59 protein-coding genes (2 of these 59 running past the window's edge) are annotated in these 55,404 nt (G+C 71.6%); 29 read left to right on the forward strand and 30 right to left on the reverse strand.

The window, feature by feature from the left end:
- Positions 1–634, reverse strand: the 5' portion of a protein-coding gene (locus OB08_RS04030) for an ABC transporter ATP-binding protein (protein WP_461472367.1). The gene continues 251 nt to the left of window position 1, outside the view; only the first 634 of its 885 coding nucleotides appear in the window; it begins with the start codon at positions 632–634; the stop codon falls past the left edge of the window.
- Positions 635–856: 222 nt separating this feature from the next.
- Here OB08_RS04030 and OB08_RS04035 point away from each other — a divergent pair, with 222 nt between their 5' ends.
- Positions 857–1,426: an NADPH-dependent FMN reductase gene (locus tag OB08_RS04035; RefSeq protein ID WP_461472369.1), complete on the forward strand. Its 570-nt coding sequence runs from the start codon at positions 857–859 to the stop codon at positions 1,424–1,426.
- Positions 1,427–1,479: 53 nt separating this feature from the next.
- Here OB08_RS04035 and OB08_RS04040 read toward each other — a convergent pair whose 3' ends face one another.
- Positions 1,480–2,154: a response regulator gene (locus tag OB08_RS04040; RefSeq protein ID WP_461472371.1), complete on the reverse strand. Its 675-nt coding sequence runs from the start codon at positions 2,152–2,154 to the stop codon at positions 1,480–1,482.
- Complete coding sequence (locus OB08_RS04045; protein ID WP_461472373.1) at positions 2,151–3,413, reverse strand: sensor histidine kinase; 1,263 nt, start codon at positions 3,411–3,413, stop codon at positions 2,151–2,153. Before OB08_RS04045 ends, OB08_RS04040 begins: the two co-directional genes overlap by 4 nt.
- A 151-nt stretch (positions 3,414–3,564) precedes the next feature.
- Here OB08_RS04045 and OB08_RS04050 point away from each other — a divergent pair, with 151 nt between their 5' ends.
- Together OB08_RS04050 and OB08_RS04055 are read left to right on the forward strand one after the other, a co-directional pair.
- On the forward strand, positions 3,565–4,002 hold the full coding sequence (locus tag OB08_RS04050) for a VOC family protein (protein WP_461472375.1): 438 nt from the start codon (positions 3,565–3,567) through the stop codon (positions 4,000–4,002).
- A complete protein-coding gene (locus OB08_RS04055; protein WP_461472377.1) occupies positions 4,003–4,707 on the forward strand; it encodes a winged helix-turn-helix transcriptional regulator in 705 nt (234 codons plus the stop codon).
- Between the two features lie 34 nt (positions 4,708–4,741).
- Here the strand turns inward: OB08_RS04055 and OB08_RS04060 are convergent, their stop codons facing one another.
- Both OB08_RS04060 and OB08_RS04065 read right to left on the reverse strand, forming a co-directional pair.
- Positions 4,742–5,581 carry an exodeoxyribonuclease III gene (locus OB08_RS04060; protein ID WP_461472379.1) on the reverse strand — a complete coding sequence of 280 codons (840 nt, stop codon included), beginning with the start codon at positions 5,579–5,581 and terminating at the stop codon, positions 4,742–4,744.
- A gap of 127 nt (positions 5,582–5,708) precedes the next feature.
- The gene (locus OB08_RS04065; protein WP_461472381.1) at positions 5,709–6,506 is read right to left on the reverse strand and encodes a hypothetical protein; all 798 of its coding nucleotides are present in this window, start codon (positions 6,504–6,506) and stop codon (positions 5,709–5,711) included.
- Between the two features lie 156 nt (positions 6,507–6,662).
- Here OB08_RS04065 and OB08_RS04070 point away from each other — a divergent pair, with 156 nt between their 5' ends.
- Entirely contained in the window at positions 6,663–7,469 is an 807-nt protein-coding gene (locus OB08_RS04070) for a S1 family peptidase (protein WP_461472383.1), read from the forward strand.
- 78 nt (positions 7,470–7,547) lie between these two features.
- Complete coding sequence (gene pyrE / locus OB08_RS04075) at positions 7,548–8,126, forward strand: orotate phosphoribosyltransferase (RefSeq protein ID WP_461472385.1); 579 nt, start codon at positions 7,548–7,550, stop codon at positions 8,124–8,126.
- A 110-nt stretch (positions 8,127–8,236) separates the two neighbouring features.
- Here pyrE and OB08_RS04080 read toward each other — a convergent pair whose 3' ends face one another.
- From OB08_RS04080 to OB08_RS04090, 3 genes are read right to left on the reverse strand one after another with little or no spacing between them, the layout of a single operon-like run.
- Positions 8,237–8,368, reverse strand: coding sequence for a hypothetical protein (locus OB08_RS04080; RefSeq protein WP_461472387.1), 132 nt, complete (start codon positions 8,366–8,368; stop codon positions 8,237–8,239).
- The gene (locus OB08_RS04085; protein WP_461472389.1) at positions 8,365–8,940 is read right to left on the reverse strand and encodes a YdeI/OmpD-associated family protein; all 576 of its coding nucleotides are present in this window, start codon (positions 8,938–8,940) and stop codon (positions 8,365–8,367) included. The genes OB08_RS04080 and OB08_RS04085 overlap by 4 nt, the downstream gene beginning before the upstream one ends.
- A 50-nt stretch (positions 8,941–8,990) precedes the next feature.
- A complete protein-coding gene (locus tag OB08_RS04090) occupies positions 8,991–9,800 on the reverse strand; it encodes an HAD-IIA family hydrolase (protein WP_461472391.1) in 810 nt (269 codons plus the stop codon).
- Between the two features lie 28 nt (positions 9,801–9,828).
- Here OB08_RS04090 and OB08_RS04095 point away from each other — a divergent pair, with 28 nt between their 5' ends.
- Positions 9,829–10,800, forward strand: coding sequence for an SDR family NAD(P)-dependent oxidoreductase (locus OB08_RS04095; RefSeq protein ID WP_461472393.1), 972 nt, complete (start codon positions 9,829–9,831; stop codon positions 10,798–10,800).
- Positions 10,801–10,811: 11 nt separating this feature from the next.
- Here OB08_RS04095 and OB08_RS04100 read toward each other — a convergent pair whose 3' ends face one another.
- The 6 genes from OB08_RS04100 to OB08_RS04125 form a co-directional block, all read right to left on the reverse strand.
- Positions 10,812–11,447 carry a metal-dependent transcriptional regulator gene (locus tag OB08_RS04100; protein ID WP_461472395.1) on the reverse strand — a complete coding sequence of 212 codons (636 nt, stop codon included), beginning with the start codon at positions 11,445–11,447 and terminating at the stop codon, positions 10,812–10,814.
- 22 nt (positions 11,448–11,469) lie between these two features.
- Complete coding sequence (locus OB08_RS04105; RefSeq protein WP_461472529.1) at positions 11,470–12,804, reverse strand: Nramp family divalent metal transporter; 1,335 nt, start codon at positions 12,802–12,804, stop codon at positions 11,470–11,472.
- A gap of 114 nt (positions 12,805–12,918) precedes the next feature.
- Entirely contained in the window at positions 12,919–13,332 is a 414-nt protein-coding gene (locus OB08_RS04110; protein ID WP_461472397.1) for an ATP-binding protein, read from the reverse strand.
- Entirely contained in the window at positions 13,322–13,654 is a 333-nt protein-coding gene (locus OB08_RS04115) for an STAS domain-containing protein (RefSeq protein WP_461472399.1), read from the reverse strand. The genes OB08_RS04110 and OB08_RS04115 overlap by 11 nt, the downstream gene beginning before the upstream one ends.
- Positions 13,651–15,606 (reverse strand): glycosyltransferase family 2 protein, encoded by a 1,956-nt coding sequence (locus OB08_RS04120; protein WP_461472401.1) that lies wholly within the window; start codon positions 15,604–15,606, stop codon positions 13,651–13,653. The genes OB08_RS04115 and OB08_RS04120 overlap by 4 nt, the downstream gene beginning before the upstream one ends.
- Entirely contained in the window at positions 15,603–16,751 is a 1,149-nt protein-coding gene (locus OB08_RS04125; RefSeq protein ID WP_461472403.1) for a PP2C family protein-serine/threonine phosphatase, read from the reverse strand. The genes OB08_RS04120 and OB08_RS04125 overlap by 4 nt, the downstream gene beginning before the upstream one ends.
- Positions 16,752–16,848: 97 nt before the next feature.
- On the opposite strand from OB08_RS04125, the gene OB08_RS04130 reads away from it, so the two are divergent.
- Positions 16,849–17,484 (forward strand): TrmH family RNA methyltransferase, encoded by a 636-nt coding sequence (locus OB08_RS04130; RefSeq protein WP_461472405.1) that lies wholly within the window; start codon positions 16,849–16,851, stop codon positions 17,482–17,484.
- A 12-nt stretch (positions 17,485–17,496) separates the two neighbouring features.
- On the opposite strand, the gene OB08_RS04135 is transcribed toward OB08_RS04130, so the two are convergent.
- From OB08_RS04135 to OB08_RS04145, 3 genes are all read right to left on the reverse strand, one after another.
- Entirely contained in the window at positions 17,497–18,705 is a 1,209-nt protein-coding gene (locus OB08_RS04135) for an NAD(P)/FAD-dependent oxidoreductase (RefSeq protein WP_461472407.1), read from the reverse strand.
- Positions 18,702–19,763, reverse strand: a complete 1,062-nt coding sequence (locus OB08_RS04140) for a semialdehyde dehydrogenase (RefSeq protein WP_461472409.1) — start codon at positions 19,761–19,763, stop codon at positions 18,702–18,704. Before OB08_RS04140 ends, OB08_RS04135 begins: the two co-directional genes overlap by 4 nt.
- Positions 19,764–19,850: 87 nt before the next feature.
- Positions 19,851–21,176 carry an MATE family efflux transporter gene (locus tag OB08_RS04145; protein ID WP_461472411.1) on the reverse strand — a complete coding sequence of 442 codons (1,326 nt, stop codon included), beginning with the start codon at positions 21,174–21,176 and terminating at the stop codon, positions 19,851–19,853.
- A gap of 115 nt (positions 21,177–21,291) precedes the next feature.
- On the opposite strand from OB08_RS04145, the gene OB08_RS04150 reads away from it, so the two are divergent.
- A complete protein-coding gene (locus OB08_RS04150) occupies positions 21,292–23,256 on the forward strand; it encodes a M13 family metallopeptidase (RefSeq protein ID WP_461472413.1) in 1,965 nt (654 codons plus the stop codon).
- Positions 23,257–23,388: 132 nt separating this feature from the next.
- Positions 23,389–24,228 carry a serine hydrolase gene (locus OB08_RS04155; protein ID WP_461472415.1) on the forward strand — a complete coding sequence of 280 codons (840 nt, stop codon included), beginning with the start codon at positions 23,389–23,391 and terminating at the stop codon, positions 24,226–24,228.
- Between the two features lie 72 nt (positions 24,229–24,300).
- On the opposite strand, the gene OB08_RS04160 is transcribed toward OB08_RS04155, so the two are convergent.
- On the reverse strand, positions 24,301–24,870 hold the full coding sequence (locus tag OB08_RS04160) for a dihydrofolate reductase family protein (protein WP_461472417.1): 570 nt from the start codon (positions 24,868–24,870) through the stop codon (positions 24,301–24,303).
- 128 nt (positions 24,871–24,998) lie between these two features.
- Between OB08_RS04160 and OB08_RS04165 the strand changes: the two genes are divergently transcribed.
- Positions 24,999–25,223: a hypothetical protein gene (locus tag OB08_RS04165; protein WP_461472419.1), complete on the forward strand. Its 225-nt coding sequence runs from the start codon at positions 24,999–25,001 to the stop codon at positions 25,221–25,223.
- Between the two features lie 17 nt (positions 25,224–25,240).
- Here the strand turns inward: OB08_RS04165 and OB08_RS04170 are convergent, their stop codons facing one another.
- A complete protein-coding gene (locus OB08_RS04170) occupies positions 25,241–26,389 on the reverse strand; it encodes a DUF4232 domain-containing protein (protein WP_461472421.1) in 1,149 nt (382 codons plus the stop codon).
- Between the two features lie 316 nt (positions 26,390–26,705).
- On the opposite strand from OB08_RS04170, the gene OB08_RS04175 reads away from it, so the two are divergent.
- On the forward strand, positions 26,706–28,067 hold the full coding sequence (locus OB08_RS04175; RefSeq protein ID WP_461472423.1) for a carboxylesterase family protein: 1,362 nt from the start codon (positions 26,706–26,708) through the stop codon (positions 28,065–28,067).
- 28 nt (positions 28,068–28,095) lie between these two features.
- On the opposite strand, the gene OB08_RS04180 is transcribed toward OB08_RS04175, so the two are convergent.
- Positions 28,096–28,266, reverse strand: coding sequence for a hypothetical protein (locus OB08_RS04180; RefSeq protein ID WP_461472425.1), 171 nt, complete (start codon positions 28,264–28,266; stop codon positions 28,096–28,098).
- A gap of 242 nt (positions 28,267–28,508) precedes the next feature.
- On the reverse strand, positions 28,509–29,060 hold the full coding sequence (locus OB08_RS04185; protein ID WP_461472427.1) for a hypothetical protein: 552 nt from the start codon (positions 29,058–29,060) through the stop codon (positions 28,509–28,511).
- Positions 29,061–29,246: 186 nt separating this feature from the next.
- Here OB08_RS04185 and OB08_RS04190 point away from each other — a divergent pair, with 186 nt between their 5' ends.
- Positions 29,247–29,675 carry a hypothetical protein gene (locus tag OB08_RS04190; RefSeq protein ID WP_461472429.1) on the forward strand — a complete coding sequence of 143 codons (429 nt, stop codon included), beginning with the start codon at positions 29,247–29,249 and terminating at the stop codon, positions 29,673–29,675.
- Here OB08_RS04190 and OB08_RS04195 read toward each other — a convergent pair.
- The 5 genes from OB08_RS04195 to OB08_RS04215 all read right to left on the reverse strand — a co-directional run bounded on the left by OB08_RS04195 (position 29,666) and on the right by OB08_RS04215 (position 33,817).
- Entirely contained in the window at positions 29,666–30,337 is a 672-nt protein-coding gene (locus OB08_RS04195; RefSeq protein WP_461472431.1) for a VOC family protein, read from the reverse strand. The two genes, OB08_RS04190 and OB08_RS04195, sit on opposite strands and share 10 nt — an antisense overlap.
- Positions 30,338–30,390: 53 nt before the next feature.
- Positions 30,391–31,623, reverse strand: coding sequence for an MFS transporter (locus OB08_RS04200; RefSeq protein WP_461472531.1), 1,233 nt, complete (start codon positions 31,621–31,623; stop codon positions 30,391–30,393).
- 165 nt (positions 31,624–31,788) lie between these two features.
- A complete protein-coding gene (locus OB08_RS04205) occupies positions 31,789–32,622 on the reverse strand; it encodes a hypothetical protein (RefSeq protein WP_461472433.1) in 834 nt (277 codons plus the stop codon).
- Positions 32,623–32,687: 65 nt separating this feature from the next.
- Positions 32,688–33,080, reverse strand: a complete 393-nt coding sequence (locus OB08_RS04210) for a hypothetical protein (RefSeq protein WP_461472435.1) — start codon at positions 33,078–33,080, stop codon at positions 32,688–32,690.
- Positions 33,077–33,817, reverse strand: a complete 741-nt coding sequence (locus tag OB08_RS04215; protein ID WP_461472437.1) for a CDP-alcohol phosphatidyltransferase family protein — start codon at positions 33,815–33,817, stop codon at positions 33,077–33,079. The genes OB08_RS04210 and OB08_RS04215 overlap by 4 nt, the downstream gene beginning before the upstream one ends.
- Before the next feature lie 86 nt (positions 33,818–33,903).
- Between OB08_RS04215 and OB08_RS04220 the strand changes: the two genes are divergently transcribed.
- The 7 genes from OB08_RS04220 to OB08_RS04250 are packed head-to-tail and all read left to right on the forward strand — an operon-like array spanning position 33,904 to position 40,415.
- Entirely contained in the window at positions 33,904–34,881 is a 978-nt protein-coding gene (locus tag OB08_RS04220; RefSeq protein WP_461472439.1) for a zinc-dependent alcohol dehydrogenase, read from the forward strand.
- Positions 34,878–35,273 carry a 6-pyruvoyl trahydropterin synthase family protein gene (locus tag OB08_RS04225; RefSeq protein WP_461472441.1) on the forward strand — a complete coding sequence of 132 codons (396 nt, stop codon included), beginning with the start codon at positions 34,878–34,880 and terminating at the stop codon, positions 35,271–35,273. Before OB08_RS04220 ends, OB08_RS04225 begins: the two co-directional genes overlap by 4 nt.
- The gene (locus OB08_RS04230) at positions 35,270–36,307 is read left to right on the forward strand and encodes a glycosyltransferase family 4 protein (RefSeq protein ID WP_461472443.1); all 1,038 of its coding nucleotides are present in this window, start codon (positions 35,270–35,272) and stop codon (positions 36,305–36,307) included. The genes OB08_RS04225 and OB08_RS04230 overlap by 4 nt, the downstream gene beginning before the upstream one ends.
- A complete protein-coding gene (locus OB08_RS04235) occupies positions 36,304–37,116 on the forward strand; it encodes an SAM-dependent methyltransferase (protein ID WP_461472445.1) in 813 nt (270 codons plus the stop codon). The genes OB08_RS04230 and OB08_RS04235 overlap by 4 nt, the downstream gene beginning before the upstream one ends.
- Positions 37,104–38,078: a lysylphosphatidylglycerol synthase domain-containing protein gene (locus OB08_RS04240; protein WP_461472447.1), complete on the forward strand. Its 975-nt coding sequence runs from the start codon at positions 37,104–37,106 to the stop codon at positions 38,076–38,078. The genes OB08_RS04235 and OB08_RS04240 overlap by 13 nt, the downstream gene beginning before the upstream one ends.
- Positions 38,075–38,788 carry a RibD family protein gene (locus OB08_RS04245; RefSeq protein ID WP_461472449.1) on the forward strand — a complete coding sequence of 238 codons (714 nt, stop codon included), beginning with the start codon at positions 38,075–38,077 and terminating at the stop codon, positions 38,786–38,788. The genes OB08_RS04240 and OB08_RS04245 overlap by 4 nt, the downstream gene beginning before the upstream one ends.
- On the forward strand, positions 38,772–40,415 hold the full coding sequence (locus OB08_RS04250; protein ID WP_461472451.1) for an alkaline phosphatase family protein: 1,644 nt from the start codon (positions 38,772–38,774) through the stop codon (positions 40,413–40,415). The genes OB08_RS04245 and OB08_RS04250 overlap by 17 nt, the downstream gene beginning before the upstream one ends.
- 25 nt (positions 40,416–40,440) lie before the next feature.
- On the opposite strand, the gene purU is transcribed toward OB08_RS04250, so the two are convergent.
- Together purU and OB08_RS04260 are read right to left on the reverse strand one after the other, a co-directional pair.
- On the reverse strand, positions 40,441–41,322 hold the full coding sequence (gene purU, locus OB08_RS04255; RefSeq protein ID WP_461472453.1) for a formyltetrahydrofolate deformylase: 882 nt from the start codon (positions 41,320–41,322) through the stop codon (positions 40,441–40,443).
- Between the two features lie 75 nt (positions 41,323–41,397).
- On the reverse strand, positions 41,398–41,796 hold the full coding sequence (locus OB08_RS04260) for a MerR family transcriptional regulator (RefSeq protein ID WP_461472455.1): 399 nt from the start codon (positions 41,794–41,796) through the stop codon (positions 41,398–41,400).
- 57 nt (positions 41,797–41,853) lie between these two features.
- Between OB08_RS04260 and OB08_RS04265 the strand changes: the two genes are divergently transcribed.
- Both OB08_RS04265 and OB08_RS04270 read left to right on the forward strand, forming a co-directional pair.
- Positions 41,854–43,083, forward strand: coding sequence for an MFS transporter (locus OB08_RS04265; RefSeq protein WP_461472457.1), 1,230 nt, complete (start codon positions 41,854–41,856; stop codon positions 43,081–43,083).
- Positions 43,084–43,170: 87 nt separating this feature from the next.
- On the forward strand, positions 43,171–43,722 hold the full coding sequence (locus OB08_RS04270; RefSeq protein WP_461472459.1) for an SRPBCC family protein: 552 nt from the start codon (positions 43,171–43,173) through the stop codon (positions 43,720–43,722).
- Positions 43,723–43,979: 257 nt separating this feature from the next.
- On the opposite strand, the gene OB08_RS04275 is transcribed toward OB08_RS04270, so the two are convergent.
- Entirely contained in the window at positions 43,980–45,380 is a 1,401-nt protein-coding gene (locus OB08_RS04275) for an MFS transporter (protein WP_461472461.1), read from the reverse strand.
- Positions 45,381–45,475: 95 nt separating this feature from the next.
- Between OB08_RS04275 and OB08_RS04280 the strand changes: the two genes are divergently transcribed.
- The 7 genes from OB08_RS04280 (at position 45,476) to OB08_RS04310 (ending at position 50,426) form a co-directional block, all read left to right on the forward strand.
- Positions 45,476–46,189: a GNAT family N-acetyltransferase gene (locus OB08_RS04280; protein ID WP_461472463.1), complete on the forward strand. Its 714-nt coding sequence runs from the start codon at positions 45,476–45,478 to the stop codon at positions 46,187–46,189.
- A 14-nt stretch (positions 46,190–46,203) separates the two neighbouring features.
- A complete protein-coding gene (locus OB08_RS04285; RefSeq protein ID WP_461472465.1) occupies positions 46,204–46,785 on the forward strand; it encodes a dihydrofolate reductase family protein in 582 nt (193 codons plus the stop codon).
- A 117-nt stretch (positions 46,786–46,902) separates the two neighbouring features.
- On the forward strand, positions 46,903–47,826 hold the full coding sequence (locus tag OB08_RS04290) for a cyclase family protein (RefSeq protein WP_461472467.1): 924 nt from the start codon (positions 46,903–46,905) through the stop codon (positions 47,824–47,826).
- 163 nt (positions 47,827–47,989) lie between these two features.
- On the forward strand, positions 47,990–48,142 hold the full coding sequence (locus OB08_RS04295) for a hypothetical protein (RefSeq protein WP_461472469.1): 153 nt from the start codon (positions 47,990–47,992) through the stop codon (positions 48,140–48,142).
- A gap of 30 nt (positions 48,143–48,172) precedes the next feature.
- Positions 48,173–49,306 (forward strand): o-succinylbenzoate synthase, encoded by a 1,134-nt coding sequence (gene menC / locus OB08_RS04300; protein WP_461472471.1) that lies wholly within the window; start codon positions 48,173–48,175, stop codon positions 49,304–49,306.
- Positions 49,303–50,193, forward strand: coding sequence for a hypothetical protein (locus tag OB08_RS04305; RefSeq protein ID WP_461472473.1), 891 nt, complete (start codon positions 49,303–49,305; stop codon positions 50,191–50,193). Before menC ends, OB08_RS04305 begins: the two co-directional genes overlap by 4 nt.
- Positions 50,194–50,267: 74 nt before the next feature.
- Positions 50,268–50,426, forward strand: a complete 159-nt coding sequence (locus OB08_RS04310; protein ID WP_214467732.1) for a hypothetical protein — start codon at positions 50,268–50,270, stop codon at positions 50,424–50,426.
- A 153-nt stretch (positions 50,427–50,579) separates the two neighbouring features.
- Here the strand turns inward: OB08_RS04310 and OB08_RS04315 are convergent, their stop codons facing one another.
- Positions 50,580–55,019, reverse strand: a complete 4,440-nt coding sequence (locus OB08_RS04315) for an Ig-like domain-containing protein (RefSeq protein WP_461472475.1) — start codon at positions 55,017–55,019, stop codon at positions 50,580–50,582.
- Between the two features lie 163 nt (positions 55,020–55,182).
- Here OB08_RS04315 and OB08_RS04320 point away from each other — a divergent pair, with 163 nt between their 5' ends.
- Positions 55,183–55,404, forward strand: partial view of an alpha-hydroxy-acid oxidizing protein gene (locus tag OB08_RS04320; protein ID WP_461472477.1) — the 5' portion only. Its footprint extends 1,122 nt past the window's final position; 222 of the gene's 1,344 nt are visible here — the first part of the coding sequence; it begins with the start codon at positions 55,183–55,185; the stop codon falls past the right edge of the window.

The raw sequence follows: 55,404 nt of genomic DNA on the forward strand, positions 1-55,404 counted from the left end.
CGCCCGCCGCGCGGATCGTGCCGCCCGCGATGATGACCAGGTCGTCGCACAGGCGTTCGACCACGTCGAGCTGGTGCGACGAGAAGAGCACGGCCGCACCGGCGGCGGCGCGCTCCTGCAGCACGGCGGCGACGACGTCGACGGCGAGCGGGTCGAGGCCCGAGAACGGCTCGTCGAGGATCAGCACTTTCGGGTCGTGCACGAGTGCTGCGGCGATCTGCGCGCGCTGCTGGTTGCCGAGCGAGAGCGTCTCGACGTTGTCGTTCAGGCGCTCGCCGAGCCCGAGCTGCTGGAGCAGCGCGGTGGCGCGGGTGGAGGCATCCGCCTTCGAGAACCCGTGCAGGCGCGCGAGGTACACGATGTGCTCGAGCACCTTCATCTTGGGATAGAGCCCGCGTTCCTCGGGCATGTAGCCGAAACGGCGGCGATCGGATGCCGTCACCTCGGCGCCGTCGAGCGCGACGGTGCCGGCATCCTTGGCCAGCACGCCCAGCACGATGCGCATCGTCGTGGTCTTGCCGGCGCCGTTGCCCCCGACGAAGCCGGTGAGCCGGCCGGGTTTGACGTCGAACGACACGTCATCGAGCGCCGGCCTCCCCGCGTAGCTCTTCGTGATCCCCGTCAGCTGCAGCATCGCGCTCCTCCTGTGTCTTCCCCCGGTGTGCTTCCACGCTACGGACCCGGCCATGCGGCGGCATCCCCCTTACGGCGGGTTCGTGCTCTCCGCCACCCGGAGGAAACATGAGGAAATCTTCATTCAGTGGAATAGATATCGGCGGCGCAGGCTTGCACCCGAGTGGAACGTCCACGGTGGTCCCCGCCGGGGACCCCTTTCTGTTTATGGAGGAACTCGCCCATGTCCGACCGGACCATCGGCTACATCGTCGGCAGCATCTCGTCGACCTCGATCAACCGCCGCCTCGCCAAGGCGCTCGAGCGACTCGCCCCCGAGGGCACGACCCTCGTCGAGATCCCGATCAAGGACCTCCCCTTCTACTCGCCCGACTTCGACGCCGACTTCCCGCAGGTCGCGCGCGACTTCAAGGACGCCATCGACGAGGTCGACGGCGTGATCATCGTCACCCCCGAGTACAGCCGCTCGATCCCCGGCGTGCTCAAGAACGCGCTCGACTGGGCCGCCCGCCCGTGGGGCCAGGGCTCGTTCAACGGCAAGCCCACCGCCGTGATCGGCACCTCGCAGGGCGGCATCGCGACCGCCGCCGCGCAGCAGCACCTCAAGGCGATCCTGAGCCACTACAACGCCCCGACGCTCGGCCAGCCCGAGGGCTACGTCCAGACCACGCCCGGCCTCTTCGCCGACAACGGCGAGGTCACCAACGACCAGACGGCCGAGTTCCTCGTCGGCTACCTCGAGGCCTTCGGCGCGCTGGTCGACCGCTACGCGCAGGTTCCAGTCGCGGCCTGATCCCCTGCGCGAACGCCCCGGCCCCCTCCCCGGGCCGGGGCGTTCGCCGTTGGTCAGACCAGGCCGTGCCGATGGGCGTAGACGACGGCCGCGACGCGGTCGCGGGCACCGAGCTTCTGCAGCACGTTCGAGACGTGCGTCTTGACCGTCGCCTCGCCGATGTACAGCCGCTGCGCGATCTCGGCGTTGCTGAGCGCCTGCGCGACGAGCGCGAGAACCTCGCCCTCGCGCTCGGTGAGGTCGACGCCCCCGCGACGCGCGGCGGGCGCGACCCTGGGGGGAGCGGATGCCTCGCCCTCGGCGAACCGCGCGATCACGCGCCGCGTCACCTCGGGCGCCAGCAGGGCGTCGCCGGCCGCGGCGACCCGCACGGCGGCGACGAGCTCCTCGGGTCCGGCGTTCTTCAGCAGGAATCCGCTGGCACCGGCGGCCAGCGACGCGAACAGGTAGTCGTCGCGGTCGAACGTCGTGACGATGACCACCGCCGACTCGACGTCCGGATCGGCGACGATGCGACGGGTCGCTTCGAGGCCGTCCATGTCGGGCATCTGCACGTCCATGCACACGACGTCGGGGTGCAGAGCGGATGCCGCGGCCACCGCCTCGACGCCGGTCGAGGCCTCCCCGACCACGGCGATCCCCTCGGCGGCCTCGAGGATCATGCGGAACCCCGCCCGCATGACGGCGTGATCGTCGACGAGGAGCACCCTGATGGGCGCGCCGCTCATGCGCCGACCCGCTCGCCGAGCGGGACGCGCAGGCGCACCAGGAAGCCTCCGCGCGTGCGGGGCGCGGCCTCGAGCGTGCCGCCCGACGCCGCCGCGCGCTCGCGCATCCCGACGATGCCCAGGCCTGGGCGGAGGGCAGGCGCGATCCGCCCGGAGTTCACGATCTCGAGTTCGATCGCGTGGTCGGCATAGCGCAGGCGCACGTCGGCTGCGGCATCCGGTCCGCCGTGGCGGCGCGCGTTCGTGAGCGCCTCCTGCGCGACCCGGTAGATGTTCACCTGCACGAGGTCGGGCACCTCGGTCTCGTCGCCGACGACGGTGAGGGTCGTCGGCAGGCCGTTCTCGTTCGCGTGGGCGACGAGCTCGGCGATCCCCGCGAGGCGCACGGTCGACGCGTTGGGCGGCTCGCCGTCGGGGGTGCGGAGGGTCTCGAGCAGCTGGCGCAGGTCGTCGAGGGCGGAGCGAGCGGATGCCTCGACCCCGGCGAGCGCGCTGCGCGCGGAATCCGGATCGCGGTCCATCACGGCGCGCGCGGCGCCCGCCTGCACACCCATGGCCGACACGTGATGGGCGACGACGTCATGCAGTTCGCGGGCGATGCGCACGCGGTCGAGTGCGACGGCCTGCGCGGCCGTCACCTCGCGCTCGCTCTCGAGCTCGCGGGTGCGCTCTTCGAGGGTCGCCCGCTCGAGCGCTGACGCGTACGCGCGATCGCCCATGTAGTACGCACCGCCGAAGAACGCGGCGTTCACCAGGAACTGGATCAGCATGAACGCCACGAACGGGGAGAAGAGCCCTTCGCGCGACAGGCCCTCGTCGGTCGGTCCGGTCGCCGCCTGGAACGTGTTCACCATGAGCCACACGAACATGCCCACGATGATCGCGACGCGCACCCACACGGCGCGGCGCCGGTCATCGACCCAGGCGCCGACCGTGTACATCGCGATGAACAGCGCGATGTTGCCGACGTACAGCTCGGGGATGCGCAGCGAGACACCCAGGAAGAAGACGAGGGCCACCACGACGGCGACGATCTCGGGGAAGCGACGACGCAGGGCGAGCGGCGCGGTGAGGCCGAACGAGTAGAGCAGGGCCCACTGCATGCCCTGCGCGGTCTCGTCGCCGTACACCCCTGCGAGGGTCCCCAGCGCGGCGCTCAGCACCGCACCGAGCAGCAGGCCGCCCGCGAGCCAGACGTCGTTCCGCCGATCTCCCGCGGTGGCGGGGGGTCGCCGTCGCGCGGCGGTGATCTCGGACATCCCTCCACGCTACGGCGGAGCGCCGGGCGGGGCATCCGTCATGCGGGGGAGAAGTCGCTACTTGCTATTGACAAGCGCAGTTGTTTTTTGCAAGTATCGGCCCACCGCCGCGGCGCAGGCCCGGCATCACGGATCGGCTAGGAGCAAGGCAATGACGCACATCTTCGTCAACATCCCGACGAACGACCTCGAGAGGGCGAAGTCGTTCTACACGTCGCTCGGCGCGGGCATCAACCCGCTGTTCACCGACGACAACGCCGCGTGCATCGTGTGGGACGAAAACGTGTTCTTCATGGTGCTGACGCGCGAGTACTTCGCGACCTTCACCGAGAAGCAGATCACCGACCCGACCACGCACGCGCAGGTGCTCATCGCGCTCAGCCGCGACTCGCGCGAAGAGGTCGACAAGATCGTCGAGGCGGGTCTCGCCAACGGCGGCACCGAGCCGACCGAGCCCAAGGACTACGGATTCATGTACAGCCGCGACCTCGAAGACCCCGACGGCAACGGCATCGAGTTCGTCTTCATGGAGCCGCAGGCGGCGGAGCAGGGTCCGGACGCCTACGTGGCGGAGCAGGCGCAGGCGTAGGTGGCCTCCCGCAGCTACGGGCAGTACTGCGGGGTCACGACGGCCGTCGAGCTGATCGGCGAGCGCTGGGCACTGCTCATCGTCCGCGATCTGCTCGTCGGCCCCCGCCGCTACACCGACCTCAAGCAGGGGCTGCCCAGGATCCCCACGAACATCCTCTCCACGCGACTGAAGGAGCTGCAGGAGGGAGGGATCGTGCGGCGCGTGCCGCTGATGAACTGCGGTCTCGTCTACGAGCTGACGCCGTACGGCCGCGAGCTCGAGCCGATCGTGCTCGCGCTCGGCCGGTGGGGCTTCCCGCAGATGGGCGACCCTGCTCCCGAAGACGTCGTGACAGCGGACTCGCTCACGATGGCGCTCCGCACGGCATTCCGAGCGGATGCCGCGGCCGACCTCCCGTCGGCCGATTACGAGGTGCACATCGCCGACGTCGTCCTGCGGGTCCAGGTCGACGGAGCGCAGCTGCGCATCGCACAGCTCGCGCCGCCCGCCCCTCCGGTCGGGGGCCGGCTGCCCGCCGGGGAGCCCGAGCTCGTCTTCGCGGCGGGCCCGGGCATCCGCCGGCTCATCTCCGGCGAACTCACGCCCGCCGAGGCGATCGACCGCGAGGTGCTCGCGGTCGTGTCGGGCGACGCGACCCTTCTCGAGCGGTTCGCCGCGACGTTCCACATCGACCCGACGGGTGCGTCGGGTCTTGCGGCATGAGCGGATGCCGCGACACGCGCTCACCCGCCTCGCGTCAGAAGATCATCGGGCGATCGTCGTCGTCCGGGCCCTCGAGATCGAGGTCGACGACCACCGGCACGTGGTCGCTCGGCGCTTCGCCCTTGCGCTCGTTGCGGTGGATCGCCGCGCCCGCGACGGCCTCGGCGACCGCGTGCGACCCGAGGATGAAGTCGATGCGCATGCCCTCGTTGCGGGGGAAGCGCAGCTGCTTGTAGTCCCAGTACGTGTAGCCCGTCGGCACGAGCGGGCGCACGACGTCGATGAGCCCGGCGCTCTGGAGAGCTGCGAACGCCTCGCGCTCGGGCGGTGAGACGTGGGTCGCGAAGCCCTGCACAACGGTCGGGTCACCGTTGTCGGCGTCGGTCGGGGCGATGTTGAAGTCGCCCACCAGCGCGAGCGCGAGGTCGGGGTTCGTTGTGAGCGACTTGCGCGTGTAGTCCGCGAGGGCTTCGAGCCAGTGGAGCTTGTAGAAGTAGTGGGGGTCGCCGAGCGATCGGCCGTTGGGGACGTACAGGCTCCAGACCTCGACCCCGCCGACCGTCGCGCCGATCGCGCGGGCCTCCTGCGGGGCATCCGGACCGTCGTGCCCCTTCTCGAACCCGGGCATGCCCGGAAACGCGGTGCGCACGTTCTCGAGCGGCTCACGACTCGCGATCGCGACGCCGTTCCACTGCGAGAACCCGTGCGCCTCGACGTGGAAGCCCGCGTCTTCGAACGCGGCGAAGGGGAACTGCTCGACCTTGCACTTGATCTCCTGCATGGCGAGCACGTCGACATGCTCGCGTACGGCGAAGTCGACGATGCGGTCGACGCGGGCGCGGATCGAGTTGACGTTCCAGGTGGCCAGGCGCATGGCCTCCAGCCTAGGACGGGTGGCCGACGCCGTCAGACGCGTGCGACGACCTCGATCGCCGACTCGTGCTCGAGGTCCTCGGCGACGAGGTTGATCACGTGACCGGGGTATGGCGGCGGCGTGCGGGTCAGCCGCCGAACTCGGCGACCGTGACCACGGGCGTCTGATTCGCGTTGCACGCCTGCTGGATCGCGGCGTTCGCCCCCTCGGTGCCGGCGACCCAGGCGCCGGGGGTGCGCGCGGGGTCGGCGACGATGCCCTGCAGGTCGGAGAACTCGTCGGCGAGCTCCGATTCCGCGGCCTCGGCGAGCTCCTGGAGATCGGCTGACGCGGCGTCGACGCGTGCCCTCCACTCGTCCTCGCCGAAGGCCTGATACGTGGTGAAGCCCTCGTCGGCGTTGAAGAGCGCACTGGAGATCTCGGCGAAGCTCGCGCAGTCGGCGGTCAAGGCTTCGTCGTACGCGAACGGGGCGGTCAAGAAGGTGGGCGCGGCCATCCAGTCGACGCCGTCGGCGACGACGACGTAGAGCGTCGCTCCGGTCTGCTCGCTCACCGGCCAGGTCAGTGACCGGGTGCCGTCGCACGTGCCCGACAGGGGCGCCTGACCGAGGGCCATCGAGTCGCCCAGTTCGACGGAGAAGTGCTCGCCCCCGTTGCACGAGAAGGCGATGACGACCGACTGCGCGCCGGCGGGGATCGGGAAGTCGACCCCCGGGAACTCCGGTGTCGATCCGGTCCCCGACACCGCCTCCGCCGGCAGGGTCGTCGGCGCCGTCGCGGCGGCGCTCGGCGTCGAGTCGCCCGCGCCCTCGCCGGCGGATCCCGTCGCGCACCCGCCCAGAGCGACCGCGGCGACCACGCCGATCAGGACTGCCGTGGCGGAGCGCACCGTGGTGGCGAGAGGGGAGAGGGTCGAGGCGGCCATGAGTTCTCCTTCGGAACGCTGCCCGCTCTGTCTACCAGCCGATGGGAGAGCGCATGCCGAGTTGTCCACATCCGGTTCGCGCGTGTCGCGCGACCCTTGTCCTGTCGCCGATCGCCGTGGAATGCTCTTCGGACAACCCAGGAGAGGGGTACATACATGCGCCACAAAGCGCTCGTCGCGGCAGTCGCGGCACTTGCACTCATCGGACTCGGCTCGGCGCCGGCACAGGCCGTCACGGACGGTGTGCCCGACGGGAACGGCCACCCGGAAGTCGGCCTGATGGTCGCGCAGACCGAAGACGGCGTCCCGCAGTGGCGCTGCAGCGGCACGCTCATCTCCCCGACGGTGTACCTCACCGCCGGCCACTGCACGTTCGGCGCCGAGCACGTCGAGCTGTGGTTCCAGAGCGACCTCGAGCCGAACCCGGCCTCGTTCGGCTACCCCTACACGGGTGAGGTCAGCGGTACCGCCTACACGCACCCGCAGTACGACGACGACCTGTTCTACCTCTACGACCTGGGCGTGGTCGTGCTCGACGAGCCGATCCTCCTCGACGAGTACGGCGAGCTGCCGACGCTCGACCAGCTCGACGCGTATGCCAACAAGACGAAGAAGGACGCCTGGTTCACGGCCGTGGGCTACGGCCTGCAGAAGTCCTTCCCCGACGCCGCGTCGTGGAAGGACTCCGCGCTGAAGACCCGCATGGTCTCGACGCCGAAGCTCAACCAGATCAACACCGGGTTCACCGGGGACTCGTCCCTGCTGCTGTCGAACAACACGCACACCGGCGGCACGTGCTCGGGCGACTCGGGCGGCCCGAACTTCATCGGCGACAGCAATGTCATCGCCGGTGTGACGTCCTACGGGCTGAACAGCGCATGCGGCGGCACCGGCGGCGTGTACCGCGTCGACCGCGCCGACGACCTGAACTGGCTCTACGCCGAGTTCGGCGACCTGCTCTGATCGCATGACGACGAGGGGCCGGTGCGAGCGATCGCACCGGCCCTTCGCCGTGACCAGGGCATCCGTAGAATCGTCCCCATGACCGTCGCCTCCACTCCCCAGCTCGAAGCCGACCGCCAGTACCTCATCGCCCTGATCCAGGACGAGGCCGTGTTCCACGGCGACTTCACGCTCTCGAGCGGCAAGAAGGCGACCTACTACGTCGACATGCGCAAGCTCACCCTCGACCACCGCGCCGCGCCGTCGATCGGCCGCATCATGCTCGACCTCATCCGCGACGTCGACGGCATCGTGGCGGTGGGTGGGCTGACGCTCGGCGCCGATCCGATCGCGAACGCGGTCATGCACGAGTCGGCGCGCACGCACATGCCGCTCGACGCGTTCGTCGTGCGCAAGGAGCCGAAGGATCACGGCCGCGGCCGTCAGGTGGAGGGAGCGGATGTCGCGGGCAAGCGCGTCGTCGTGCTCGAAGACACCTCCACCACGGGTCAGTCCGCCCTGAAGGCGGTCGAGGCGCTCCGGCGCGAAGGCGCCGAGCCCGTCGCGGTGGCGGTCATCGTCGACCGCAAGACCGGCGCGCAGGCCGCCGTCGAGGCCGAGGGTCTCGCGTGGCTCGCCGCGATCGACCTCGACGACCTGGGCCTCGACCCGCAGTAGCGCCGGGCGGCAGGTGCGACTGCTGCACTTTCCTGCGACCGCTGCGCCGATCGACGCAGCGGTCGCACGAAACTGCAGCGCTCGCCGTACCCGGGGCAGCGGCCTTCGGGTCAGCCGCCGGCGGGACCGTCGTCGTCGCGACGCCGACGGCTGCGCAGCAGCTGCCACACGACGACGATGAGGGTGCCGCCGAGGACGATGGCGGTCGTGGCGAAGAGCAGGTTCTGCTCGAAGTCGTTCACGACGGGCGCTTCCCGTCCGCGGCATCCGTCACGAGCTTCGCGATGCGCGCCGCACGGGTCTCGGGCCTCCGGGCCATGTCGACGGTGGCGATGCCGAGCTTGCGGGCCGACGGCGGGAAGGCGTCCCACGCGGTGCGCGCGCCGGCGTCGGCGTCGAGCGCGGCGGCGAGGTCGTCGGGCTCGATCATGGCCTCGGCGTTGTCGAGCACCGTCCACGAGCCGTTGGCCTTGGCGACCTCGACGGCGCGGATTCCCGCCTCTGTCATGAGCCCGGCCGACTCGAGGTCGATGAGCCGGGCCTTGTTCGTCGCCGCCCACCCGCTCGACGGGCGGCGCGGGGCGAACCAGAGCCCGCCGGTCGCTTCGTCGAAGGTGCGCACCGGGCCGTCGATCCAGCCGAAGCAGAGCGCCTGGCGGATCGCGTCCTCGTACTCGACGAAGCTGAGTCCCGAGTCGCGGCGAGCTCGCACCAGCCACGCGCCCTTGGACGTGCGATGGTTCTGCTCCAGCCAGTCGCGCCAAGCCACAGCATCCGCCGCCATCACTTTCTCACCGTCGTCGAGTGCGCCCATGCCGCGAGACTATCGCCGGTTGCGGACGTGGAGTGTCCGCGACCGGATCGTCACAGGATGTCGGCCTCTTCGCTCTCGAGCGGGTGCTCGGCGAGCAGGTCGGCGACCGAGTCGAGGATCTCGTCGGGGCGGAAGGGATACCGCTGGATCTCGGCCGGGTCGCTGATGCCGGTGAGCACCAGCACCGTGTGCAGGCCCGCCTCGATGCCCGCGACGACGTCGGTGTCCATGCGGTCGCCGATCATGCCGGTGTTCTCAGAGTGGGCGCCGATGCGGTTGAGGGCCGAGCGGAACATCATCGGGTTCGGCTTGCCGACGACGTACGGCTCCATGCCGGTCGCCTTCGTGATGAGGGCCGTGATCGCGCCCGTCGCCGGGAGCACGCCGTCGACCGACGGACCGGTGGGGTCGGGGTTGGTCGCGATGAACCGAGCTCCGGCGCCGATGAAGCGGATGGCCTTCGTGATCGCCTCGAAGGAGTAGTTGCGGGTCTCGCCGACGACGACGTAGTCCGGGTCGGTCTCGGTCATGATGAACCCGGCCTCGTGCAGCGCGGTGGTGAGGCCCGCCTCGCCGATGACGAAGGCGGTGCCGCCGGGCATCTGCGACCGCAGGAAGTCCGCCGTCGCGAGCGCCGACGTCCAGATCGACTCCTCGGGAACGATGAGGCCGGACGCGCGCAGCCGCGCCGAGAGATCGCGCGGCGTGAAGATCGAGTTGTTCGTCAGCACCAGGAACGGCGTGCCCGTGTCGCGCCACTGCTGCAGCAGAGCGGATGCCCCGGGAATGGGCGTGTTCTCGTGGACGAGGACCCCGTCCATGTCGGTCAGCCAGCATTCGATCTCGGCTCGGGTCCGCATGCGCCCAGCCTAGGGGCCGCGGGGGTTTATGGTCGAAGTCGTGCGCACGACGTGGGATCCCCGCCGCCTCCCGGACCTGTCGGGTCGCACCTATCTCGTGACGGGGTCCAACAAAGGCCTCGGGTACTTCGCCTCGGAGCAGCTCGTGCGCGCCGGCGCCCGGGTCTTCATGACCGGTCGCCACCCGAATCGGCTTTCGGCGGCGCGCGCCGCGGTGCGGCGTCGGGTTCCGGATGCCTCGCCCGACGCCACCGAGACGCTGGTGCTCGACACCAGCAACCTCGGCTCCGTCCGCTCCGCGGCGGCGAGCGTGCGCGGCCGGGGCGGGCTCGACGGCGTGCTCCTCAACGCCGGGATCGTGCATCCGCCCAAGGAGCGCGAGACCACGGTCGACGGCCACGAGGTCGTCTTCGCGACCAATGCGCTCGGCCACTTCGCGCTCGCCGGCGAGCTGCTGCCGGTCCTCGCCGAGCGCGCAGGGCGCATGGTGTGGGTCGGGAGCATGTCGACGTCGCTCACACCGTACGACCCCGTCGACCCGCAGCTCGCGGAGGGATACTCGGCGTGGCGGGCCTACGTCCAGTCGAAGGTCGCGACCACGGCTCTCGGGTTCGAGGCCGACCGGCGCCTGCGCGCCGCGGATGTTCCGGTCGAGAGCGTCGTCGCGCACCCCGGCTACTCGACGAGCGGTCGCACGCCGGGCATCGCGGGCGTCAATGCGCCGTCGAAGGCCACCCGCTTCGCCGACAACCTGCAGGCCGCGATCACCCAGTCCAAGGAGCACGGGGCGTGGTCGCTCGTGCGGGCGCTCGTCGATCCCGAGGTCGACGGCGGCGAGTTCTGGGGCCCGCGCACGGTGGCCCGCGGCGAGCCCCGCCGGCAGACCGCCTCGCGCGTCACCCGCGATCCTGACATCGCCGCCCGGCTGTGGCGGGCCGCCGAGCAGGCGACCGGGGTGCGCTGGCCTTTCGAGCGCGCCGCCGGGCAGCGGGCTACCTGAGGGGCGAGCGGTCAGGCGCTGAGCCACACCGCTTCTGCGGCGCCGTCGGGCAGGGTCACGTCGCCGTCGCCGATGCGGAGGGTCGAGGCATCCGTCACCGTCGCCTCGGCGCCGACGGCGACGCCCGCCGCCTCGACGGCGCGGAGGAGCTGGGGATCGCGATCGCTCACGCGGAGCACCTGTCCGGTGTGGCCGGCGGGCGCGGCGGCGAGCAGCACGAACGGCACCCGCTCGACGCGGCCGGCGGCATCCGGGATCGCATCGCCGTGGGGATCGAACCGCGGACGCCCGAGCCGCTCGTCGATGCCCTCCAGCAGCCGGTCGCTGATGGCGTGCTCGAGCACCTCGGCCTCGTCGTGCACTTCGTCCCACGCGTAGCCGAACTCGCCCACCAGCCACGTTTCGATGAGGCGGTGCCGGCGGATGATCGCCGCCGCGCGCCGCTCGCCCGCCTCGCTCAGCGCGATCGGGCCGTAGGGGCGGTGCGTGACGAGGCCCTGCGCGGCGAGCTTCTGCACCATCTCGGTGACGCTCGACGGCGCGAGACCCAGTTCGGCGGCGAGCTGCGACGGCGTGATGCGATCGTCCTGCCACTCGGTGTGGTGGTAGATCGTCTTCAGATAGTCGTCGACGGCAGGGGAGGCCACACCCTCAGGCTACCGGCCGCCATCACGAGCCCGAGAGCACGAGCCACAGCAGGATCGCGTTGAGCGCGATGAGGAAGACGGATGCCGCGACCCCCGCCGCCGTCGTCGCGACGCGGTTGCGGAACGGGCCCAGCACGTCGGACTTCGCCGTCAGGGCGACCAGCGGGATGAGCGCGAACGGGATGCCGAACGACAGCACGACCTGGCTCAGCACGAGGGCGAGGGTCGGGTCGACGCCGATGGCGAGGATCACCAGCGCCGGGATCAGCGTGACGAGGCGCCGCACGAGCAGCGGCACGCGGATGTGCAGCAGGCCGTGCATGATCTCGGCGCCGGCGTACGCGCCGACGGAGGTGGAGGCGAGCCCGCTCGCGAGCAGCCCGACGGCGAAGAGCGTCGCGACGGCGGGCCCGAGCCCTGCGTCGAGAGCTGCGTAGGCGCCCTCGAGCGTGTCGGTGCCCGGAACGCCGGCGAGGTTCGCCGCGGCCAGCAGCAGGATGCAGAGGTTCACGGTGCCGGCGATGAGCATCGCAATCGTGACATCCCACTTCGTCGCGCGCAGCAGGCGCGCCGTGCCGATGCCGCGGAGCTCATCGAGGGGCGCGGGGATGCGTGCACCGGGGCTCTCGTCGCGGAAGACCGGGGGGCGATGCCGCCGGCCGGCCGGCGCGAACCGGTCGCGCGCGAGCGCGGAGTGCGCGTAGATCGCGTGCGGCATGATCGTCGCGCCCAGGATCGACGCGGCGAGCAGCACGGAGCCGGTGTCCTCGAAGCGGGGGACGAGTCCCGACGCGATGCCGGCCGGGTCGGGCGGCGCGACGAAGACGCCGTAGGTGAAGCCGATCGCGATGATCACCACGAGGCCGATCACGACGAACTCGAACGTGCGGGGCCCGCGGCGCGACTGCAGGAGCAGGAGGCCGAGCGAGACCGTGCCGGTGATGAGCCCGCCCCACAGCAGGGGCACGCCGAAGAGCAGGTTCAGTGCGACGGCCCCGCCGATGACCTCGGCGATGTCGGTCGCCATGGCGACGAGCTCGGCCTGGAGCCAGTAGGCCCGGCGACCCCAGCGGTTGCGGATGCGCAGGCCCAGCGTCTCGGGCAGGCTCCGGCCGGTGACGATGCCGAGCTTCGCCGACAGGTACTGGATCAGCCAGGCCATGACGTTGCCGACCACGACGACCCACACCAGCAGGTAGCCGTAGACGGCGCCGGCGGTCATGTTGCTCGCGACGTTGCCCGGATCGAGGTACGCCACTCCGGCAACGAGCGCGGGCCCGATCAGCCAGGCGGCGCGGGGGGCCGTCAGCGCCCCGCGCGGAGTGCTCGCTTCTGCGGGAGCGCCCGTGCGGGGCATCCGGTCGTCTTCGACGCTGTTTTTCGGCACACCGAAAGCGTAGCGATTTTTCGGCACGCCGAAAACCCCGCTCCGGACGTCGGCGGTGACGAGCGGGAGAGGCGTGTCAGACGGTCAGTCGCCTCGGTGGGCGCGGCGCAGCCGCCACGTGTTGCCGCCGTCGGATTCGTGCGCGAGCTCGTCCAGCGTGGCGAGCGCGATGGCGAGACCGCGACCCGACTCGGCGTCCTCGCCGGGCATGGTCACCGACTTCAGGTCGATGAGCGCCGGATCGGCGGTGTCGGTGAACACCGCCGAGAAGCCGTGCTTGTCGGCATCGAGCTGCACGGTCACCTGGATGGGCTCCCGGGCGGCGGCGTGCTCGACCACGTTCGTGGCCACCTCGCTCACGGCGAGGCGGAAGAGCATGCGGTCCTCCTCGCCGGCGGCGGGGGTGCGCTCGAAGAGCTCGTCGAGCGCATCGTGCACGCGGTCGACCAGGAGGGGATCGGCGATCCCGGCGAGGTGGATCTCGCGCTCAGTCGCCATCGAACGCCGACTCCGGCGTCGGGTGGTCGCGCAGCACGCGATCCAGGTTGGTGAGCTTGAGCACCCGGCGGACGGGCTCGGTGGTCGCGGCGATCCGCAGGTCGCCGCCGGCGAGGCGGGCGGCCTTGAGCCCGCCGATCAGGGCGCCGAGACCGGACGAGTCGACGAACTCGGTGCCGCCGAGATCGACCACGATGCGCGGGCTGCCGCCGCTGACAAGCTCGTCGACCGCCTTGCGGAGCTGAGGGACGGACGTGGCCGTCAAGCGCCCCTCGGGGCGGATGACGGCGTAGTCCGTCGCGTTGCGGACGGTGATGTTCACGGGACCTCCTCGGGGGCGGGGGCGGCGGGCCCGCGATAGAGGGCCGCCTGGATGATGACGCTCAGCACGACGAGGTCGTAGACGACCCAGACCGTGTTGACGAGGGTTCCGGTGCCGTCGGCCGTGGTGCCGAGGGCGAGGCGCACGAGGCCGATCACGAGCGCGACCACGAGGATCGCCATCGCCGTGAGCTGCGGCCAGATCTCGCGCCACGGGGGACCCAGTTCGCTGCGGCCGTCCTTCTTGGTGACGGCGAAGCTCAGCGGCCGGCCGAAGACGACGTTCGCGAAGGCCGAGGTGCACGCCTTGATCCACACCGGGAACAGCGCGAGCGAGTACTGCTGACCGCGCCATGTCTTGAGCCCGCGGGCCACGACCAGGAACAGGATCTGGTTCACGATGAAGTAGGGCAGGAAGCGCGCGAAGAAGTCGACGCTCCACGCCGTCACCGGCATGACGCCGAAGACCAGGTAGATCACGGGTGCCGCCAGGTAGACGAGGGCCGTGAAGCCGGAGAGGTAGCTCCACATGGTCGCGAAGTACATCAGGCGCTGACCGGCAGAGAGGCCCTTCTTGAGCAGCGGGTTGTCGCGCAGCATGACCTGGAGGGTGCCCTGCGCCCATCGCAGACGCTGTGTCAGCATCGTGCGCAGGTCCTCCGGCGCGAGCCCCTTGGCGAGGATTTCGTGGTGGTAGACGCTGCGCCACCCGAGGGCGTGCAGCTGCATGGCCGTCGCCATGTCCTCCGTGACCGAGATCGTGGCCATGGGCTGCAGCGGCTGCGCCTCGTCGGGGCGGTCGACCCGGATCGCCTCGAGCAGCGCCGACACCGACTCGACGGCGCCGAGCGGCGACAGCTCGCGCGCGGCGAGCGCGTCGAGCCCCGCGTCGTCGACGACGAACGCGTCGAGTTCGGCGTCGCGCTGGACGGGCAGCTCCCCGATCGCGGCGAGGTCGGCGCGCACCTGCGCGAGGTCGGCGTTGACGAGGCGACGGGATGCCGCGTCCACCGCCGTCTGCACGCGGTAGGTCACGTCGGCGATGGGCTCGCCGGCGCTGATCTCGGAACGCGCCCGGGCGACCTCGGTGCGCAGGAGGCCGAGCTGCTCCCGCACTCCCGCGTCGGCCCCGCGGTCGCGCGTGGCCTTTGCGAGGAGCGATTCCGAGGCTCGGAGCGTGCGGAGCGTGGACTGCTCGACACTGCGGACGTAGCCGACGATGCCGAGCTGCATGAGCGCGTCGCGGCGCAGCACGGCGTTGGACCCGCAGAAGAACGCGGCGTTCCAGCCGTCCTTGCCCTGCTGGATGGGGCCGTAGAACAGGGGCGCCTGGCTGCCCAGCGGGTCGGCGTCGTCGACGTTGACGAACCACTGCGGCGTCTGCACGAGGGCGACCTCGGGGTCGTCGGCGAAGTAGCCGAGCGTGCGGTGCAGGATGAGCGGATCGGGCACCTGGTCGGCGTCGAGAATGAGCATGAACTCGCCCTCCGTCGCGAACAGGGCGTTGTTGAGGTTCCCGGCTTTGGCGTGCCGCGGCTTGCCCTCCCATTCGCCCGAGCGAGTGATGTAGCCCACGCCCGCCTCGCGCGCCGCGGCGGCCATGTCGGGCCGGGCGCCGTCGTCGAGGATCCACGTCTCGTGGGGATAGGCGATGCGCTTCGCGGCGCGCGCCGTCGCGATCACCATCTCGACCGGCTCGTTGTACGACGTGATCAGCACGTCGACCGTGCCCGTGGGCGGCGACACGGGGGCCGGCCGCTCGCGCGCGCGCCACATCGTGAGGCAGAAGAAGAACGTGTCGATGAGGCTGTACGTCTCAGCGATCACCAGCGGCACAGCGATCCACCACGCCGACCAGTTCACCGAGTCGAGCCAGCGCCACGCGACGTAGTTCACGCCGAAGACCACCGACAGCACCGCGAGGATGCGGATGGCCGCGAAGCGCGCGGTCATCGGTCCCTCCTCACGGCGACCACGGTGACGTCGTCGGGTGCGTGGACGGCGCGCGCGAGGCGGGCCGCCTCCTCGACCGCGCCCTGCGGGTCGAGGCTCGTCAGCACGCGGTAGACGTGGCCGTAGGGGTCGTCCGGGTCGAGCACGTCGAGCAGGCCGTCGCTGCAGACGAGGTAGCTGTCGCCGACCTCGAGCCGGGCGGTCGCCGCCTCCCGCACCTCGTCCATCCCCATGCCCAGCGGCAGCCCCGTCGACTCGAGGAACTCCCACGCACCGTTCGCCCGGAGGATGAACGCGAGGCTGTGGCCGGCGTCGACGAACGACAGCTCGCCGGTGGAGATATCGATCTCGGTGTGCACGGCCGTCACGAAGATGTTGGAGCCGCCGATGTCGTCGTCGAGCATGCGATCCACCTCGAGCACGGACTCGCCGAGCGCTCGGTAGGGCGCGGTCCGCAGCGACGCGCGCACCTCGGCGGCGATGATCGCCGCGCCCGCGCCCTTGCCCATGACGTCTGCGAGGGTCACACGCAGCCGTCCGTCGTGGACGTACCAGTCGTAGAAGTCGCCCATGAGCTGTCCGGCCGGGGTGGCCGATGCCGCGAGGGTGTAGCCCGGTATGTCGGGTTTCTTCGCGCCGTAGAGCGCACGCTGCACGAACCCGGCTTCGTCGAGCTCCTGCACCTCGGTCAGCTCGTGCTGCACCCACAGCGCGAGCTCCTTGAGCAGCTCGCGCTCGCGCGCGTCGAGCGTGCGGGGCTCGGTGTCGACGATGCAGAGCGTGCCGACCTGCTCGCCGCCGGGTGCCGTGAGCGGGTGCCCGGCGTAGAACCGCAGGTGCGGGTCGCCGACCACGAACGGGTTGTGCGCGAAGATCTCGTCGGACGCGGCGTCCTCGACGACGAGGGTGCCCTCCTGCCGGATGGTCATGTCGCAGAACGAGTCCTTGCGCGGCGCCTCACGACCGCCGAGACCGATCTCGGCCTTGCGGAACTGCCGGTCGCCGTCCATCAGCGTGACGCTGACCATCGGCACGTGGAAGAGCTCCTGAGCGAGCCGGGCGACCCGATCGACGCGTGCGTCGGGGGGCGTGTCGAGGATGCCGAGCTCCTCTATGGCACGCTGGCGCTTCTCGTCGTCAAACAACAGGCCCCCTCTGTGGAACGGCGATGCTTCCCAGTATGTAAGGCCGCGCCGCCGCCGTCGACCGGCAGGCCGGGGATACGCAAGTTAGCCTGAGCCGGTGAGTGCGCGCGACGAGACTCCCGAGCCGACGCTGCCAGTCGGTGTCGGGCCGTGGCCGGGTGGAGCGGATGCCTGGCCGGACGACCCGCGATACGACCGCGCGCTGCTCGCCGACGGCGACACGCGCAACGTCGTGGACGCATACCGCTACTGGACGATGGACGCCATCGTCGCCGACCTCGACGAGCGCCGCCACGGATTCCACGTGGCGATCGAGAACTGGCAGCACGACATGAACATCGGCTCGATCGTGCGGAGCGCGAACGCGTTCCTGGCCGCCGAGGTGCACATCGTCGGCCGTCGCCGCTGGAACCGGCGCGGGGCGATGGTCACCGATCGCTACCAGCACGTGCGCCACCACGAGTCCGTCGCCGCGTTTCAGGCGTGGGCGGATGCTGCGTCCCTCCCGATCATCGCCATCGACAACGTCGACGGCTCGGTGCCGCTCGACCGGGCGGACCTGCCGGAGCGCTGCGTGCTGCTGTTCGGTCAGGAAGGACCGGGGCTCTCGCCCGAGGCGGTGGCCGCGGCATCCGCCGTCGTGGAGATCACGCAGTACGGATCGACCCGTTCGATCAACGCCAGCGCGGCCGGCGCCGTCGTCATGTACGAGTGGTGCCGCCGCTGGGCGTGACGGCCCGGGCGGTCAGGCGCCTTCGGGAGCCGGCGCACCGACCCGCGCCGCCGTCGCACGCCGCGCCGTGCGCGGGACGGACGCGGAGCGCGCGAGGTCGGCGACGACCCCGGCGGCCCGCGCGCGCGAAGGCATGAACCGCAGGAAGAAGACGAGCCGCAGCAGCCACGCGACCGCACCGGTGAACGGGATCCCGTACAACTCGGAGATGCCGTCGCCGAACCCGAAGGATGCCGCGCGCCCGAGTCCGCGGTAGCCGAAGTGCGTCGCGCGCCGGCCACGCAGGGCGCGTGCGACGGACCGGCCGATGTGGTCGCCGCCCTTGATCGCCCACAGGGCGTTCGCGGGCACCGGCCGCCGGGTGACCGGGTGGGCGACGCGCGCAGCGTCGCCCGCCGCCCACACGCCCGGAGTCACCGCGAGGGTGCGGTGCGTGCGCAGCCGTCCGTGCTCGTCGCGCCACCGGTCGAGCCCCGGGATGCGCACGGGGCGCTGGCCGGTCGCGGCGACCACGGTGCCCGTCGCGAGCACGCTGCCGTCGGAGAGGTGCGCGGTCGTCGGCGTGACTTCGACCAGGCGGACCCCGGTACGCACCGTCACGCCGCGTTCGGCCAGCTCGGCCGCGCCGCGCGCCACCAGTCGCGGCTGGTCGTCCCACTCGCCCATGATGTGGTCGCCCGAGTGCACCAGCGTCACGCCATGACCGCGGTCGGCGACCGCCGCTGCGAGCTCCGCGCCGGCCACGCCCCCGCCGGCCACCACGACCGGGCCCCCCGGAACGGTCGTGAGGTGGTCGGCGAGGGCGCTGATCTCGTCGGGTCCGCGGAGCGTGTGGCCGTAACGGCGGAGGCCCGCGACCTCGGCGGTCGGCTCCTTCGCTCCGGTGCCCACGACGAGCTCGTCGTACGACAGATGCTCGATCGGGGCGTCGTCACCGCGACGGAACGAGACCGTCCGGCGGTCGGTGTCGACTCCCGTCGCGCGGCCGAGGATGATGCGCGCGAGCGGCATGGCCTCGGCCAGAGGCGTCGCGAGCCGGTCGCGCCGGACCACGCCCGCGATGAGCTCACCGGTGAAACCGTGGAAGCGGTGCGCGTGGTCGGCCGAGACCACCACGATCTCGAGCTCGCCGCGCCGCACCGCGCCGCCGAGTCGGCGCACCAGGGTCGCATACGCGTGGAGGGTGACATAGCCGCCGCCCAGCAGCACCACGCGGGTCACGCGATCACCGCCGTGCGGGTCTCGAGCGACAGCGGCCCGCCGAAGCTCGTCGGCTCGGCGGCGCGGAACCCCAGATGGGCGAGTTGACCGGCGCGCTCGCGGATCGCGTCGACCTGGTCGAGCGTCGGATTGCCCAGCGAGAAGTGGCCCGCATGCCCGGTGAGGGCGAGGATGGCCGTCTCGGCGAAGCAGGCGTAGGACCGGCCGTCCGGCAGGCCGATGTCGCCGCCGACCATGCGCAGGGTGGGGATCGACACGATCCCGCCGTCGACGACCAGCACGTCGGGCCGGAGGGCGGTGAGCGAAGCGGAGGTGTTGCGAGGCTGCGTCGCGTCGAGCACGACGGCGCCGGGGGCGAGGTGCTGCGGCCCGAGGAGCGTGTCGGTCGACGCAGTCAGCAGCACCACGAGGTCCGCATCGACGACGGCGTCGATCGAGTGCGCGACGGCGACCTCGACGTCGCCGGCCACGCTCGCCGCGAGTGCCTCGACCCGCGGCGCCGTGCGGGCGATCAGCGTCAGCCGCGCGTTTCCGGGATCGCGGGCGAGCAGCCGGGTCACCGCCGTGCCCACGCTCCCGCTCGCGCCGACGACCGCGATGTGCGGACCCCGCGCCGAGGAGGCGACCAGGGGGAGCAGCATCCGGATCTGGTCCTCGACGATCGCGGCCGTGAAGGCGTTGCCGTTCGTGACACCGATGTCGGTGCGGTCGCGGAGCGTCACGCCTCCGGCGGTCACCGTCGCGGTGAGGGCGCCGAGCCCGACCACGTCGGCGCCGAGCGAAGCCGCATGATCGACGGCGCGGCGCACGCGGCGGCGCCCGCCCTCGACGTCGGAGAGCAGGTGGCGCGCACCGAAGGGCACGAGCACGACGTGACCGACCCGCTCTCCGCCGATCTGCACACCCGCCATCGTGACCGGCGGCAGCGGCAGCCGGCGCAGCGCGGCGTCGTAGACGGCCTCGGGCACGAGCCCGAGGGGCCGCCAGGCCCGGGCGAGGTCCTCCCGCAGGCGTGCGCGTGGATGGACGGTGAACGCGAAGGTTCCGGAACCGGACACGAGAGCTCCTCCCGGCGTCGCCCAATGCGCGCCATGCGAGCAAGGAGTCGCGAGCGGCCGCGCTGATACCGGCGAGTCGTCGCGCGTTCAGGCCGGGATCGCCATCCAGGCCGCGCCGCGCACCCGCCACCCGAGCGTGGCCAGACGCGCGAGCATGTACACGCCGAAGAACGCCACCGCGAGCCACGCGAGTCCGGCCGCCCCGGTGGGCTGCAGCACGGCCACGATCACGAGCGCCGGGAGATACGGAATCAGGTTCAGCCCGCCCGCGATCGCCAGGTACCTGGCGTCGCCGGCGCCGATCAGCACGCCGTCGAGCACGAACACCACGCCGCAGACGGGCTGGCACACCGCGAGCACGAGAAGTGCGGGCTGCACGAGCGCGGCGATCGCGGGGTCGCCCGTGAAGAGCAGGCCGATCACGCCCGAGAACACGCCGATGACGGCGCCGACGATCACGCCGAACCATGCGCCCCATGCGAGAGTGCGCCCGAGCACGCGCTTCACGAGCGGCCGGTCGTCGGCGCCCAGGCCCTTGCCGATGAGCGCCTGCGCGGCGATCGCCAGGGCGTCGAGCGCGAATGCGGCGGTCGAGAAGATCGTGAACGCGACCTGCCAGCCGGCGAGCTCGTCGGTGCCGAGCGCGGTCGCCACCGCGACCGTCGCGAGCAGCGCGATGCGCAGCGACACGGTGCGCAGGAACAGCCACCCGCCCGAGCGGGCCGACCCGCGCACCCCTTCCCGGTGGGGACGGACGGATGCCTCGTGCCGGCGTGCGAGGCGGCCGATGACGAGCACGTACGCGGCCACCATGCCCCACTGCGCGACGACGGTGCCGACGGCGGACCCGGCGATGCCCCAGCCGAGGCCGTAGATGAACAGCCAGTTGAGCAGGGCGTTGGCGGCGAAGCCGATGCCGGCGATCCAGAGCGGGGTCACCGTGTCCTGCATGCCGCGCAGCAGGCCCGTCGCTGCGAACACGATGAGCATCGCCGGCAGGCCCCACATCGAGATGCCGAGGTAGATCTCGGCCTGCTCGGCCACGACCGGCGCGGCACCGAACAGGCTCACGAGGAACGGCGTCGCGACGTAGCCGACCAGGGCGAGCAGGGCGCCGATGCCGAGCGCGAGCCACATGCCGTCGATGCCGACCGACACCGCTCGCGAGGGATCGCCCGCGCCGAACCGACGCGCCACGGCGGGCGTCGTCGAATACGCGAGGAAGACCATCAGCCCGACGATGGTCTGCAGCACGGCCGAGGCGATGCCCAGTCCGGCGAGCGGTGTCACGCCCAGGTGGCCGACCAGCGCCGAGTCGACGATGAGGAAGAGCGGCTCGGCGACCAGCGCGCCGAGCGCGGGAACGGCGAGCCTCAGGATGTCGCGGTTCAGCGTGTCGCCCGGGCTCGTCACCCTCCGAGCCTAGGCGGGGGCGCCGACGGCGGTCATCCGATCACGATCGTGTCACGCGCGTCAATCCCCGTGGGATCCGTTCGTCGCGCGGGACGGTGCGAATAGGGTGGAACGCATGACCGACGCCCCCCGTTCCGGTCTCGCGCTCGACGAGCTCAGCGCCGAGATCCGCCCGCAGGACGACCTCTTCCGTCACGTGAACGGCGCGTGGCTGGAACGCACCGAGATCCCCGAAGACAAAGCGCGCTGGGGCTCCTTCCACCTCATCGCCGAGCAGGCGGAGCGCGACGTCCATGCCATCGTCGAAGAGTCGCAGGCCGCCGAGCCGGGCACCGAGGCCCGCAAGATCGGCGACCTGTTCACCAGCTTCATGAGCACCGAGCGCATCGCCGCCCTCGGTGCCTCGCCGCTCGCCGACCAGCTCTCGCGGGTCGACGGGGTCGACAGCATCCCGTCGTTCCTCCGCGCCGTCGGCGACCTCGAGCGCGACGGCGTCGCCGGGCTCGTGCACCTCTACATCGAGCCGGACCCGGGCAACCCCGGGCGCTACGTGCCGTTCTTCATCCAGGGCGGCCTCTCGCTGCCCGACGAGAGCTACTACCGCCTCGAGAACTTCGAGGCCACGCGCATCGCGTACCGCGCCCACGTGCAGAAGATGCTCGAGCTGGCGGGCGTTGCCGAGGCCGCGGCATCCGCTGATCGCATCTTCGCGCTCGAGACCGAGCTCGCCACCCACCATTGGGACAACGTCAAGAGCCGCGATGCGGTCGCGACCTACAACCTCAAGCCGTGGGCCGACGTGCAGGCGCTGGCGGGCGTCGACCTCGCGCCCTGGATCGATGGCGTCGCTCCCGAGCACGGCGACGCGTTCGCTGAGGTGAACGTGTACCAGCCGAGCTTCCTCGAGGGCCTGGGCTCACTGCTGGTCGAGGAGCGGCTCGAAGACTGGAAGGCGTGGCTGCGGTGGACGATCGTCCACGGTGCCGCGGCCTTCCTGTCGGACGAATTCGTCGACGAGAACTTCGCGTTCTACGGCACGCAGCTCACCGGGGTCCCGGTCAACCGCGAGCGGTGGAAGCGGGGCGTCGCACTCGCCGAGGCGGCGATGGGCGAGGCGATCGGCCGCGTGTACGTCGAGCGGCACTTCCCGCCGGCGTCGAAGACCGCGATGGACGAGCTGGTCGCGAACCTCATCGAGGCGTACCGCCGGTCGATCACGAACCTCGAGTGGATGACGCCCGAGACCCGCGAGCGCGCGCTCGCCAAGCTCGAGGCCTTCACGCCGAAGATCGGCTACCCGGTCAAATGGAAGGACTACTCCTCGCTCGAGATCGACGCCGCCGACCTCGTGGGCAACGTGCGCCGCGCGCACGTGTGGGAGCACGACCGCCAGCTGGCCAAGGTGGGCCAGCCGATCGACCGCGACGAGTGGTACATGACGCCGCAGACGGTCAACGCGTACTACAACCCGCTCATGAACGAGATCGTGTTCCCCGCAGCGATCCTGCAGTACCCGTTCTTCGAGGCCGACCGCGATGCCGCGGCGAACTACGGCGGCATCGGCGCGGTCATCGGCCACGAGATCGGCCACGGCTTCGACGACCAGGGCAGCCGCTTCGACGGCGACGGATCGCTGCGCGACTGGTGGACCGACGACGACCGTGCGGCGTTCGAGCAGCGCACCAAGAGCCTCATCGCCCAGTACGACGCGCTCACGCCCGAGGGCCTCGACGGCGATCACAACGTCAACGGCGCGCTCACGATCGGCGAGAACATCGGCGACCTCGGCGGCCTCGGCATCGCGCTCAAGGCCTATGAGCTGTCCCTCGGCGGCGAAGCGGCGCCGGTCATCGACGGCTACACCGGAGTGCAGCGCCTGCTGCTCAGCTGGGGTCAGATCTGGCAGCAGAAGGGGCGGGATGCCGAGACCATCCGCCTGCTGACGATCGACCCCCACTCGCCCAACGAGTTCCGCTGCAACCAGATCGTGCGTAACATCGACGCGTTCTACGATGCTTTCGGTGTGACGAGCTCCGACGGCCTCTGGCTCGACGAAGACCAGCGCGTCACCATCTGGTAAGCACGCTCCGTCCCCACAAACCCCACCCCACCTCCACCGGAAGGAACCTCGCCCGTGGGCACTGAGCCCAGAAGGGATGCCGAGTCGCTACGGGGGTCGCGACGAAGCACCAGCAGAAGACCGCCGAGGAGGGTGGCGGTCGGACGACGATCGTTCACGTCGACGCTGAAGGCGCTCGACGACCTCGCCGCGTCCGGCGCCAAGATCTCGGTGCGCATCACCGACCTCGATCGTGGCGGCTCGGTGCTCGCCGGCGACGACTTCGTGACACTGCCGGTCGCCGGACTCGGGGTGGTGCCGCTCCTCATCGAGGTGGCGGCCGCATTCGAGGCGGGCACACTCGATCAGTTCGAGATCATCGACCGCGGCAATGTCCAGCCGGTCGCGGTGGGCGGCGTGTGGCAGCACCTCAAGGCGCCGGCGCTGCCGCTCTCCGACCTCGCCGTGCTCACCGCCTCGACCGGCGACGCTCTGGCCGCGAACGCGCTGCTCGCCCGGGTCGGCATCCCCGCGGTGCGCGCCCGGATCGAGAAGCTCGGACTCGCGCAATCGGCCCTGCTCGACCGCTTCCGCGACGAGCGCGGCCCCGACGATGCGCCGCATTTCGCGCTGGGCTCCTCGCGCGAGCTGGCCGAGGTCTTCGCCGCGCTCGTGAACTCGCAGGTCGTGTCGGCGGGCGTCAGCGCGCAGGTGGCCGAGTGGCTGAGCCTCAACCACGACCTCTCGCTCGTCGCATCCGCCACCGGCCTCGACCCGTTCTCGCACGAGAACGACGAGCACGGCCTGCTCTTCATCAACAAGACGGGGAGGGATGCCGGCATCCGCGTCGAGGCCGGAGTCCTGGCGGGCCCGCGGGCCGGCGTCTCGTACGCGCTGATCGTCTGCTTCGACGACCTGTCGATCTACCACCGCATGCGCGCGCACGAGGCGTTCCGCACGCTCGGGGTCGAGTTGATGGAGTACGTCTTCTAGGTCAAAGGCCTGAGCTGGACGCGATCCTCCTCGGTGCGGCGGGCGGCCGGTCGACCTGATCGACCGAGACGGTCACCCGAGGGCGGACGTGGGCCGGTAGCGCACCGCGATCGCCCCTGACCGGAACTCACGCCGGCTCACCAGTTCGAGCTCGATCCGCTCACGCAGGCCAGCGAGCAGAGTCGGCCCGCGTCCGGCGAGGACGGGCTGCACCACGAACTCGTACTCGTCGATCAGCCCCAGATCGGCGAGCGCCAGCGGCAGTGTCACGCCGCCCACCCACAGACCCTCGCCGGGCTGCTCCTTGAGATGCTGCACCGCGCGCCCGAGGTCGCCGTGCAGCAGCTCGGCGTTCCAGTCGGCCCCGCCCAGCGTGCTCGACACGACGTACTTCTTGGCACCGTCGATGGCCTCGGCGAAGGGGATCTCCCACGTCTCCATCCAGTCCGGCCACTCGCCGCCCGGCGGTCGCCGCCACGCGGACTCCATCATCTCGTAGGTCACGCGTCCGAGCAGAAGGGCGTCGGCCCGCTGCATCTCCGCGGTCCAGTAAGCCATCGACTCCTCGTCCGGAGGAAGCCCCACCTCGTGGTGGCACGAGCCGTCGAGCGTCACGTTGATCGAGTACGTGAGGGGTCTCATCCCGATGCTCTCCCCGAGGTGCGATGACGTGTGGAGCCCGCGGCGGCGTGCGACTGCGCTCGCCGGTGCATACCCGGACCCTACAGCGACGTCGCCGGCGGCGTCAGGCGCGGTCCGTCGGGTGCACGATGGACTCACCGCTGCCGTTCGAGGACCAGGCCGCGTACACAGCCAGGCGCATCGCCGACCGCTTGACGCCGGAGATGCTCGACGCGTACTGCCGAGCCCTCGGCATCCGCCGCAACGACCCCGAGTTCTACCTTTCCGACGCGCTTCTCATCGAGCAGGACCGTTCTGGATGGGGGCCGGTCCGTACCCTAACCGCGGACGAATGGGCTCGAGTGCACCGTTAGGGCGATCGCCGCCGCCCTCAGCCGCCGGACGACGGGTTCGCGTCGATCGCCCAGGCCGTCACCGCGACCGTCGAGCCCTCGACGATGTCGAGGTCGATCGGCCACGAGCCCCGCATCATGCCGGCGGTCGGCGCGGCGTAGACGGTCTTCGTGACGAGTGCACCGTGGGGGGACGCGGCATCCCACCCGAGAATCGCCACCGCGTAACCCCCGGCAGGCACCTCGATGCGTCGGGGACCGGGATCCTGCGACATGAACGACCCGCCCTGCTCGATCGTCACCGCGAGCAGATGCTGGTTCTGGTCGCCGAAAGCGATGTCCGGGTACCCCTCGATCACGCAGGGCTCGTCCGAGAAGTTCATCAACTGGATCGGCAGGGCGCGGTGCCCGGTGGCGGCGTCGGGCTCGCCCTTGAGGACGGTCGCCTTGTCAGGGGTGCACCACTGCGGGTCGAACTCGACGGAGGCCCCGGCGATCTCGGGCACAGGCGCGCCCGCTGCGGCCGGGTCCGGCGGGGCGCCGAAGCTCGCGTCCGCCTCGGCTTGCTGTTGCGCTGCGACGTCAGCTTCGATGGCCGCCGTGCGCGCATCGTCGGCGGCTACGCCGGTCGCCAGCACGACGACCAGGGCGATCGCCGCAGCGGGCAGGAGCCACGCCGGGCGTCGCACCGTTCGGGGCTCCGCGGCTGCGGCACGGCCGGGAGCGCCGGCGACGAGACCGGGCATCCATCCCACCGCCGATCCCCACAGAGCACCGGATGCCGCGGCCGCACCGAATTCGCCCACGAGAAGTCCACGCGGCCCGAAGTCGATCAACGCTCCCCATGCGCTCGCGAGGTCGAGCGCGAACCCCACCAGCGCGCCGGCGGCGACAGTCGCGAACCACGCGGCGACCAGCATCCCGTCGTCGCTTCGGCCGGCGAGGGAAGTGACGAGGGCGTGCGTGAGGGCGACGGCGATCGCGCCGACCGCCATCGTGAGGATCACCCAAGCGCCGCTGTCGCCCCACATCAGAACCGGAGGCACGACCTCGGGGATCAGCCGGGCGAGCTGAGCGGCTCCGCTCTGGATCTGCGAGAGGCCCCATCGGACCACGGCGAACACGAGCCAGAGTGCCGCCGCGAGGGCGCTCGACGCGAGCAGGCGGGGGATGATCGAAGTGCGCATCGTCTCTCATCCTCGCCGATGCGACGTCGCTGCTCGCAAACCGGCGCTCACCTCTATGGATCGATGCGTGTGCCGCCGGTCGGCGGCGTTCCGTCCTGCGCTCAGCGCCGCGCGGACAGGTCGCGGAGCTTGCGGCCGAACTCGTGGCGCGCGTCCGCCACAACGACACGAGTGGTCTTGACGCGCCTCGCGGGTGCGAGGACACTGAGCGCCGAGGGCTGTTCCGGGGAGGCGACGCAGCAACGCCAGGGCAGCCGCGTGGGCGCTGTCAGCGACGCCCGAAGTCTTGGGGATCGCAGATGCAAGGTGGTGTCCCATGCGCGCTTCAACCACGCACAATCGCTCCCACTCGCGGCCGTTCGTCGTCGCCGCGACGCTCATGCTGACGCTCGCGATGGCCGGTCTCGGCGCCGCGCCGGCCTCGGCTGGGCAGCCGCCCGGGTCCTTCTCGGAGGAGTACTCCTTCGAGTCCTGGGACTGCGGCTACCCGATGCAGGTCGAGGGACAGGTCTCGGGCAGGTTCAGGGAGCGCCCCAACCCGCAGGGCGAAGGTCCCGCGCTCGTCCATGAGAACGTGCAGTTCTCGGAGACGTGGACCAACGCCGAGGGTGCGACCTTCACGCTGTCAGGCCGCTACCTGTCGAAGGATCTGCACATCACCGCCGTCGAGGGCTCGGTGTATCAGGTGATCGCGCAGCAGTCCGGACAGCCGTTCGTCATCTCGAGCGGTGGCGAAGTGATCGCGCGCGACCGCGGCAACGTGCGGATCACGTTCACCATCGACGTCGAGACCGACGCGTTCGAGTTCATCGACGCACGATTGAACGGGCCGCACGTCGGGTTCGAGACCGACCTGTGCAAGCTCGTGGCGCCGATCGTGGGCACGGACTCGGCGTCCTACCTCACGCCGCGCCCGCTCGGCACGACCGCTGCGGGGATGGGTTACTACGAGTACCTCCCTCCGTCGTACGACGAGGGCGGGAGTCCGCTGCTCATCACGGCGAACGGCTACGGAGAGAACGGCGACGGCTCTGCCGCCGGGCTGGAGGCCCTCCTGTTCACCGGCGTCGCGCGGTTCATCGACGTCGGCGGATGGCCGCTCGACCGGCCGTTCGTGGTGCTCGCGACCCAGCACATCGAGCAGCCCGGTGTGCCGGGAGGCAGCGTCTGCGAAACGGTGCCCTGGCCGGGGTCGTGCATCATGCAGCTGCAGCACGAAGCGGGGCATCCGCCGCAGTCGCCCTGTACGACGCCGGGGGAGCTGCGCGACTTCATCGCCTACGCCGTCGCCGAGTACGACGTCGATCCGAGCCGGGTCTACGTCACCGGCCTCTCGTGCGGCGCGTTCGGCGTGTGGGAGTACCTGGGCCTCTACGGCGACGAGCAGGTCGCTGCGGCGGTTCCCGTCGCGGGCGACGGTAGGCCGATGTGGGCCGACCGCGGGTGCGCGATGGCCGAGGTGCCGGTCTGGGCCATCCACGGCGAGTTCGACGACGTGGTCAATCCCGCCGGCAGCATCGACACGATCGAAGGGATCAGCGGATGCCCCGGCGTTACGCCCGATCGCGTCCAGCTGTCGATCTATCCCGGCCTCATGCACGAAGGGTGGGATCAGGCCTACAGCGGAAGCGAGGGCGATGACATCTACTCGTGGATGCTGTCGTACACGCGAGAGTGACCGCGCCTGACTCACTCCGTCGGTGTCGTCAGGCCGATGCGGGCCGGAGGGCTTTGCTGGTGAAGTAGCCGACCCGGCCTTCGGAGTCCTCGACACCGAACACCCATTTGCCGGACGGCGTGGCGCCGACGTCGATGACTGTGCCCCGTGCGTCCGGTGTGAAGACGTCGTCGCCCGGCTTGAAGGTGTTGTCGCTCATGGATTCGAGGCTACGCAGACCGACCGCGTCGCCGCCTCCGTCATGAGGGGGAATTCGAGTCGGCGAAAGACGCCGCAAGCGCGTCGAGCCTGTACGACGGCCAGCCCTCGATCGTGGGCCTGCCTGACTTCGACGTCTCCCACCAGCCGAGCGAACACGGCCTCGATGCTCGCCGAGACGATCCGCGTCAGCTCGAACTCGATGACACCCACGGCATCACCGTGGGCTCGTCGCGGGTCGCGTCATGGCTCCACTCCCCAGTGCGCCAGAATCGCGTCGCAGAAGCTGGAATTGGTGCCGGTGGAGCCGAAGACCACTTCCTCGCTGATGACTTCCTCGGTCGCGAGGTCGATCGTGACCAGCAGACGGATCTGCCCGTCGTTCTTCGCGAGGAGCTTGCCATCGCTTCCGACGAGTCGCCCGCCGCCGGCGAACAGCACGGTGATCTCGAGAGTGTTCTCGTCGGTCTCGACGATCTTCTGGTCCTTGATGACGGTGTTGGCCTGCGTGTCGGTCACCGTCATGCCCTCGTAGGTGAAGGTGGTGACGGAGCTGAGCTTCTCGTGGAACCACAGCGGGCCGTCCTTGCCGCGCAGCCTGACGATCCCAGAACCGGTCTGCTCGTAGGTGTAGGTGGGATGCAGCCCGACATCGCAGAAGTTGTCCGAGACGCCGCTGTCGGAGAAGTCGAGGGTGTAGCGCTCCACGATGCTCGCATTCGCGGGAGCGGCCCCTGCGAAGACGAGACCGCCGACTGCGAGGGCGGCGAGGAAAGAAGTGATCTTGCGAGACATGATGGTCCTCCCCATGAGGTTCGAATGAACTCGCGCGAAGAACGGGCCCCCAGCTGCGACGCGACGGATTCCCAGGCGATCGCCTTCGATCGTCTTGGGGCTGAAGATACTCCTGGCCGGCGTCGCGCGGAACGGGTGGGAGTGCGGGCGGCATACATTGGGCCCTTCCACTTCGTCGGACCGTATGTGAGACGACTACACGCTGCGGCCGCCGCCGCTTCCGCCCTCCTGGCCGGCTTCGTCGGGGTCTGGGCGTACTTCTTCCCGCTCTCGTTCTACGACTCCTTCCCCGGGGTGCTCGGATCGTGGGTGTCGGTCGACGGGCCGTTCAACGAGCACCTCATCCGTGAGGTCGGGGCCATGTATCTCGCGCTCGGTGCGGCCAGCATCGGGAGTCTGGTCTGGCGGAGCGCCCTCGGCTATCGAATCCTCGGCATCGCCTGGACCGTCTTCGGCGTCCTCCATTTCGCGTACCACGCCCTGCATCTCGACCACCTGCCGGCCGTCGACGCAGTGGGCGAGATGGTCGCTCTCGGAGTGAGCCTGCTGCTCGGCATCCTGCTGCTGATTCCCGCGCGCGAAGCTCGGGCCACTGCCACGCAGGCTCAGCCGTAGGTGTCGGTCCAGGACGCGATGTCGACGCCGTGATTGTCGGGTGACGCGAGGGACCACCACGCCGGTGCGTGCGAGTCGTCGACGAGCCGGCCGCCGGCGGCGAGCGCCGCAGCGACGCGTGCCTCGGCCTGATCGGCCGGTACGAAGACGTCGAAGTGCGTCCGGCCTCGCGACGGCGCGTCGCCGGAGATCGGGTTGAAGGCCAGCTGCGGTCCGCAGCGCAGCGGATCGACGGCATCCGACTCGCCGAAGTCCTCGTAGCCGAGGGCCGCCGTGAAGAACGGCCGCACGTCGGCCTGCGAGTGCTGCGCGACGTAGATGCCGATGGCCTGCGCGCGCGACGGGTCGGGCGACAGCCCGAGCTCGGCGGCCGCACGCGACACCGCGGCGGCGAACTCCGTGGCGGCGGCGGGGATGCCCTCAGGGTCGCGGTACGGGACGCGCACGACGATCCCCTCGGGACGAAGATCGATGTCGGGCAGGACGCCGGCCTCCGCCGCCGCGGCGACGATCGGGCCGACCAGCTCCGCAGCCTGCGCGAGAGAGTCCGCCGTGAAGACCGCCTGCGGACCGGTCGCCGTGACGCGCCAGTCGGAGACGCCGGGTGCCCGATGGAAATCGGCGGCGGAGATCAGGTTCGAATCATCGGTGGACTCACCCATCGGCATCCCTTCACTTGGTCGATGTTCTCGCCGCGGCCCGCATGAGCCCCCGACTACGGCTGCGGCTCAGCCTCGGGCTCCGCCTCGGACGTGACCTCGTGCGCGGTGTCGGCGGGCGCGTTCTGCGCGCGGCTGAGCAGCACGAACGGAATCGCGAGGGCCGAGATGACACCGCTCCAGATCAGCGAGGTGCCGTACCCGCCGACATCCGCCACTCGACCGAGGACGGGCTGGAAGACGACCCCGCCGCCCGAGCCCAACAGCGAGTCGAAGGACAAGACGGTCGCTCGCTGCTTCGAGGGGATCATGTCGTTGAGGTAGGCCCGGTGCACGGGGTCGTCGATCGACGAGGCGATGCCCCACAGCGCGATGAGCACGACGGCGACCCAGAAGTTCTGCACGAGGCCGAGGCCGAGCAGCACGACGACGCTCGAGATCGTCGCCAGCAGGATCGCCGATGTGCGGCGGCGGAACAGCTTGCGCACTCGGGGTGCAAGCGCGCCGCCGAGGATCGCGGCGCCCGACAGCAGTGCGGCGGCGAGACCGGCGATCGAGTACGCCTCCTCGTCGCCCCACAGCTCGAGCAGATAGGGCTGCAGCGCGTAGAAGACGTAGATGCCGACGCCGGCGGTGAAGGGGCTCGCCAGCATGAGCCACCGCACCGGCGGATCACCCAACCCGTAGCGGACGGATGCCTTGAACACCGTCCGGGTCGCGCGCAGCGGCCCTTGGCTGCGGTCGGGGGTGAAGCCGAGGTCGCGCATCAGTACGGCGGCGACGACGAACATCAGCAGCAGGATCGCCCCGCGGACGACGAACGGCACGCCGAGATTCGTGGCCTGCGCGATGACGCCGCCGAGCACCGAGCCCGAGAGCATCGCGACGCCGCCCACGATCTGCGCGCGGCCGAAGACGGTCTCGAGGCTGCCCTTGTAGCCGGTCGCCTTGAGCGCGTCGACGAGCCAGGCGTCGACCGCGCCCGAGAAGAACGTGAAACCCAGGCCGAGCAGCACGGACACGATCGCCCACGCCCAGAAGGGCGACTCCCACACCCACAGCAGCCAGTACATGACCGTCGTGACGGCGAGGGTGATCGTGCCGAGCAGGTACGACACCCGGCGGCCCACGGTGTCGGCCACCACACCGGTGGGGATCTCGAAGATCAGCATCCCGGCCGTGAAGAACGCGTTCGCCGAGAACGCCTCGAGATTCGTCAGACCTGCGTCGAGCAGGAACAGCGTGTTGACGCCCCAGATGAAGGATGCCGCGAGGGTGTTGCCGAGCATGAGCGTGTAATAGGTGCCCTGCACGCGGCGCGGCGTGGGCAGGGCTCGCGCGGCAGTCGTTCCGTCGATGTCAGCACCGCTTCCGTCGTGGGTCGTGGCGACATCGCGACAGTATCGCCGCCCGGTGACACCGTCCAGAGGGCGGGGCCTACGGGCCGCGCGGACTCACTCCAGGTCGAGGAAGACCCCGACCCTGCCGTCGACGAGGACGAACTGGAGGGCGCTGCCGATCGGGTAGCGATCGCTCAGGTCTTTCGGGGCGCTGGTGTCGACGGGCATCTGGACGGTGGCGGGGAAGTCGCCGACCCGGCAGCCCGAGTAGACGTTCCCCGTGAAGCTCCAGCTGTTCGGGTCGGCGTCTTCTTCGGGCAGCTGCGCCGTCGGGATGGCGGCGAAGCAGTCGCTGCCAGGTGTGCCCATGACGCCGGACGAGGTCTGGAAGAGCGTCAGGCCGTAGAACTCGTAGGCGGCCGAACTCGGGCCGATGCCGAACCAGCCGCTCGGCAGGGCGGGTGCCGTCGAGATGGGCTCGAGCGTGGCGATCTGCTCTGCCCCGCTCGACACCGAGACGGGCAGCACGCGAGTCACGGCGTAGGTCGCGCTGGCGGCCAGCGCCGCCGCGGCCACGAGCGACAGCCCCCACCACAGTCCGAGGCGCCGTGGTCGTCGACGTGCAGACACGGGCGGGTCGGCATCGGCGCCGTCCGCGCCCGGCTGCTCGGCGGACGCCTCCACCGCCGACGCGGTCGGGGTCTGCGGCGGCGACTCGACGGGGGCCTCCGCAGGAGCCTGGGCCTGAGCCTCGACGGTCACCGGGGCCGCAGCGGGCGCCGGGGCCGGAGGGGGTGCCGGGGCCGGCGTCGCTACCGCACCCGCCTCCCGCTGCGCCTCGAGCTCCTGCAATCGCCGCAGCGCCACCGGATCGTGCTCGATGTCGGCGGAAGGACCGTACGCGCGCGCTCGCAGCGCGCGAAGCTCGTCGAGGGTGGCGGTGTCCATCCTCTGCATCGTCTCACGGGCGACCCGGTGGGCGGGGTCACGCCGGCCAGGTGTGAAGAGCGCCCTCACTCCCGCGGTCGGCGCAGCACCGCGATCGTCGTCGCGGCGAGCACCACGACGCCGATCGACTCGACGATGACGGTCTCGGGCACGAGCATGAAGTCCCACGTCTCGGTGATGCCGAACAGCCCCACCGTGAGCGCGAGAAGCAGCGCGCCGAGCGACGCGATCATGAAGAGCAGGCTCAGCACCGTCGCGAGCTGCAGCCATCGGCCGCGCAGCGCGACCATCGCGATCGCCAGCACGATCCCGGCGATGCCGTTGAGGACGAACAGCACGCCGAGCAGCCCGCCGACGCCGTTGAACACCAGGTACAGATGGATGCCACCGGCCGCCAGCAGGAGGACGGCGCTCAGTATCCGCAGAGCCCACAGGCCCCGACGGTCGCCTTCGTTCATGTGCTCACTCCATTCCTTCGCCGACCCGCGGCGATGCGGGTGGTCACGGTGACCCGCCGGGCGGCGAGCCACACCACATCCCTTCCGAACGACTCCAGCAGCAGACCGAGGGCGACGAGTGTCACCGCAGTGGCCGCCCACAGCGGCAGGAGAGCGGATGCCGCGGCCACGAGCGCGATCCCCGCGACAGCCGTCACCACCTTCCGCCAGTACCGCGGCGGCAGGGTCGCGCGCATCCACGGCATCAGCCATCCCGCGACGACGAACGCGTAGCGCAGCATCCCGATGACGATCACCCACCAGCCCAGCGCGGGCGCGACGTACGCGCTCATCACGAGCAGCAGGAAGGCGTCGACCTCCATGTCGAACTGCGCCCCGAGCTCGGTCTCGCCGTGCGTGAGCCGGGCGAGCCAGCCGTCGACGGCATCGAGCGCCAGGGCGATGCTCGCGAGCACCGTGAGCAGCGGCACCGACACGGACGCGCCGAACGACGACATCACGAGAGCGGTGACGATGCCGACGAGCGTCGAACGCGTCGCCGTCGCCGCGTTGCCCCAGCCGACCTTCGTCATCGCCGCGCGGTGCAACCCCCTGGCGAACAGCGCGTTCGACACGAGAAGGTAGACCAATCCGGCGGTCCATCCGGCCGCGGAGAGCGGGGAGATCCGGTCGACCGCGAACAGGCCGAGCGTCCCCGCCGCGACCGACAGGAGCGGAGCGAGATGAACCTGGGGCATACGCGGCTCCGTTTCTCCGTCATGGATACCACCTGTGACACGTCGGCGGGGCGGTGCGGGGTTCAATCCGGCGGGTCGGTCGCGCGATGAGGGCCACCGCGTTCTGGGTCGAGGCCCCCGGCCGGGGGTCTCTGCGGGACGCGGTCGTGGACGAGCCCGACGACGGCGAGGTGCTCGTCCGCACGCTGTTCACGGGTGTGAGCCGGGGCACGGAGTCGGTCGTGTTCCGCGGAGGGGTGCCCACCGGCGAACGGCAGCGCATGCGTGCGCCGTTCCAGGAGGGCGACTTCCCCGGGCCGGTGAAGTACGGGTACCTGAACGTGGGCGTCGTCGAGCGGGGGCCCGCCGACCTCGTGGGGCGCACGGTGTTCGCCCTGTACCCGCACCAGTCGGTCTACGTCGTGCCCGGCTCTGCCGTGACGCCGGTGCCGGAGGACGTGCCGCCGCGACGCGCCGTGCTCGCCGGAGCCGTCGAGACCGCGGTCAACATCCTGTGGGATGCCGCACCCCTCGTCGGCGACCGCATGACGGTGATCGGCGCGGGGATGATCGGCTGCGCCGTGGCCCGGCTGGCACGCGGCATCCCCGGTCTCGAGCTCACGGTGGTCGACGCGGATCCCGCCAAGTCGGCCGTGTGCGACGAGCTCGGTCTGACCTTCGCCCTCCCCGATGACGCACCGCGCGATCGCGACCTCGTCATCGACACCAGCGGCGCCGGCGAGGGGCTGCAGCTCGCGATCGACACGGCCGCGGTCGAAGGGGTCGTGGTCGAGGCGAGCTGGTTCGGCGACCATGCGGTGAGTCTGCGGCTGGGCGGCGACTTCCACTCCCGGCGGCTCACGATCCGGTCGAGTCAGGTCGGGATGGTCTCGCGCCCGCGACGTGCGACCCGGTCCACGGGCGACCGGCTTGCCCTCGCTCTGGAACTGCTCCGCGACCGCGGCTTCGATCGCCTGCTCACCGGCGACTCCTCGTGGCGCGACCTTCCGGCCGTCATGACCGGGATCACCGCAGGTACCTCCCCGGGCATCTGTCACACGATCGATTGGACGGGCTCCGCATGACCTTCTCCGTCACCGTCCGCGACCACATGATGATCGCGCACAGCCTCGCGGGCGAGACCTTCGGGCCGGCGCAGCGCCTGCACGGGGCGACGTACGTCGTCGACGCGACCTTCCGCGCCGCCGACCTCGACGCCGACGGCGTCGTGGTCGACATCGGCCGAGCCGGCGACGCGCTGCGCGGCATCCTGTCGCAGCTGTCGTACCGCAATCTCGACGACGAGCCGGAGTTCGCGGGCGTGAACACGACGACCGAGCGCCTCTGCCGGTTCGTCGCCGACCGCCTGGTCGCCGCAGCGGGCGAGGGGACTCTCGGAGGCGGCAGTCTGTCGGGCATCGAGGTCACGCTGCGCGAGTCGCACATCGCGCGGGCCTCGTACGAGGTGTCGCTGTGACCCACGCGCCCCCGATCGTGTGGTTCGTCGTTCCCGACGGGATCGACGACCCGCAGCGCGTGAGCGGCGGCAACGTCTTCGATCGACGTGTGGCCGACGGGCTGCGCGACCTGGGCTGGGACGTGCGCATCGTGAAAGCGGGGACGGATGTCGTGTCCCCGGCCGATCCCTTTCGCGATCTGCCGGACGGGGCGGTCGCCCTCGTCGACGGGCTGGTCGCGATCGAGGCGCCCGACGCCGTCGTCGCCGCGTCACGCCGGCTGCGGATCGTCGCCCTGGTCCACATGCTCGCCGCTGCTTTCGACGGGGCCGACCCCGCGGCGGTCGCGGGCGAGCGAGCGGCGCTGCCCCGCGCGCAGCGCATCATCGCCGTGAGCGGCTGGTTGCGCGATGAACTCGCACGGCGGGGACTCGGCACGGCAGGACGCATCGCGGTCGCGCCCCCCGGAGCCGACGAGGCGCCGACCGCGCAGGGCACGTCGACGGGGGGTTCGCTGCTGTGCGTCGGCGTGGTCGCACCACACAAGGGCCAGGACACGCTGGTCGAGGCGCTCGCGGGGCTCGATCCCGGCGCCAGCTGGCAGTGCACGATCGCCGGATCGCTCGTCGCCGATCCCCCGTTCGCCCACGGGCTCGCTTCGGCGGCCGCGCGCGCGGGCGTCGCGGACCGCATCGCGTGGACCGGCGTGCTCGACGAGGACGGACTCGGGGCCGTGTACGCCCGCACGGACGTGCTCGTCGCGCCGTCGCGCACCGAGAGCTACGGCATCGCCGTGGGTGAGGCGCTGCGGCGCGGCATCCCGGTGATCGCGAGTCTCGCCGGCGGCATCCCCGAGGCGGCCCGGCCGGCGGAGGCAACGATCCTCCTGCCGCCGGGCGACGCCGGGGCGCTGGGCGCGGCGCTGCGGCAGTGGCTCGAAGACCGGGCTCTGCGGGCGCGTCTCACGCGTGCGGCACGCCGCGCAGCGCCGGACCGGCCCCGCTGGAGCGACACCGCCCGCTCCGTCCACGAGGCGCTCGCAGGTCTGTCATGAGCGTCGTGATCCCCGTGTCGGCGGACTGGCTCACCCTGCGGGCCCCGGCCGACGCTGCCGCCAGATCGACGGCGCTCGCCCGGCGCGCCGCCCGGCTGATGCGGCCGCCGATCACGGTGCACGACCTGGGCAGCGGCACCGGATCGATGATGCGCTGGCTGGCGCCGCTTCTGCCCGGACCCCAGACGTGGGTGCTGCACGACTGGAACCCCGCCCTGCTCGCCCACGCCGCGCGCGAGTCCGCCCACGACGCGGACGGAGCCGCGGTCGCCGTGGAGACGCGGGTGGCAGAGCTCGGGCACCTGCGCCCGCGCGATCTGCACGGGGCATCCCTCGTGACCGCGTCGGCGCTGCTCGACGTGCTCTCCGCCGATGAGGTCGAGGCGATCGTGCGCGCGTGCGTCGACGCCGGGGCGCCGACGCTCTTCGCGCTGTCGGTCACCGGACGCGTCGCGCTCGATCCCGTCGACCCCGGCGACCGTGTCTTCCAGGCGGCGTTCGACGACCACCAGCGACGCACCGTGGACGGACGGCGGCTGCTCGGACCCGACGCCCCCGCGGTCGTCGCCGGGATGTTCCGCGCCGCCGGGTGGGCGGTGCGCGCCACCGACGCGCCGTGGCGACTCGGTCCCGCGCAGCGCTCGCTGATCGCGCAGTGGCTCGACGGGTGGCTCGCCGCCGCCGTCGAGGAGCGCCCCGCGTTGCGGGAGTGGGCCGTCGAGTACGCGCGCACCCGCTCGGCGCAGCTCACCGCCGGCGATCTGCGGGTCGTCGTGCACCACGAGGATGTGCTCGCGTGGCCGTCGTGAGCGTCGGCGCGCGAGGCGGCGCAAGCAGCCCGGCCATCACCCGACGGCGGTGGCGGCCATGGGTGCGGGCAGGCGCCGGCGTGGCGATCCTCGCCGCGATCGCGGCGACCGTCGGCGCCGAGCCGTTCATACGCGGGCTGGGGTCCGTGTCGGCGCCGTCCGCCGCGGCGGCACTCGTGCTCGCCGCCGTCGCCACGGTCGCGGCCGCCTGGCGCTGGCGGATCCTCTCCGCGCGGCTGGGGCTCGCGCTGGGCTGGCGCGACGCCATCGCCGCGTACTACCGCTCGCAGTTCCTCAACACCGTGCTGCCCGGCGGGGTCGTGGGCGACGTGCATCGCGCGGTCGTGCACGGGCGCAGCGTCGATCAGGTCGCGCAGGCCGCTCGCGCGGTCGCCGCCGAGCGCGCCGCAGGGCAGACGGTGCAGCTCGTGCTCGCGGCGGCCGTGCTCGTGGCGATCGGCTTCGTCGTCGACGCGGCCGTCGCGGTGCCGGCGCTCGTCGCGGCGCTGATCCTGGTCGCCGGCGGGGCGGTCTCGCTCGTGAGCCGCCGCGTGCGCGGAGTCGCGCGGCGCGAGGCGCTCATCCTCGGCAGGGCGTTCGGCTCGCCCGGCCTCGCACTGCGCATCGTCGCGGCCTCGGTCGTCGTCGTGACCGCGCACGTGGCCACTTTCCTCGTCGCCTGCGCCGCCGTGGGCGTCGACGCGGCGCCGGAGCGTCTGCTCGGCGCGGCCGTCGTCGCCGTGCTCGCCTCGGCGATCCCGCTGAGCGTCGGCGGATGGGGACCGCGCGAGGGCGCCGCGGCCGGAGCCTTCGCGGCCGCAGGCCTCGGCGCCGCACTCGGGATCACCGTGGCCACCGCATACGGCGTGCTGGCGATGATCGCCCTCGCTCCCGGCGCGGCCGTGGTCGCAGCATCCGCTCTCCGTCGTCGAGGCGGATCGGATGGGGGAGGCATGCCGTGACCCGGCCGTACGTCGTGCTCAGCTGCGCGATGTCGATCGACGGCTACCTCGACAGCGAGGCGCCGAGCCGCCTGCCGATGTCGAACGCCGAGGATTTCGACCGCGTCGACCAGCTGCGCGCCGACAGCGACGCGATCATGGTCGGCGCGTCGACCGTGCGCCGCGACAACCCGAGGCTGCTCGTGCGCAGCGCCGACCGCCGGGAGCAGCGCCTCGATCGCGGGCGCCGCGACTCGCCGTGCAAGGTGACCGTCACCGCCAGCGGGGATCTGCCGCCGGAGTCGGCCTTCTTCGCGGTCGGCGAGGTGGACAAGCTCGTCTACTGCCCGCGAGGCGAGGCCGAGCGCATCGGCAGGGCGCTGGGCGGGGTCGCGACCGTCGTCGGCCTCGCCGACCGCGTCACGATGCGCGACCTGGTCGACGACCTCGGCGCGCGAGGCGTCCGCCGGCTCATGGTCGAGGGCGGCGGCCGCACGCACACCCAGTTCCTGCGCGAGGACATCGCCGACGAGCTGCAGCTCGTGATCGCCCCGTTCTTCGTCGGCGAGGCGCGTGCGCCGCGGTTCGTCGAGGCGGGCGCGTTCCCGTGGACGCCGACCCGTCGCGCGCACCTCGTCGACGCGCGGCCCATCGGCGACGTGGTGCTGCTGCGGTACGCGCTGTCGGAGCGGTTCGAGGCGGATGGCGCGGATCGTGGCCGCTCGGGGTGACCGCACCCTCGGCGACGACGGCGGCCACCGCGGCACGATCCTGACGCTGCTCGCCGTCGCGGTCGTCGTGGTGGCGCCGCTCGTGCCCGGCGCGCTCGCGGCCGGTGCCGCGGCCGCGGTGGGCCTTCCCGCGGAGGCGCTCGTGGTGACCCTGCTGCTCGTCGCCTTCGTGCGGACGTCGGCCCGGCGGACCGTCGCCGCGGTGTTCGCGGTCGTCGTGGTGGCCGCCATGGTCGCCGCGGCGCTGGATCGCGCGTTCCTGGCGACCATCGACCGCCCGTTCAACCCCGCCGAGGACGGCGGCGCGCTCATCAACGTGTACGGGGTCGTCGGCGACACGCTCGGTCCGGTCGGCGCCGCGGCGGTGCTCGGGCTCGTCGTCGTGCTCGCGGCGGCGATCGGGGTGGCCCTCGCGGCCGCGGCTATGCGGGTCGGCCGCGTCGTCGGCGGAGCAGGCCGGCGGGGGCGCGAGGCGCTGGTCGTCGTGGTGGTCGCATGGATCGTGCTCGCGCTCGCGGGCACGCAGCTCGCGCCGAGTGCGCCGGTGGCGGCATCCCGCGTCGCCGATGCGCTCGCGGCGACGACGTCGCGCGCGATCGACAGCGTCGAGGAGCAGCGCGCCTTCGATCGGGCCGTGGCGTCCGACCCGCTGGCCGGCACGCCCGCGCGATCGCAACTGGCGGGCCTCGCCGGCAAGGACGTCGTCATCGCGTTCGTCGAGAGCTACGGCCGCGTGGCGGTCGAGCCCGCGGGGTTCACCGACGGCATCGCGCGCACGCTCGACGACGGCGGAGCCGCGCTCTCGGCCGCGGGCTACTCCGCACGCAGCGCGTTCCTCACGTCGCCGACGTTCGGAGGCGTCAGCTGGCTCGCGCACTCCACCCTGCACAGCGGCGTGTGGGTCGACTCGCCGAGGAAGTACGACCGGCTGACGTCGGGGGAGCGGCTGACGCTGGCGCGCGCCTTCGGCGACGCCGGCTGGCACACCATGGCGGTGGTTCCGTCGAACACCCGCGCGTGGGACGCGGGCGAGGACTTCTACGGCTACGACGCGGTGGTCGACTCGCGCAGCATGGGCTACCGCGGCCCGGTCTTCGGCTACGCGCGCATGCCCGATCAGTTCACCTGGATGGCGTTCCACGACCGCGCCGCCGACGCGCCGGGACCCCTGATGGCCGAAGTCGACCTCGTCTCGTCGCACACCCCGTGGACGCCGCTGCCCCGCCTGGTGGACTGGGCGGAGCTGGGCGACGGCTCGGGATTCGCCGCCCAGGCGGCATCCGGAGAATCGGCTGCCGCGGTCTGGGGCGACCCCGACCGGGTCCGCGAGCTCTACGCCGAGTCCATCGAGTACTCGCTCGCCGCGACCTTCTCGTACCTCGAGACCTTCGACCAGCCCGACCTGGTGCTCATCCTGCTCGGCGACCACCAGCCCGCGCGCATCGTCAGCGGAGCGGATGCCGGCCCCGAGGTGCCGGTCACGATCATCGCGAAGGACGCGGCCGTCTTCGACGCGATCGAGGCATGGGGCTGGGACGAGGGCGTGCACCCCTCCGCCTCCGCCCCGGTCTGGCGGATGGATGCCTTCCGCGACCGGTTCCTCGATGCGTTCGCGTCACCGCGCTGAGCGAGACGAAGTGCGCCGGGCCGCGTCAGAACACGATCGTGTGATTGCCGTGGCGGATCACGCGGTCCTGCGCGTGCCACAGCACCGCGCGCGACAGCACCTGGCGCTCCACGTCGGCGCCGCGCCGCGCGAGCTCGGCCACCGAATCGGCGTGGGTGACGCGGATCGTGTCCTGGTCGATGATCGGCCCCTCGTCGAGGTCGTCGGTGACGTAGTGCGACGTCGCTCCGATGAGCTTCACGCCGCGTTCCTTGGCCTTCTTGTACGGCTCCGCCCCGATGAACGCGGGCAGGAACGAGTGGTGGATGTTGATCACCGGCACCCCGAGCCGCTCGAGGAAGTCCGACGACAGGATCTGCATGTAGCGCGCGAGCACGACGAAGTCGACGTTGCCGACCAGGAGCTTGAGGATCTCGGCCTCGGACGCGGATTTGTCGGGCCCAGGCGTCGAGGGCACGTGGAAGAACGGGACGCCGAACGAGCGGACGTCGTCGGCCGCGGTGGTGTGGTTGGAGACCACCATCGGGATCGTCACGGGCAGGTCGCCCCGGCGGTGACGCCACAGCAGGTCGAGCAGGCAGTGGTCCTGCTTCGACGCGAGGATCGCCATGCGTTTGGGCACCGACTGGTCGGTGATCGTCCATTCGAGGTCGAACCCCTCGCCGAGCGTCGCGGCGAGGTCCGCCTCGATCCCGGGAAGAGCGGCGGCGAGGTCGGGTCGGTGGAACACGACGCGTTGGAAGTACGCGCCCCCGGTCGGGTCGTCGGAGTACTGGTCGAACGCGACGATGTTGCCCTGGTTGCGTGTGATGAGGGCCGATACGGCGGCGACGATCCCGGGCCGGTCGCTGCCGTGGACGATGAGGCAGGCGTGATCGGGCAGGAGGTGCGGGCTGTGGGCGGCCATACGTCGATTCTGCCCTGTCGGCCCGCGCTCGCGCGTCGCGTGCCGCGACGGTGGATTCATCTGCATGCATCCACGCTAGGCGGGGCGACGAAGACGGTTCTCAGAAGGCACGAGGTCGCCGTGCGCGCTGCGCTCGAGGTAGAGCGCGACCGCGTCGCGGCTCCTCGTGAGGCACGCCAGCCTCTCCTCCAGCGCGACGAGCTCCTGGGCGAGCTCCTCGGCGAGGGCGCGCGTGCAGACCGGCGGGGTCTCGAGGGCGCACTGGCGCTCGAGGTCGAGCACGACCTTGGTCATGCGCGTCGAGAGCCCGGACTGGATGAGCCCCCGCACGCGCGCGGCGCGCTCCACGTGGGCCTCGTCATACGAGCGGTAGCCGTTCGCCGACCGCTCCGAATCGAGCAGTTCCTGCTGCTCGTAGTACCGCAGCATCCGCGTCGGGATGCCGGTGCGCTCGGACAGTTCGCCGATCTTCATCCGACTTCTCCTCGAATGCTTGACATTGACATTAATGTCAGAGTTTAGCGTCGAGACATGACGATCTCAACGACGCCGGTTCCGGCATCCGATTCCGCGACGCGGTTCCCCCTGCGCGCCCTCACGACCCTGGGTCTCGGGGTCTTCGTCACCGTGACCGCCGAGTCGCTGCCCGCCGGGCTCATGCCCGAGATGTCGGCCGACCTCGGCGTCTCGCCGGTCCAGACCGGCCTGCTCATCTCGGTGTGGGCGGCGACCGTCATCCTCACGAGCATCCCGCTCGCGCGGGCGACGGTGCGCTTCGACCGGCGGCTGGTCGTGGCGGGCTCTCTCGCGGCATTCGCCCTCGCCAACGTCGCCACAGCCCTCGCGCCCACGTACGAGGTGGTCGTCGGCACGCGTGTGGCCGCGGCGGTGGCGCACGGCGTGTTCTGGTCGGTCGTCATCGTCTACGCGACCGCGCTGCTGAGCCCTTCGCACCTCGGCCGCGGGCTCGCCGTCGTGACCGCCGGGGGCACGGCCGCCACGGTCGTCGGCCTGCCGCTCGCGGCCCTCCTGGCGCAGGCCTGGGGATGGCGCCCGACGTTCGTGATCCTCGCCTCCATCGCGCTCGCCGTCGCCGCCGCGGTGGTGCGCGACATGCCCTCTCACTTCACGCCGAGGCCGGCCTCGACCGACCGCGACCGCGGATTCTGGCGGGACCCGTCGCTGCCCGCGCTCGCCGCCTTCGGGCTCGCCGCGATCCTCATCGCGATCGCGCAGTTCGCGTCGTTCACCTACATCCGTCCGTACCTCGAGATCTCGGCGTCGATCGAGGCGGAGTGGGCGGCGGCGCTGCTGTTCGTCTACGGCGCAGCGGGGATCGTCGGGGTCGCGGTGGCCGGGTTCCTCGCAGACCGGTTCCCGCGGGCGTCGCTCACCGGCATCCTGGTGCTCTTCGCCGCGGTGTTCGCGGTGCTGACCGTGGCCGCCTCGTCGGCGGCGGTCGTCGTGGGCGCACTGGTCGCGTGGGGCTTCGCGCTCGGCGCGATGTTCCCCCTGCTGCAGACCACCCTGATGCGGGTCTCGACCGAGCGCACCCGCACGCTCGCGAGCGCGGGCATCGTGGTGCTCTTCAACATCGGCATCGCCGTGGGCCCGTGGGTGGGCGGGCTGACGGGAGGAGACACGACGCCCACGGCGACCACCGCGGTGTCGGCCTCGGCGATGGTCGTCGCCACAGCGATCGGGGTCGCGGGGCTGGTGCTCGCGGGAAGGCGCATGCAGGGCGACCGACGCGCGGGATAGACGCTGGCTCCGAGATCGTCAAGCCCCTCGGGTGCCGCAGGTGCCGTGCGTACGGTGGTTCGACCCCAACAGACCTTCGGAGGAATCATGGTGAAGACCAGCACGATGCACGCCGATATCGACGTCGACGCCCCCATCCGGGCCGTCTACAACCAGTGGACGCAGTTCGAGTCGTTCCCCCACTTCCTGCACGCGGTGAAGGAGGTCACCCAGCTCGACGACACCCGCACCCGCTGGGTCGTCAGCGTCGGCGGGGTGCGACGCGAGTTCGAGGCCGAGATCACCGAACAGGTGCCCGACCAGCTCATCGCGTGGGCCAGCGTCGATGGCAAGTCCCACACCGGACGCGTCGCCTTCACGCCCGGTCAGGATGGCCGCACCCACGTCGACCTCGAGATGATGTGGCTTCCCGAGACCTTCGTCGAGAAGGTGGGCGCGGCGCTCGACCTCGATGAGCGCCAGGCGGCCGCCGACCTCAAGCGCTTCGAGTCCTTCATCGAGGAGCGCGGACGCGAGACAGGCGGCTGGCGCGGCGAGGTCCACGACGGCGTCAGCGAGCGGGACTCCGGCCTCACGGCGGGCGCCCCGACGCCGTCGTACCCCGCGGCTCCGTACTCGGAGGGCGACGACCGGGTCTGACACCCGCCGAGCTGTGTCGAGGGGCGTGCGCTATCGCACGCCCCTCATCAGCGTGAGCACCGGCTTGACGCAGAAGAACAGCGCGATGCCGAGACCGATCGCGATGAAGCCGAGGATAGTGAAGTACGGCACCTCGTCCTCGGGGTTGTAGAAGCCGGCCAGCCAGCCCGCGATCGCGCTGATCCATGATGGCTCGCGTCGCCGCCCCCGGTGGATGACGTCAGGCTAGCGGGCGGTCGCCGCGCGCGTCAGGGGGCTCACTCCGGCAGCGACGGGTGACGCTCCGCGGCCGAGCGATGCCGCGGGATGAACAGCGCCACCACGAGGGCGATCACCGCGGCGACGCCGCCGAGCACGAACGACAGCTGGAACGCCGCGGGCGAGGGCACGGGCGTGCCCTGGTACGTCACCGTGTAGGTCGCGAGCACGGCGCCCACCACGGCTGCCGCGGTGCTCGTGCCGAGCGAGCGGAACAGGGCGTTGAGGCCGTTCGACGCGCCGGTCTCGGACTGCGGCACCGAGCGCATGATGAGCATCGGCATGGCGGCGTAGCCGAAACCGATGCCCGCGCCGATGAGGAAGTTCGCCGCGACGAGGTGCCACACCTCCGACGAGAAGAGGAGCGTGAAGCCGTAGGCGAGGATCAGCGAGATCGCGCCGAGCACGAGGAGGAGCTTGGGCCCGACCGTGCGTGCCATGCGGCCCGAGAACGGCGAGAGCACCATCATCACGATGCCCGCGGGCATGACCACGAGGCTCGCGGCGAGCAGCGACAGCCCGAAGCCGCCCGTGGCGACGGGCAGCTCCAGCATCTGCGGGTACGACACGTTCGACGCGAACAGCGAGAAGCCCATCGCGATCGACGCGACGTTCGTCAGCAGCACCGGACGGCGAGCCGCCACCCGCAGGTCGAGGAGCGGCTCGGCGATGCGCAGCTCGAACCAGCCCCACGCCAGCAGCACCAGCAGGCCGCCGATGCCCAGCGCGAGCACGGGGGCAGAGGTCCAGCCCCACTCGTTCCCGCGCGAGATCGCCAGCAGGATGCCGAGCAGGCCCAGGCTGAGCCCCGCGGCGCCCACGAAGTCGAAGCGTCCGGCGGTGCGCAGGACGCTCACCGGCACGATCCACAGCACGAGCGCGAACACCACGGCGCCGAGACCCGCGGCGACCCAGAAGAGCACGTGCCAGTCGCTGCGCTCGGTGATGAAGGCGCTGATCGGCAGGCCCAGCGCCCCGCCCACGCCGAGCGTCGCGCTGATGAGGGCGATCGCGGTGTCGACGCGGTTCTCGTGCAGCACATCGCGCAGGATCGAGATGCCCAGCGGCACCACGCCGACGACCGCACCTTGCAGCGTGCGGCCCACGATGATGCCGACGATGCCGGGCGAGAGCGCCGCGATGACCGACCCGACGACGAGCAGCGCCAGCAGCACGAGAACGATGCGCCGCTTGCCGTACATGTCGCCCAGCCGACCCGAGATCGGGGTGATGATCGCGGCGGCCAGCAGCGTCGAGGTCACGACCCACGCGGTGTCCTCGCGGCTGGCATCGAGCAGCTCGGGCAGCTTCGACTGGATCGGCACCACCAGCGTGAACATGAACGACGACGCCAGGCCCGCGATGGCCAGGACCGCGACGATGGCGCCCTGACGAGGCATCCGGGTGAGTCTCCTCCGTGCGTCCTCATCCCGTGCAGCCATCCGTCCAGGCTAACCGTGCCGCGGGCGGGCGAGGCGGGAGTAGCGTGAGCGACATGGCCGATTCCGAGACGCCGCCGGGCATCGACATCCGCTCCCTCGACACCGTCGACGAGGTCCACACCGCGTCGCAGGTGCTCGCCGACGTATGGGGCGGCGACCGGGGCGGCATGCCGCCCAACCTCCTGAGGGCTCTCGCGCACTCGGGCAACTACGCGGTCGGCCTGTACGACGACGACCGCATGGTCGGGGCATCCGTCGCCTTCTTCGCCGCGCCCGCGGCGCGCTCGATGCACAGCCACATCACGGGGGTGCTGCCCGGGTTGCAGAGCCGAGGGCTCGGGCGCCTGCTCAAGCAGCACCAGCGCGAGTGGGCGCTCGCGCGCGACGTCGGCCACATCACGTGGACCTTCGACCCGCTCGTCGCCCGCAACGCCCACTTCAACCTGCGCACACTGGGCACCCGCGTGACCGAGTACCTGCCGAACCACTACGGCGCGATGGACGACGGGATCAACCGCGGCGATCAGACGGATCGCATCATGGTGTCGTGGGCGCTCGCCGCGCCGCCCGTGCCGACTCCCGACGACGAGCGCGTGGTCGCGTCGGTCGTCGTGCCGCACGACATCGAGGCGCTCCGCAGGAGCGATCGGGCGGATGCCGCGGCCTGGCGCCTGCGCGTGCGCGACGAGATCCTCGGCCACCTGTCCGACGGCCTCGCGATCGGCGGCTTCGACGACGAGCGCGGCTATCTGTTCGTGCGCCCCTGAGGGAACGGAGCGCCATGAGCGCCATCTACACCTGGGACGTCCTCTCGACCCTCGACGGCTTCGGCTCGTTCAGCGCCGACGGCGACTGGGGTGGGTACTGGGGCAAGCAGGGGCCGGAGTTCCTCGCCCGGCGCCAGGCCCAGTACGAGGAGGAGCAGCGGCTCGTGCTCGGCGCGACCACGTACCGAGAGTTCGTGCACTACCTCGGCGCGGTCTCGGAGGGGCCCAAGACCGACGACGCGATCAACGCCCGGATGCGGTCGATGCCGACGACCGTCGTGTCGAACTCCCTCGCCGACCCCCTCGACTGGCCGGATGCCGTGCTCGAGCGCGGCGACGCCGTCGACGTCGTGGCCGGGCTGAAGCGCTCTTCGCCCGTGCCGCTCCGCTCGCACGGGAGCCTCTCGCTCAATCGCGCCCTGCTGGCGGCGGGCCTCGTCGACCGCATCCAGCTCACGGTCTTCCCGGTGCTGTCGGGCCGGACCGGCTCGGATCCCGTCTTCGCCGGCGCCGAGGACTTCGACCTCGAGCTCGTCGACGAGCGCACGTTCGACGGCGGCACCAAGGAGCTTCTCTACCGCCCGACGCGCCACTGAGACTGCGACGCGAGCGGAGGGGATCACACGAGCGGAGGACCGATTCGGCAGGATTCCTCCTCCGCTCGTCGCTTCTCCTCCGTTCGCGAGCGCGGCGCCGGCCGTAGGCTCGCCCGCATGCCCGACTACCGCGCCCATTTCGACTTCGACCTCCGCTTCGCCAACGGGGGAGGGCTGTCGGGCACCGGGTTCCGCCTCGACCTGCCCGCCGCCGACGTGCCCGAGCCCGAGATCGGCCGCCTGCTCGTGCAGCACCTCGGCCTCGCCCTTGTCGACGAGGTCGCCCTTCGGGACGTCCGCGTGGTGGAGGAGCCGCATCGTGGCAGCCGAGGCACGACCGCTGCGCGGGGGACGGATGCCGCGTCCCCGACCCGCATCGTCGACCTCAGCCACCCGATCCGGGCGGGGCTCGTGACCTATCCGGGACTCCCGGCGCCGACCATCGCGCCCCACCTCACGCGCGAGGACTCGCGCGCGAAGTACGCGCCGGGCACCGAGTTCGCGATGGACATCCTCACGATGATCGGCAACACCGGCACCTATCTCGACAGCCCGTTCCACCGCTACGCCGACGGCTCCGACCTCGCGGGGCTCGACCTGTCGACGCTCGTCGGGCTGCGCACCGAGGTGTTCCACCTGGAGGACGCGTGGACGCCCGAGCGTCGCGGCATCCGCGCCGAGACGCTCGCCGACCGCGACGTGCGAGGAGCCGCGGTGCTGCTCCACACCGGCTGGGACCGCTGGTTCGGTCGGCCGGAGTACGCCTCGGGCGCGCCGTTCCTCACCGGTGAGGGTGCCCAGTGGCTCATCGACGCCGGTGCGGTGCTCGTCGGAATCGACTCGCTCAACATCGACGACACCGAGTCTGGCGGCGAACGGCCGGCCCACTCGCTGCTGCTCGGGGCGGGCGTGCACGTCGTCGAGCACCTCACGAACCTCGGCGCGCTGCCGCCGCGCAGAGCGCGCTTCACGGCCGCGCCGCCTGCGGTCGAGGGCTTCGGCACCTTCCCGGTGCGGGCGTTCGCCGAGATCCCGGCCTGAGCGGGACGGGAGCGGAGGAGATCTGCCGAGAGGAGGACGGATTCGGCGTGAATCGACCTCCGCTCGCCCACATCTCCTCCCCTCGTCGCGCGCCCGCGCCGCCGCGCGACGTATCACTGCGCCGTGCCGCGGCTCCTCTTCTGCAGACAGGCAGGAGAAGATCATGCGCGCACACCTCGAGATGCTGATGAGCGGGCTGGCCGCGTCGCTGCGCCGCGACCGGCGACGGGCGGTGCGGCGCCGTTCGCCCCGGCGGGCGCGCGGCACCTTCGTGCCGGTGACGCCAGACGCCCCCGCACTGCGTCTCGCGCACTGACCGGGTCGCGAGCGGGCGTAGCCTGAGCGCATGCCCATCGCGTCGCCCGCGGCATCCGTCGCCCTCGAAGGATTCGAGCTGCGGGTGCTGCACCTGCCGCTGGTCTCGCCGTTCACCACGTCGTTCGGCACCGAGACGGTGCGCGAGGTCATCGTCGTGAAGGCGATGACCGATGGCGGTGAGGGCTGGGGCGAGATCGTCACCGGTGCCGCGCCGCTCTACTCGAGCGAGTACACCCAGGGCGCGTGGGACGTCGCGCTGCGCTTCCTGGCGCCGGCCCTGCTCGATCACCGCACGCTCGCACCCGAGGAGGTCGCGGGGGTCCTCGCGCCCTTCATCGGGCACCGCATGGTGAAGGCAGGGCTCGAGCTGGCCGTGCTCGACGCCGCGCTGCGCAGCGAGGGGCGCGCGATGGGGGAGTACCTCGGAGCCGTGCGCGACCGCGTGCCGAGCGGCGTGTCGGTGGGAATCCAGCGCGACCCCGCCGCGCTCGTCGACGCCGTCGCGGACTACCTCGACGAGGGATACGCGCGCATCAAGATCAAGATCAAGCCCGGCCGCGACGTCGGTGACACGGCCGCGGTGCGCGACGCGTTCGGCACGATCCCGCTGCAGGTCGACGCGAACTCCGCGTACACGCTGGCGGATGCCGACACCTTGGCCGAACTCGACCGCTTCGACCTGCTGCTGATCGAGCAGCCGCTGCAGGAGGACGACCTCGTCGCCCACGCGACCCTCGCCCGGCGCCTGAAGACGCCGGTGTGCCTCGACGAGTCGATCGTGTCGGCGAAGGCCGCCGCCGACGCCCTGGCGCTGGGGTCGGCATCCATCGTCAACATCAAGGCCGGACGGGTCGGCGGCTATCTCGAGGCGGTCGCCATCCACGATCTGTGCCGGGATGCCGGGATCCCGGTGTGGTGCGGAGGGATGCTCGAGACCGGCATCGGCCGCGCCGCGAACGCCGCGCTGTCGGCACTGCCCGGCTTCACGCTGACCGGCGACGTCTCGGCCTCGGACCGGTTCTACACGCGCGACATCGTGACCGCGCCCGCCGTGCTCGAGGACGGGCACGTGCGCGTCCCGACCGGGCACGGGCTGGGTGTCGAGATCGACCCGGTCGCGCTCGACGACTTCACCGTCGCCCGCGAGACGCTGACGCGATGAGCCGGCGGGGCGGACGGGTCGTGCCGGTCGCCGCGGCGGCCTTCCTCGTGCTCGCGCTCGCCGCGTGCGCGCCGACCGCGCCGACCGCGCCGCCCGTCGAGGACGGGCTCCCCGACGGCGTCACGGCCGAACTGCAGCAGGGGCGTTCCGACGTCGCCGCCCGGCAGGCGCAGGTCGTCGTCACCAACGACACCGACGAGACGCTCGTGATCGGAGCCGTCGAGGTCGACGATCCGCGGTTCGACGGGGCGCTGGTGCGCGTCGAGGACCGCGAGAGCTCGATCGGGCCCGGCCGCACCGTCGGCATCCGCGTGCAGCTGCCGGGTGTCGCGTGCGGCGACGGCATGTCCGGCGACGGCGCGTCGACCCTGACCCTCGCCTACACCCTCGGCGACGCGAGCGGCACGGCCAGCGCCGTGATCGACGACCCGCTCGGCTTCATCCCGCCTCTGCACGAGCGGGACTGCCGGGCGGTCGCCGTCGAGGACGCGGCGCACCTCTCGCTCGGCGACTTCGACCCCGGCGGGCCCGGCGAACCGGCGACGCTCGTGCTGTCGGTCGCGCCGACCGGACGCGGCGAGGTCGTTCTCACCGGCATCCAGACCACGAACCTCATCACCTTCGGCGACGTCGGCGGCTCGGCGATCGAGACCTACCCGATCGGCATGGCCGTCGACGGGGAGAGCCCGGGCCTGACCGAGATCAGCCTGCCGATCGTGCCGCTGCGCTGCGACCCGCACGCGGTGCAGGAGGACAAGCGCGGCACCATCTTCGACATCGAGGTGGAGGTCGCGGGCGAGCCGGGCGAGATCGAGCTCGCGGCGTCGGAGGACCTCCGGGGAGAGATCCTCACCTGGGTCGCCGACTGGTGCGGATTCGGCAGCTGACCGCTCCTCTCCGCGCAGGAGCGGCTGTTGTCAAGCCCTCGACGCGGCGAGCGGATGCCGCGATCCTGGGTCTCATGACCGGACTCGCAGTGATCCTGCTCATCGTCGGAATCGTGCTTCTGCTGCTCGGTGTGTTCATCGAGGCAGCCAAGTTCCTGCTGTGGATCGGCATCGTCATCGTGATCATCGCCGTGATCGCCTGGCTGATGCGTTTCATCCGCCGCCAGACGTGAGGCACGCCCTGACCTGACACACACCTGGTGCGGAGGCGACGCCTCCGCACCAAGCCCGCGAACGGCCGGCCGCCCTCAAGGTGCGGCCGGCCGTTCACGTGTGTCGCGCCGGGCCCGAACGCCGACCCAGTGGCGCTCGGACCCGACGACGTTTCAGGCGCGGCGGCGGCTCGCGACGAGTCCTGCGCCGAGCGCCACGAACAGCGCCCCCATGAGGGCGCCCAGCCACGGCACCGTCGCACCGGTGGGCGGCAGGCTTCCGCCGCCCGACCCGCTCGTGTCGACCGTGACCGTGACCGGCTCCGACTCCGGGCCGGTGTTGCCCGCGGCATCCGTCGCCGTCGCCGTGATCTCGTGCTCCCCGTCGGGCAGCGGCTCGGTCGGCGTGAACGTCCAGTCGCCGTCGGGGTCGGTCGTGGTCTGGCCGATGGGCTCGCCGTCGACGATGACCGTCACCGTCGACCCCGGCTCTGCGGTGCCCGTGATCGGCGGCGTGGGATCGGTCACGGTCGATCCGTCCGCCGGACTCGTGATCACCGGGGCGGCGGGCACCGTCGTGTCGACCGCGAACGTCACCGGAGCCGACGGCGGACTGACGTTGCCGAGGGCGTCGACGGCCGTCGCCGTGACGGTGTGCTCGCCTTCGCCCAGTGGCGTCGTGGGCTGGAACGTCCACGCGCCCGTCGTGTCGTCGGCGTCGGCTGCGCCGACCGTGGTGCCGTCGATGACGACCGTCACCGTCGAGCCGGGCTCGGCCGTGCCGGTGATCGCCGGGGTCGTGTCGTTCGTGGACGACCCGTTCGCGGGGCTCGTGATCACAGGAGCGGCCGTCGTCGTGTCGACCGCGAAGGTCACCGGTGCCGACGGTGCGCTGACGTTGCCCGCGGTATCGGTCGCCGTCGCGGTGACGGTGTGCGTGCCGTCGGGCAGCGGCGTCACGAGGGGCAGCGTCCACGCGCCGGTGGCGGGGTCGGCCGTCGCGGTGCCGACGGTGGCGCCGTCGATGACCACCGTCACCGTCGAGCCGGGCTCGGCGGTGCCGGAGATGTCGGGCGTCGTGTCGGTCGTGCTCGACCCGTCCGCCGGCGCGGTGATGACCGGCGGTGCGACCACGGTGTCGACCGTGAAGGCCACCGTGTTCGAGACCGGGCCGGTGTTGCCGGCGGCGTCGGTCGCCGTCGCGGAGGCGGTGTGCGCTCCGTCGCCCAGCGGTGTCGTGGGCTGGAAGGTCCACGCGCCGGTGACGGGGTCGGCCGCGGCGGTGCCGGCGAGAGCGCCGTCGATGCTGACGTTCACGGTCGATCCCGGCTCCGCCGTTCCCGAGACCGGGGGCGTCGCGTCGTTCGTCGTCGACCCGTCCGCCGGCGCCGTCACGATCGGAGCGCCCGGCGCCGTCAGGTCGACGGTGAAGGTGACGTCCGCCGACTCCGGGCCGGTGTTGCCGGCGGCATCCGTCGCCGTGGCCGACGCGGTGTGCGGCCCTTCCGCCAGGGGCGTCGTGAGCGGCAGCACCCAGTCGCCGTCGCCGTCGGCCGGCGTCGTGCCGACCGACACGCCGTCGATGAAGACCTCGACCTCCGACAGCGGCTCCGCGGTGCCGACGATCGACGGCGTCGTGTCGTTCGTGCGCGAGCCGTCGGCGGGCGACGTGATCACGGGCGCCGGCGGGGCGACCGTGTCGACGATGAAGCCGACCGGCGTCGCCGCGCCACTGACGTTGCCCGCGGCATCCGTCGCCGTCGCGGTCGCCGAGTGCGGTCCCTCATCGAGCGGGGCCAGGGGGGTGAAGGTCCACGCGCCCGCGCCGTTCACGGGGGCCGTGCCGAGCGTGATGCCGTCGACGATCACCGTGACGGTGGTGTTCGGCTCGGCGAAGCCCGCGATCTCGGGGGTGCTGTCGTTCGTGATCGTGCCGTCCACCGGGGTCGTGATCACCGGCGGGATGGGATCGGTCTTGTCGATCGTGAACGTCACCGTGTTGGAGTCGCCGCTCGTGTTGCCGGCGGTGTCGGTCGCGGTCGCGACGGCCGAATGCAGCCCTTCGGTCAGGGGTGTCGTCAGCTCGAGCGTCCACGCGCCGGTGGTCGGGTCAGCGGGCGTCGTGCCGACCGGGCTGCCGTCGATGAACACCTCGACAGTGGAGCCCGGCTCCGCAGTGCCCACGATGTCGGGTGTCGTGTCGTTCGTTGACGACCCATCGGCGGGAGCGGTGATCACCGGGGCGACCGGGGTCACCGTGTCGACCGTGAAGTCGACCGTGTTGGAGTCACCGCTGGTGTTGCCCGCGGCATCCGTCGCCGTGGCGACGACGCTGTGGGGGCCGTCGGCGAGCGGCACGGTCGGCGTGAAGATCCAGTTCCCGCCGCCGTCGACGGGCGCCTGGCCGACGGCGGCGCCGTCGATCCTCACGGTGACGGTCGAGTTCGCCTCGGCGGTGCCCTCGATGTCGGGCGTCGGGTCGTTCACCGATGAGCCGTCGACGGGCGCCGTGATGATCGGGGCGACCGGTGCGGTCGTGTCGACGGTGAACGCCACGGTGTTGGAGTCGGGGCTGGTGTTGCCGGCCTCGTCGGTCGCGTTCGCGACCGCGGTGTGCGCACCGGGAGCAAGCGGGATGGCCGGCGTGAAGATCCAGTTGCCGAGGCCATCCGCGTCCGTCTCGCCCACGACGGCGCCGTCGATGCGGACGGTGACGGTCGAGTTCGGCTCGGCGGTGCCCGTGATGTCCGGCGTCGTGTCGTTCGTGGAGGACCCGTCCGCAGGAGCGCTGATCACCGGCGCGGCGGGAGCGAGCGAGTCCACGGTGAAGGTGTTCCCGGCGGACTCGGGGCCGGTGTTCCCGGCCTCGTCCGTCGCCGTGGCCGTCACCGTGTGCTCGCCCTCTGTCAGCGGGGTCGTCGTCGAGAAGGTCCAGTCGCCGGTCGGTCCAGCGGGCGTGGTGCCGATCGAGACGCCGTCGATGATCACCGTGACGGTCGAGTTCGGCTCGGCGGTGCCCGAGATGACGGGGGTCGTGTCGGTCGTCGTCGACCCGTCGGCGGGTTCGACGACCGTCGGCGCCGGTGGCGCGGTCGCGTCGATCACGAAGTCCACCTCGCCGGACGGGAGACTCTCGTTGCCCACGGCGTCGGTCGCGGTGGCGACTGCCGTGTGCGGGCCGTTCGCCAGCGGGGCGGCGGGGGTCAGCGACCAGTTCCCGGTGCCGTCGGCGCCGGTGGTGCCGAGCGAGGCGCCGTCGACGAACACCTCGACGGTCGAGTTCGGCTCTGCTGTGCCCGAGATGGGCGGGGTCGGGTCGTTGAGCAGGGCGCCGTCGGCCGGGCTCAGGATCACCGGGGGAGCGGGAGCGGTCGCGTCGACGGTGAAGTCGACGGGAGCGGATGCCGCGGAGGCGCTGCCGCCGACCGTCTGAATGGCCGTCGCGACGTGCGCACCCTCGGCGAGGGCGGGCGACGTGATCGTCCAGTTGCCGAGCCCGTCGGCCGGAACCGTGCCGATCGGGTTCCCGTCGACCAGCACCTGAACCGAGGCGCCGGGCGTGGCCGTGCCCGAGATGACCGGCGTCGCGTTCGTCGTCGCACCGTCGGCCGGCACCAGGATGACCGGGGGCGCCGGCGGGCAGTCGATGCCGCCCGCGGGCGCGGAGGCCGACGCGTCGAGGGGCAGGACGTCGACCGCCACCGTCGCCACGGGGGGCAGCGGGAAGACGCCGAGCACGCTGACATCGATGCTGAGCAGCGACACCGTGGCCGCGGCCGAGGTGGCGGTCGTCGTGACCGAAGGATTGTTCATCGCGATGGTGACGTCGGCGAGCAGCGGGATGCTGATCGGAAGGCTCGCGCCCGGCGTCAGAACCGTGGATCCGCCGGGACCGGTGACCGTCACCGTCGCCGGAGAGTAGGTCACCGTCCCCGGTGAATCGCCGGTCGCCCTCGCCGTGAGCGTGGTCTCACCGGCCACCGTGATGGTGATCGCGCCGCCGAGCAGGCTCAGCCCGGTGATGGTGCCGGACGCGACGCTCTCGACCCCGTAGTTGAGACCGGTGTTCGGCGCGAGGCTCGTCTCGCCCTGCGTCTGCGACACGCCGAGTTCGAGCACGCCGTCGCCGAGCAGCGGAAGCAGCGACAGGCCGGCCGTCTGGGTGCTCGTCGCGGCGAGCACGCCGTCGGTGACGCAGGCCGTGTCGAGGTCCCAGTGCGCCTCGTTGCTGGTCTCGAGCGCTCCGATGTCGAGAAGGGTGGGCACGGTGACGCCCACGAGCGTGCCCGTCTCGGCGCCGCCCTCGTCGGGGGGCGCCGACTGGTCGTTGCTCGCGACGGCGATGCCGAGGCCGGCGACGTCGGCCGAGACGTTGCTCGACACCGAGTTCGCCCGCGGCGTCAGCGTCGAGCCGGCCTCCGCCTGGCTCACAGCCACGCCGAGCCCCGCGAGGTTCAGGCCGACAGCCGTCGTGGTGAGGCTCGCGACCTCACCGCCGGCCGAGCCTCCCCAGGGGGCTGTCGGCGGCGCTGCGCTCGCGGGTGCCGCGATCCCTGCCGCTCCGATGACGACGACGACGGCGGCGACGGCCGCCATGAACCCACGCTGCTTCATGACTCCCCCATTGGAGTTCAGGCGCGACCCCCTCGGACCGGCGAGGACCCGGGCAGTGAGCGCTTTCCGCTTCGGACGCTACGCCTCAGCCCGGCCGATCTCTGTAGGCCGTTTGGGGGACACGGCGCCTCGGGGTCTGCGAGTGCGCGAATAGGCTGTTGCCATGGAATCGAGCAGCGTCGCTCCGTCCGATCCGGCGGCGGCCCGCGGAATCTCGCGCCGAACGCAGTCCGAGGTTTACCGCGCCGGGATCAGCGGCGCCAGGCCGCGCGTGCCCGTCGACGCCGACCGTCTCGAAGAATCCGCGCGCAAGGCGCTGAGCGCCGAGGCGTTCGCGTACATCGCGGGCGGTGCCGGCGCCGAGCGCACGATGCGCGCCAACCGA

Source organism: Microbacterium sp. HJ5, from assembly GCF_054824025.1.

Bases quoted from the DNA above. Each gene is read 5' to 3' on its own strand.
- OB08_RS04035 (WP_461472369.1), top strand. From the start codon at position 857: ATGTCCGACCGGACCATCGGCTACATCGTCGGCAGCATCTCGTCGACC.
- OB08_RS04040 (WP_461472371.1), bottom strand. From the start codon at position 2,154: ATGAGCGGCGCGCCCATCAGGGTGCTCCTCGTCGACGATCACGCCGTC.
- OB08_RS04045 (WP_461472373.1), bottom strand. From the start codon at position 3,413: ATGTCCGAGATCACCGCCGCGCGACGGCGACCCCCCGCCACCGCGGGA.
- OB08_RS04050 (WP_461472375.1), top strand. From the start codon at position 3,565: ATGACGCACATCTTCGTCAACATCCCGACGAACGACCTCGAGAGGGCG.
- OB08_RS04060 (WP_461472379.1), bottom strand. From the start codon at position 5,581: ATGCGCCTGGCCACCTGGAACGTCAACTCGATCCGCGCCCGCGTCGAC.
- OB08_RS04065 (WP_461472381.1), bottom strand. From the start codon at position 6,506: ATGGCCGCCTCGACCCTCTCCCCTCTCGCCACCACGGTGCGCTCCGCC.
- OB08_RS04070 (WP_461472383.1), top strand. From the start codon at position 6,663: ATGCGCCACAAAGCGCTCGTCGCGGCAGTCGCGGCACTTGCACTCATC.
- pyrE (WP_461472385.1), top strand. From the start codon at position 7,548: ATGACCGTCGCCTCCACTCCCCAGCTCGAAGCCGACCGCCAGTACCTC.
- OB08_RS04085 (WP_461472389.1), bottom strand. From the start codon at position 8,940: ATGGGCGCACTCGACGACGGTGAGAAAGTGATGGCGGCGGATGCTGTG.
- OB08_RS04090 (WP_461472391.1), bottom strand. From the start codon at position 9,800: ATGCGGACCCGAGCCGAGATCGAATGCTGGCTGACCGACATGGACGGG.
- OB08_RS04095 (WP_461472393.1), top strand. From the start codon at position 9,829: ATGGTCGAAGTCGTGCGCACGACGTGGGATCCCCGCCGCCTCCCGGAC.
- OB08_RS04105 (WP_461472529.1), bottom strand. From the start codon at position 12,804: ATGCCCCGCACGGGCGCTCCCGCAGAAGCGAGCACTCCGCGCGGGGCG.
- OB08_RS04110 (WP_461472397.1), bottom strand. From the start codon at position 13,332: ATGGCGACTGAGCGCGAGATCCACCTCGCCGGGATCGCCGATCCCCTC.
- OB08_RS04120 (WP_461472401.1), bottom strand. From the start codon at position 15,606: ATGACCGCGCGCTTCGCGGCCATCCGCATCCTCGCGGTGCTGTCGGTG.
- OB08_RS04150 (WP_461472413.1), top strand. From the start codon at position 21,292: ATGACCGACGCCCCCCGTTCCGGTCTCGCGCTCGACGAGCTCAGCGCC.
- OB08_RS04160 (WP_461472417.1), bottom strand. From the start codon at position 24,870: ATGAGACCCCTCACGTACTCGATCAACGTGACGCTCGACGGCTCGTGC.
- OB08_RS04165 (WP_461472419.1), top strand. From the start codon at position 24,999: ATGGACTCACCGCTGCCGTTCGAGGACCAGGCCGCGTACACAGCCAGG.
- OB08_RS04170 (WP_461472421.1), bottom strand. From the start codon at position 26,389: ATGCGCACTTCGATCATCCCCCGCCTGCTCGCGTCGAGCGCCCTCGCG.
- OB08_RS04175 (WP_461472423.1), top strand. From the start codon at position 26,706: ATGCGCGCTTCAACCACGCACAATCGCTCCCACTCGCGGCCGTTCGTC.
- OB08_RS04180 (WP_461472425.1), bottom strand. From the start codon at position 28,266: ATGAGCGACAACACCTTCAAGCCGGGCGACGACGTCTTCACACCGGAC.
- OB08_RS04185 (WP_461472427.1), bottom strand. From the start codon at position 29,060: ATGTCTCGCAAGATCACTTCTTTCCTCGCCGCCCTCGCAGTCGGCGGT.
- OB08_RS04195 (WP_461472431.1), bottom strand. From the start codon at position 30,337: ATGGGTGAGTCCACCGATGATTCGAACCTGATCTCCGCCGCCGATTTC.
- OB08_RS04200 (WP_461472531.1), bottom strand. From the start codon at position 31,623: ATGCTCGGCAACACCCTCGCGGCATCCTTCATCTGGGGCGTCAACACG.
- OB08_RS04205 (WP_461472433.1), bottom strand. From the start codon at position 32,622: ATGGACACCGCCACCCTCGACGAGCTTCGCGCGCTGCGAGCGCGCGCG.
- OB08_RS04210 (WP_461472435.1), bottom strand. From the start codon at position 33,080: ATGAACGAAGGCGACCGTCGGGGCCTGTGGGCTCTGCGGATACTGAGC.
- OB08_RS04215 (WP_461472437.1), bottom strand. From the start codon at position 33,817: ATGCCCCAGGTTCATCTCGCTCCGCTCCTGTCGGTCGCGGCGGGGACG.
- OB08_RS04220 (WP_461472439.1), top strand. From the start codon at position 33,904: ATGAGGGCCACCGCGTTCTGGGTCGAGGCCCCCGGCCGGGGGTCTCTG.
- OB08_RS04225 (WP_461472441.1), top strand. From the start codon at position 34,878: ATGACCTTCTCCGTCACCGTCCGCGACCACATGATGATCGCGCACAGC.
- OB08_RS04235 (WP_461472445.1), top strand. From the start codon at position 36,304: ATGAGCGTCGTGATCCCCGTGTCGGCGGACTGGCTCACCCTGCGGGCC.
- purU (WP_461472453.1), bottom strand. From the start codon at position 41,322: ATGGCCGCCCACAGCCCGCACCTCCTGCCCGATCACGCCTGCCTCATC.
- OB08_RS04260 (WP_461472455.1), bottom strand. From the start codon at position 41,796: ATGAAGATCGGCGAACTGTCCGAGCGCACCGGCATCCCGACGCGGATG.
- OB08_RS04265 (WP_461472457.1), top strand. From the start codon at position 41,854: ATGACGATCTCAACGACGCCGGTTCCGGCATCCGATTCCGCGACGCGG.
- OB08_RS04270 (WP_461472459.1), top strand. From the start codon at position 43,171: ATGGTGAAGACCAGCACGATGCACGCCGATATCGACGTCGACGCCCCC.
- OB08_RS04275 (WP_461472461.1), bottom strand. From the start codon at position 45,380: ATGCCTCGTCAGGGCGCCATCGTCGCGGTCCTGGCCATCGCGGGCCTG.
- OB08_RS04280 (WP_461472463.1), top strand. From the start codon at position 45,476: ATGGCCGATTCCGAGACGCCGCCGGGCATCGACATCCGCTCCCTCGAC.
- OB08_RS04285 (WP_461472465.1), top strand. From the start codon at position 46,204: ATGAGCGCCATCTACACCTGGGACGTCCTCTCGACCCTCGACGGCTTC.
- OB08_RS04290 (WP_461472467.1), top strand. From the start codon at position 46,903: ATGCCCGACTACCGCGCCCATTTCGACTTCGACCTCCGCTTCGCCAAC.
- OB08_RS04295 (WP_461472469.1), top strand. From the start codon at position 47,990: ATGCGCGCACACCTCGAGATGCTGATGAGCGGGCTGGCCGCGTCGCTG.
- menC (WP_461472471.1), top strand. From the start codon at position 48,173: ATGCCCATCGCGTCGCCCGCGGCATCCGTCGCCCTCGAAGGATTCGAG.
- OB08_RS04305 (WP_461472473.1), top strand. From the start codon at position 49,303: ATGAGCCGGCGGGGCGGACGGGTCGTGCCGGTCGCCGCGGCGGCCTTC.
- OB08_RS04310 (WP_214467732.1), top strand. From the start codon at position 50,268: ATGACCGGACTCGCAGTGATCCTGCTCATCGTCGGAATCGTGCTTCTG.
- OB08_RS04315 (WP_461472475.1), bottom strand. From the start codon at position 55,019: ATGAAGCAGCGTGGGTTCATGGCGGCCGTCGCCGCCGTCGTCGTCGTC.